58 protein-coding genes (2 of these 58 running past the window's edge) are annotated in these 54,892 nt (G+C 72.6%); 46 read left to right on the top strand and 12 right to left on the bottom strand.

The window, feature by feature from the left end; genetic code table 11:
- The 20 genes from rho to QWJ41_RS07705 form a co-directional block, all read left to right on the top strand.
- Positions 1-1,324 carry the 3' portion of a transcription termination factor Rho gene (rho, locus tag QWJ41_RS07800; RefSeq protein ID WP_302707049.1) on the top strand. Its footprint begins 569 nt before the window's first position, so only the last 1,324 of its 1,893 coding nucleotides appear in the window; its start codon lies off the left edge, out of view; it ends in the stop codon at positions 1,322-1,324.
- Between the two features lie 162 nt (positions 1,325-1,486).
- Positions 1,487-1,858: a response regulator transcription factor gene (locus QWJ41_RS07795; RefSeq protein WP_193667507.1), complete on the top strand. Its 372-nt coding sequence runs from the start codon at positions 1,487-1,489 to the stop codon at positions 1,856-1,858.
- A 16-nt stretch (positions 1,859-1,874) separates the two neighbouring features.
- Positions 1,875-3,401, top strand: coding sequence for an ATP-binding protein (locus QWJ41_RS07790; RefSeq protein WP_302707048.1), 1,527 nt, complete (start codon positions 1,875-1,877; stop codon positions 3,399-3,401).
- Positions 3,402-3,580: 179 nt separating this feature from the next.
- Positions 3,581-3,790, top strand: a complete 210-nt coding sequence (gene rpmE, locus QWJ41_RS07785) for a 50S ribosomal protein L31 (protein WP_179617069.1) — start codon at positions 3,581-3,583, stop codon at positions 3,788-3,790.
- A gap of 105 nt (positions 3,791-3,895) precedes the next feature.
- On the top strand, positions 3,896-4,969 hold the full coding sequence (gene prfA / locus QWJ41_RS07780; protein ID WP_302707044.1) for a peptide chain release factor 1: 1,074 nt from the start codon (positions 3,896-3,898) through the stop codon (positions 4,967-4,969).
- Positions 4,970-5,812: a peptide chain release factor N(5)-glutamine methyltransferase gene (gene prmC / locus QWJ41_RS07775; RefSeq protein ID WP_302707042.1), complete on the top strand. Its 843-nt coding sequence runs from the start codon at positions 4,970-4,972 to the stop codon at positions 5,810-5,812.
- On the top strand, positions 5,809-6,486 hold the full coding sequence (locus QWJ41_RS07770; protein WP_336623281.1) for an L-threonylcarbamoyladenylate synthase: 678 nt from the start codon (positions 5,809-5,811) through the stop codon (positions 6,484-6,486). Before prmC ends, QWJ41_RS07770 begins: the two co-directional genes overlap by 4 nt.
- Positions 6,487-6,496: 10 nt before the next feature.
- On the top strand, positions 6,497-7,642 hold the full coding sequence (locus tag QWJ41_RS07765) for a glycosyltransferase family 4 protein (RefSeq protein WP_302707040.1): 1,146 nt from the start codon (positions 6,497-6,499) through the stop codon (positions 7,640-7,642).
- Between the two features lie 132 nt (positions 7,643-7,774).
- The gene (locus QWJ41_RS07760) at positions 7,775-8,251 is read left to right on the top strand and encodes a hypothetical protein (protein WP_302707038.1); all 477 of its coding nucleotides are present in this window, start codon (positions 7,775-7,777) and stop codon (positions 8,249-8,251) included.
- 27 nt (positions 8,252-8,278) lie between these two features.
- Positions 8,279-8,521: an AtpZ/AtpI family protein gene (locus QWJ41_RS07755; protein ID WP_302707036.1), complete on the top strand. Its 243-nt coding sequence runs from the start codon at positions 8,279-8,281 to the stop codon at positions 8,519-8,521.
- Positions 8,522-8,600: 79 nt separating this feature from the next.
- The gene (atpB, locus tag QWJ41_RS07750) at positions 8,601-9,392 is read left to right on the top strand and encodes a F0F1 ATP synthase subunit A (protein ID WP_302707034.1); all 792 of its coding nucleotides are present in this window, start codon (positions 8,601-8,603) and stop codon (positions 9,390-9,392) included.
- A gap of 119 nt (positions 9,393-9,511) precedes the next feature.
- Positions 9,512-9,718 carry an ATP synthase subunit C-like protein gene (locus QWJ41_RS07745; RefSeq protein WP_219633601.1) on the top strand — a complete coding sequence of 69 codons (207 nt, stop codon included), beginning with the start codon at positions 9,512-9,514 and terminating at the stop codon, positions 9,716-9,718.
- Positions 9,719-9,753: 35 nt separating this feature from the next.
- Entirely contained in the window at positions 9,754-10,293 is a 540-nt protein-coding gene (locus QWJ41_RS07740; RefSeq protein WP_302707032.1) for a F0F1 ATP synthase subunit B, read from the top strand.
- 1 nt (position 10,294) lies between these two features.
- A complete protein-coding gene (locus tag QWJ41_RS07735) occupies positions 10,295-11,113 on the top strand; it encodes a F0F1 ATP synthase subunit delta (RefSeq protein WP_302707030.1) in 819 nt (272 codons plus the stop codon).
- Positions 11,114-11,163: 50 nt separating this feature from the next.
- Positions 11,164-12,801: a F0F1 ATP synthase subunit alpha gene (gene atpA / locus QWJ41_RS07730; protein WP_302707029.1), complete on the top strand. Its 1,638-nt coding sequence runs from the start codon at positions 11,164-11,166 to the stop codon at positions 12,799-12,801.
- A gap of 2 nt (positions 12,802-12,803) precedes the next feature.
- A complete protein-coding gene (locus QWJ41_RS07725) occupies positions 12,804-13,718 on the top strand; it encodes a F0F1 ATP synthase subunit gamma (RefSeq protein WP_302707028.1) in 915 nt (304 codons plus the stop codon).
- 18 nt (positions 13,719-13,736) lie between these two features.
- Positions 13,737-15,191 carry a F0F1 ATP synthase subunit beta gene (gene atpD, locus QWJ41_RS07720; RefSeq protein WP_302707026.1) on the top strand — a complete coding sequence of 485 codons (1,455 nt, stop codon included), beginning with the start codon at positions 13,737-13,739 and terminating at the stop codon, positions 15,189-15,191.
- The gene (locus QWJ41_RS07715) at positions 15,191-15,589 is read left to right on the top strand and encodes a F0F1 ATP synthase subunit epsilon (protein WP_302707024.1); all 399 of its coding nucleotides are present in this window, start codon (positions 15,191-15,193) and stop codon (positions 15,587-15,589) included. The genes atpD and QWJ41_RS07715 overlap by 1 nt, the downstream gene beginning before the upstream one ends.
- Before the next feature lie 76 nt (positions 15,590-15,665).
- A complete protein-coding gene (locus QWJ41_RS07710) occupies positions 15,666-16,115 on the top strand; it encodes a DUF2550 domain-containing protein (protein WP_302707022.1) in 450 nt (149 codons plus the stop codon).
- Between the two features lie 229 nt (positions 16,116-16,344).
- Positions 16,345-17,556 carry an MFS transporter gene (locus QWJ41_RS07705; RefSeq protein ID WP_302707020.1) on the top strand — a complete coding sequence of 404 codons (1,212 nt, stop codon included), beginning with the start codon at positions 16,345-16,347 and terminating at the stop codon, positions 17,554-17,556.
- Here QWJ41_RS07705 and QWJ41_RS07700 read toward each other — a convergent pair.
- Positions 17,553-18,311: a hypothetical protein gene (locus QWJ41_RS07700; protein ID WP_302707018.1), complete on the bottom strand. Its 759-nt coding sequence runs from the start codon at positions 18,309-18,311 to the stop codon at positions 17,553-17,555. The genes QWJ41_RS07705 and QWJ41_RS07700 overlap by 4 nt on opposite strands.
- A 9-nt stretch (positions 18,312-18,320) precedes the next feature.
- Complete coding sequence (locus QWJ41_RS07695; RefSeq protein WP_302707016.1) at positions 18,321-18,893, bottom strand: cob(I)yrinic acid a,c-diamide adenosyltransferase; 573 nt, start codon at positions 18,891-18,893, stop codon at positions 18,321-18,323.
- A 58-nt stretch (positions 18,894-18,951) separates the two neighbouring features.
- On the opposite strand from QWJ41_RS07695, the gene QWJ41_RS07690 reads away from it, so the two are divergent.
- Genes QWJ41_RS07690 through QWJ41_RS07680 form a run of 3 tightly spaced genes read left to right on the top strand, consistent with a single transcriptional unit; the run spans position 18,952 to position 22,040 of the window.
- Positions 18,952-19,581 carry a hypothetical protein gene (locus QWJ41_RS07690; RefSeq protein ID WP_302707014.1) on the top strand — a complete coding sequence of 210 codons (630 nt, stop codon included), beginning with the start codon at positions 18,952-18,954 and terminating at the stop codon, positions 19,579-19,581.
- A 59-nt stretch (positions 19,582-19,640) separates the two neighbouring features.
- Entirely contained in the window at positions 19,641-19,961 is a 321-nt protein-coding gene (locus tag QWJ41_RS07685; protein ID WP_302707012.1) for an STAS domain-containing protein, read from the top strand.
- Between the two features lie 51 nt (positions 19,962-20,012).
- Positions 20,013-22,040: a protein meaA gene (locus QWJ41_RS07680; protein WP_302707010.1), complete on the top strand. Its 2,028-nt coding sequence runs from the start codon at positions 20,013-20,015 to the stop codon at positions 22,038-22,040.
- 36 nt (positions 22,041-22,076) lie between these two features.
- Here QWJ41_RS07680 and QWJ41_RS07675 read toward each other — a convergent pair whose 3' ends face one another.
- Entirely contained in the window at positions 22,077-23,147 is a 1,071-nt protein-coding gene (locus QWJ41_RS07675) for an alpha/beta fold hydrolase (RefSeq protein WP_302707008.1), read from the bottom strand.
- Between the two features lie 79 nt (positions 23,148-23,226).
- Between QWJ41_RS07675 and QWJ41_RS07670 the strand changes: the two genes are divergently transcribed.
- The 8 genes from QWJ41_RS07670 to QWJ41_RS07635 all read left to right on the top strand — a co-directional run bounded on the left by QWJ41_RS07670 (position 23,227) and on the right by QWJ41_RS07635 (position 31,104).
- Positions 23,227-24,156 carry an FAD-dependent oxidoreductase gene (locus QWJ41_RS07670; protein WP_302707007.1) on the top strand — a complete coding sequence of 310 codons (930 nt, stop codon included), beginning with the start codon at positions 23,227-23,229 and terminating at the stop codon, positions 24,154-24,156.
- Between the two features lie 142 nt (positions 24,157-24,298).
- A complete protein-coding gene (locus QWJ41_RS07665) occupies positions 24,299-25,570 on the top strand; it encodes a hypothetical protein (protein ID WP_302707005.1) in 1,272 nt (423 codons plus the stop codon).
- Positions 25,567-26,970: an ABC transporter substrate-binding protein gene (locus tag QWJ41_RS07660; protein ID WP_302707003.1), complete on the top strand. Its 1,404-nt coding sequence runs from the start codon at positions 25,567-25,569 to the stop codon at positions 26,968-26,970. The genes QWJ41_RS07665 and QWJ41_RS07660 overlap by 4 nt, the downstream gene beginning before the upstream one ends.
- Positions 26,971-27,031: 61 nt before the next feature.
- Entirely contained in the window at positions 27,032-27,943 is a 912-nt protein-coding gene (locus QWJ41_RS07655; protein ID WP_302707002.1) for a branched-chain amino acid ABC transporter permease, read from the top strand.
- Positions 27,940-29,094 carry a branched-chain amino acid ABC transporter permease gene (locus tag QWJ41_RS07650; RefSeq protein WP_302707001.1) on the top strand — a complete coding sequence of 385 codons (1,155 nt, stop codon included), beginning with the start codon at positions 27,940-27,942 and terminating at the stop codon, positions 29,092-29,094. Before QWJ41_RS07655 ends, QWJ41_RS07650 begins: the two co-directional genes overlap by 4 nt.
- On the top strand, positions 29,081-29,926 hold the full coding sequence (locus QWJ41_RS07645; protein ID WP_302707000.1) for an ABC transporter ATP-binding protein: 846 nt from the start codon (positions 29,081-29,083) through the stop codon (positions 29,924-29,926). Before QWJ41_RS07650 ends, QWJ41_RS07645 begins: the two co-directional genes overlap by 14 nt.
- Complete coding sequence (locus tag QWJ41_RS07640) at positions 29,923-30,630, top strand: ABC transporter ATP-binding protein (RefSeq protein WP_302706999.1); 708 nt, start codon at positions 29,923-29,925, stop codon at positions 30,628-30,630. The genes QWJ41_RS07645 and QWJ41_RS07640 overlap by 4 nt, the downstream gene beginning before the upstream one ends.
- 9 nt (positions 30,631-30,639) lie before the next feature.
- Positions 30,640-31,104, top strand: coding sequence for a hypothetical protein (locus QWJ41_RS07635; RefSeq protein WP_302706997.1), 465 nt, complete (start codon positions 30,640-30,642; stop codon positions 31,102-31,104).
- On the opposite strand, the gene QWJ41_RS07630 is transcribed toward QWJ41_RS07635, so the two are convergent.
- Positions 31,091-31,612 (bottom strand): DUF952 domain-containing protein, encoded by a 522-nt coding sequence (locus QWJ41_RS07630; RefSeq protein WP_302706995.1) that lies wholly within the window; start codon positions 31,610-31,612, stop codon positions 31,091-31,093. The genes QWJ41_RS07635 and QWJ41_RS07630 overlap by 14 nt on opposite strands.
- A 38-nt stretch (positions 31,613-31,650) precedes the next feature.
- The gene (gene nucS, locus QWJ41_RS07625) at positions 31,651-32,328 is read right to left on the bottom strand and encodes an endonuclease NucS (RefSeq protein WP_302706993.1); all 678 of its coding nucleotides are present in this window, start codon (positions 32,326-32,328) and stop codon (positions 31,651-31,653) included.
- Positions 32,329-32,421: 93 nt separating this feature from the next.
- On the opposite strand from nucS, the gene QWJ41_RS07620 reads away from it, so the two are divergent.
- From QWJ41_RS07620 to QWJ41_RS07605, 4 genes are all read left to right on the top strand, one after another.
- The gene (locus tag QWJ41_RS07620) at positions 32,422-33,975 is read left to right on the top strand and encodes an alanine/glycine:cation symporter family protein (protein ID WP_302706991.1); all 1,554 of its coding nucleotides are present in this window, start codon (positions 32,422-32,424) and stop codon (positions 33,973-33,975) included.
- A 41-nt stretch (positions 33,976-34,016) separates the two neighbouring features.
- Positions 34,017-34,508, top strand: a complete 492-nt coding sequence (locus QWJ41_RS07615) for a GNAT family N-acetyltransferase (RefSeq protein WP_302706989.1) — start codon at positions 34,017-34,019, stop codon at positions 34,506-34,508.
- Between the two features lie 76 nt (positions 34,509-34,584).
- Complete coding sequence (locus tag QWJ41_RS07610; RefSeq protein ID WP_302706988.1) at positions 34,585-36,402, top strand: 3-hydroxyacyl-CoA dehydrogenase family protein; 1,818 nt, start codon at positions 34,585-34,587, stop codon at positions 36,400-36,402.
- A gap of 39 nt (positions 36,403-36,441) precedes the next feature.
- Positions 36,442-37,191 (top strand): hypothetical protein, encoded by a 750-nt coding sequence (locus tag QWJ41_RS07605; protein WP_302706986.1) that lies wholly within the window; start codon positions 36,442-36,444, stop codon positions 37,189-37,191.
- Here QWJ41_RS07605 and QWJ41_RS07600 read toward each other — a convergent pair.
- The 3 genes from QWJ41_RS07600 to QWJ41_RS07590 form a co-directional block, all read right to left on the bottom strand.
- A complete protein-coding gene (locus tag QWJ41_RS07600; RefSeq protein ID WP_302706985.1) occupies positions 37,188-37,547 on the bottom strand; it encodes a response regulator in 360 nt (119 codons plus the stop codon). The two genes, QWJ41_RS07605 and QWJ41_RS07600, sit on opposite strands and share 4 nt — an antisense overlap.
- Before the next feature lie 82 nt (positions 37,548-37,629).
- Positions 37,630-39,549 (bottom strand): S8 family peptidase, encoded by a 1,920-nt coding sequence (locus QWJ41_RS07595; protein ID WP_302706983.1) that lies wholly within the window; start codon positions 39,547-39,549, stop codon positions 37,630-37,632.
- 80 nt (positions 39,550-39,629) lie between these two features.
- Positions 39,630-40,169, bottom strand: coding sequence for a CGNR zinc finger domain-containing protein (locus QWJ41_RS07590; RefSeq protein ID WP_302706981.1), 540 nt, complete (start codon positions 40,167-40,169; stop codon positions 39,630-39,632).
- A gap of 39 nt (positions 40,170-40,208) precedes the next feature.
- On the opposite strand from QWJ41_RS07590, the gene QWJ41_RS07585 reads away from it, so the two are divergent.
- The 4 genes from QWJ41_RS07585 (at position 40,209) to QWJ41_RS07570 (ending at position 42,822) form a co-directional block, all read left to right on the top strand.
- Positions 40,209-41,180, top strand: a complete 972-nt coding sequence (locus tag QWJ41_RS07585) for an EamA family transporter (RefSeq protein WP_302706979.1) — start codon at positions 40,209-40,211, stop codon at positions 41,178-41,180.
- A 197-nt stretch (positions 41,181-41,377) separates the two neighbouring features.
- Complete coding sequence (locus QWJ41_RS07580) at positions 41,378-41,680, top strand: S1 domain-containing protein (RefSeq protein ID WP_302706977.1); 303 nt, start codon at positions 41,378-41,380, stop codon at positions 41,678-41,680.
- A gap of 28 nt (positions 41,681-41,708) precedes the next feature.
- Positions 41,709-42,110 (top strand): GNAT family N-acetyltransferase, encoded by a 402-nt coding sequence (locus QWJ41_RS07575; RefSeq protein WP_302706975.1) that lies wholly within the window; start codon positions 41,709-41,711, stop codon positions 42,108-42,110.
- A gap of 43 nt (positions 42,111-42,153) precedes the next feature.
- The gene (locus tag QWJ41_RS07570; RefSeq protein ID WP_302706973.1) at positions 42,154-42,822 is read left to right on the top strand and encodes a DNA alkylation repair protein; all 669 of its coding nucleotides are present in this window, start codon (positions 42,154-42,156) and stop codon (positions 42,820-42,822) included.
- A 54-nt stretch (positions 42,823-42,876) separates the two neighbouring features.
- On the opposite strand, the gene QWJ41_RS07565 is transcribed toward QWJ41_RS07570, so the two are convergent.
- From QWJ41_RS07565 to mce, 4 genes are all read right to left on the bottom strand, one after another.
- The gene (locus QWJ41_RS07565; protein ID WP_302706971.1) at positions 42,877-44,052 is read right to left on the bottom strand and encodes an AI-2E family transporter; all 1,176 of its coding nucleotides are present in this window, start codon (positions 44,050-44,052) and stop codon (positions 42,877-42,879) included.
- Complete coding sequence (locus tag QWJ41_RS07560) at positions 44,049-45,281, bottom strand: coiled-coil domain-containing protein (protein ID WP_302706969.1); 1,233 nt, start codon at positions 45,279-45,281, stop codon at positions 44,049-44,051. The genes QWJ41_RS07565 and QWJ41_RS07560 overlap by 4 nt, the downstream gene beginning before the upstream one ends.
- 235 nt (positions 45,282-45,516) lie before the next feature.
- Complete coding sequence (gene ccrA / locus QWJ41_RS07555) at positions 45,517-46,854, bottom strand: crotonyl-CoA carboxylase/reductase (RefSeq protein ID WP_302706967.1); 1,338 nt, start codon at positions 46,852-46,854, stop codon at positions 45,517-45,519.
- A gap of 94 nt (positions 46,855-46,948) precedes the next feature.
- On the bottom strand, positions 46,949-47,413 hold the full coding sequence (mce, locus tag QWJ41_RS07550) for a methylmalonyl-CoA epimerase (protein WP_302706965.1): 465 nt from the start codon (positions 47,411-47,413) through the stop codon (positions 46,949-46,951).
- A gap of 180 nt (positions 47,414-47,593) precedes the next feature.
- Here mce and QWJ41_RS07545 point away from each other — a divergent pair, with 180 nt between their 5' ends.
- The 7 genes from QWJ41_RS07545 to QWJ41_RS07515 all read left to right on the top strand — a co-directional run.
- Positions 47,594-48,784, top strand: coding sequence for an acetyl-CoA C-acetyltransferase (locus QWJ41_RS07545; RefSeq protein ID WP_302706964.1), 1,191 nt, complete (start codon positions 47,594-47,596; stop codon positions 48,782-48,784).
- Positions 48,768-49,733, top strand: a complete 966-nt coding sequence (gene meaB / locus QWJ41_RS07540; protein ID WP_193667471.1) for a methylmalonyl Co-A mutase-associated GTPase MeaB — start codon at positions 48,768-48,770, stop codon at positions 49,731-49,733. The genes QWJ41_RS07545 and meaB overlap by 17 nt, the downstream gene beginning before the upstream one ends.
- A gap of 60 nt (positions 49,734-49,793) precedes the next feature.
- On the top strand, positions 49,794-50,912 hold the full coding sequence (locus QWJ41_RS07535) for a glycosyltransferase family 4 protein (RefSeq protein ID WP_302706961.1): 1,119 nt from the start codon (positions 49,794-49,796) through the stop codon (positions 50,910-50,912).
- Between the two features lie 4 nt (positions 50,913-50,916).
- The gene (locus QWJ41_RS07530) at positions 50,917-52,077 is read left to right on the top strand and encodes a glycosyltransferase (protein WP_302706960.1); all 1,161 of its coding nucleotides are present in this window, start codon (positions 50,917-50,919) and stop codon (positions 52,075-52,077) included.
- Between the two features lie 86 nt (positions 52,078-52,163).
- The gene (locus QWJ41_RS07525; protein ID WP_302706958.1) at positions 52,164-53,474 is read left to right on the top strand and encodes a UDP-glucose dehydrogenase family protein; all 1,311 of its coding nucleotides are present in this window, start codon (positions 52,164-52,166) and stop codon (positions 53,472-53,474) included.
- A 24-nt stretch (positions 53,475-53,498) separates the two neighbouring features.
- A complete protein-coding gene (locus QWJ41_RS07520; RefSeq protein WP_302706956.1) occupies positions 53,499-54,464 on the top strand; it encodes a co-chaperone YbbN in 966 nt (321 codons plus the stop codon).
- A 4-nt stretch (positions 54,465-54,468) separates the two neighbouring features.
- Positions 54,469-54,892, top strand: partial view of an EI24 domain-containing protein gene (locus tag QWJ41_RS07515; RefSeq protein ID WP_302706954.1) — the 5' portion only. 350 nt of this gene lie beyond the right edge of the window; only the first 424 of its 774 coding nucleotides appear in the window; its start codon is at positions 54,469-54,471; the stop codon falls past the right edge of the window.

The following is a 54,892-nucleotide window of genomic DNA, read 5'->3' as shown; positions in this document are numbered from 1 at the left end:
CCAGCAGAACCAACAGCAGAACCAGCAGAACCAGCAGAACCAGCAGCAGGACCAGGGCGACGACGACGGCGACGGGCGCGGACGCAGCCGTCGCCGCCGCGGGCGCGACCGCGACCGCGCTCGCAGCGGCAGCGGTGGCGGCGGTGGTGGCGGTGGCCGCAACGAGCCGGACACCACGGTGCTCGAGGACGACGTGCTGGTGCCGGCCGCGGGCATCCTCGACGTGCTCGACAACTACGCCTTCGTGCGCACCAGCGGCTACCTGCCCGGCCCCGACGACGTCTACGTCTCGCTCTCGATGGTGCGCAAGTTCGGGCTGCGGCGCGGCGACGCGGTCGTGGGCCAGGTGCGCCAGCCCCGCGAGGGCGAGCGCAAGGAGAAGTTCAACCCGATGGTGCGCATCGAGAGCGTCAACGGGGCCGACCCCGACGCCGCGCGCACCCGCGTCGAGTTCGAGAAGATGACCCCGCTGCACCCCTCGGAGCGGCTGCGTCTCGAGAAGGGCTCCGATGACCTCATCGGACGCACGATCGACCTCGTGGCGCCGATCGGCAAGGGCCAGCGTGGGCTGATCAGCTCGCCGGCCCATGCCGGCAAGACGGCGGTGCTCCAGGGCGTGGCCGCCTCGCTCAGCGCCAACAACCCGGAGTGCCACCTGATGGTGGTACTGGTCGACGAGCGCCCCGAGGAGGTCACCGACTACGAGCGCTCGGTCAAGGGCGAGGTCATCTCCTCGACCTTCGACCGCCAGCCCTCCGACCACACCGTGGTCGCCGAGCTGGCCATCGAGCGGGCCAAGCGCCTGGTCGAGCTCGGGCACGACGTCGTCGTGCTGCTCGACGGCATCACGCGGCTGGGGCGGGCCTACCACCTGGCCGGCACCGGCAACGGACGGGTTCTCTCGGGCGGGGTCGACTCGACGGCGCTGCACCCGCCGAAGCAGTTCTTCGGGGCCGCGCGCAACATCGAGAACGGCGGCTCGCTGACGGTGCTGGCGACGGCGACCGTCGAGAGCGGCTCGAAGGTCGACGAGGTGATCTTCGAGGAGCTCACCGGCACCGCCAACATGGAGCTGCGGCTGAGCCGCGAGCTGGCCATGCAGCGGGTCTTCCCCGCCGTCGACGTGGCCCGCTCGGGCACCCGCCACACCGAGCTGCTGCTGGGCGAGGGCGAGCTGCCGGTGGTCGAGGCGCTGGTCGACGCGCTGTCGGCCCAGGGCATCGAGGCGATGCGCGACCTGCGCGAGCGGCTGACGAGCACGCAGACGAACTACGAGATGCTCAGCGCCTCCCAGCGCTCGTCCGGGCGGACCGCCCGGCGGTGAGCATGGCCCGCGTCGGCGCAGCTGCGCCGGCGCGGGCTCGACGGGCTTTCTCGGCGGTGTGCCCGTCGCCGTGCCGGCGTTGCCGATACGCTGTCGCCCACATGCTGGCGGCCCTCCTCAGGAGGTCGGAGGGTCAGCCGGAGAGAGAGGAAGCCTCGTACCGTGGCACGCATCCTGGTCGCTGACGACGACGTCGACATCCGAGAGCTGGTCGAGTTCAAGCTCTCCACCCTCGGCCACGAGATCACCGCGGTGGCCGACGGCGCGGCGGCGGTCGAGGCGTGCCAGGCCTCGCGTCCCGACCTGGCCGTCCTCGACGTGATGATGCCGGGGGTCTCGGGGCTCGAGGCGATCCGCGCCATCCGTGCCGACCCGGGCCTGGCCGACCTGCCCGTCATCCTGCTCACCGCCCGGGCCCAGGAGTCCGACGTCGAGTCGGGCTTCGACTCCGGTGCCGACGACTACATCACCAAGCCCTTCAGCCCGCGTGAGCTGGCTGCCCGGGTCGAGGCGCTGTTGTCCCGGTCGGTCTGAGCGCGGCGCGGACCCGGTGACCGACACCGAGGGCGCGAGCCCGCGCACCGTCGCCCGGACCCTCACCCCGGCGCTGCACCGCCTGGCGGTGCTGATCGGCGTGATCGCGCTGATCGCGATCGTGGGCGTGGTGCTGTCCACCCGCACCGTCGACGACCTCACCGAGGGCCTGCAGCCGGCCTCGGTCGCCAACCAGGCGGTGCTCCAGGACCTCACCGACCTCGAGTCGGCCGTCGGGGCGTGGGCACGCAGCGGCGAGCCCGGCGCGCTCGACGACTACCAGGAGGCGCTGGCCCGGTTGCCCGGGCACCAGCAGGTCGTCGCCCAGTACGCCGCCGACGACGCGCCGCTGATGGCGCTGGTGCAGGCGCAGCGGGCCGCGGCCGAGCGCTGGCTGGAGGAGTACGCGCAGCCGCGGGTGCAGGCGCCCGGCGGGGCCGAGACGTTCCAGCTGCGCCGCTACCGCCTGGGCCAGCGCCTCTTCGAGCAGGTGCGGGCCGCACACCAGGAGACGGCTGAGCTCTTCGGCAACCGGGTGCGCGAGGCCAGCGCCGACGCGACCTGGCGCCTGCGCGCCACGATCGGCTCGGTGGCGCTGCTGACCCTGCTGGGCTGGGTCGTGGTCGGCCGGTCGCGGGCCCGCCTGCTGGCCGAGGTCTCGCGCCCGCTCGTCGCGTTGGAGGCCGTGGTGCACCAGATGGCCAAGGACCCGACGGTCCGGGCGCAGCCCGAGGGCCCGCGCGAGGTCCGGTCGGTGGCGCTGGCCCTCAACGAGCTGGCCGACGCCCAGTCGCGGGCCCGCGCCGTGGAGCACAAGGTGACCGAGGAGCTGCGGGTCCTCGACACCGCACGCGACGACTTCGTCTCCAACGTCTCCCACGAGCTGCGCACGCCGCTGACGACGATCCACGGCTACCTCGAGATGGTGGCCGAGGAGTTCGAGGACACGATGTCGCCCCGCCACGAGCGGATCCTGGAGGCCAGCCGGCGCAACGTGGCTCGCCTCAAGACCCTCATCGACGACCTGCTGACCCTGTCGAAGGCCGAGAACCGCGCGACCACCCTCGAGTCGGTCGACCTGGTGCCGCTGGTGCGTGACGCCGTCACCGACGTCGCCATCACCGCCGCGGGCCGGGGCATCGTGGTCGAGCAGGACCTGGGGGACCAGCCGGTCATCGTGCTGGCCGACCGGCCGATGCTGGGCCGGGCCTTCCTCAACCTGCTCAGCAACGCGGTGAAGTTCAGCCTCGAGCAGGGCCGGGTCTCGGTTTCGCTGGGGGTCGAGGAGGCCGACGGGCGCCGCAGCGCCGTCGTCACGGTGCTCGACCGGGGGATCGGCATCCCCACCGCCGAGCTCGAGCGGCTGGGCAGCCGCTTCTTCCGCGCCTCCAACGCGGTCACCAACGAGATCGCCGGCACCGGCCTGGGGCTGCGCATCGTGCAGACGATCGTCGACAAGCACGGCGGCGACGTGCGCATCGAGTCGGAGGAGGGCCGGGGGACCCGGGTCGTGGTCCGGCTCCCGGTGCAGTCGGCGGGCTGAACCGCTCGATCGGCTGGACCCGGCTGGCCCTGGCTGGACTGGCTGGACTGGCTGGACTGGCTGGAATTGGAAGGTGCCGATGTTGGTTGGCACAATACGTACGGCTCCGGTTCACGTCCCCGCACCGCACCCGCGGGCAAGACGGCGGCGACCCGGCGGCCCCGACGAAAGAGGGAAGCATGAAGAAGGACATCCACCCGGAGTACACCGAGACCCAGGTGACCTGCACCTGTGGCAGCACCTTCACCACCCGCAGCACCGCGACCTCCGGCACCATGCGTGCCGACGTCTGCTCGCAGTGCCACCCGTTCTACACCGGCAAGCAGAAGATCCTCGACACCGGCGGCCGCGTCGCCCGCTTCGAGGCCCGCTACGCCAAGAAGAAGTAGCACCACGACGAGCGCCGGTCCACCGCCCCGCGGCGGTGGACCGGCGCTCGTCATTTGTCCTGCCCCGCCCTGCCCGCAGCTCGTCCCGACCCCAGGAGCCCGCCGATGTTCGAGGCCGTCGAGAGCATGCTCGGTGAGCACGCCGAGCTCGAGGCCCGGCTCGCCGAGCCCGAGACCCACGCCGACGCCCGGCTGGCCAAGCGGCTCAACCGCCGCTACGCCGAGCTGTCCGCGGTCATCCGCACGTGGCGGGAGTGGCAGCGGCTGGGGGAGGACGCGGGGGCGGCCCGCGAGCTCGCCGGGGAGGACCCCGCCTTCGGCGAGGAGGCGCTCGAGCTCGACGCACGCCGCGAGGAGGCCGCCGAGCGGCTGCGCCGGCTGCTGGTGCCCCGCGAGGAGACCGACGACAAGGACGCGCTGCTGGAGGTGAAGTCCGGCGAGGGCGGCGAGGAGTCCGCGCTCTTCGCCGGTGACCTGCTGCGGATGTACACCCGCTACGCCGAGCGGCACGGCTGGGCGGTGGAGATCCTCGACGCCACCGAGTCCGACCTCGGCGGCTACAAGTCGGTGACGGTGGCGGTCAAGGCCAAGGGCACCCCCGGACCGGGGGAGGCGCCGTTCGCCCGTCTCAAGTTCGAGGGCGGCGTGCACCGTGTGCAGCGGGTGCCGGTCACCGAGTCGCAGGGTCGCGTGCACACCAGCGCCGCGGGAGTCCTGGTGCTGCCGGAGGCCGAGCAGGTCGACGTGAGCATCGACGAGAACGACCTGCGCATCGACGTCTTCCGCTCCAGCGGCCCCGGCGGCCAGAGCGTCAACACCACCGACTCCGCGGTGCGGATCACGCACGTGCCGAGCGGCATCGTGGCCAGCTGCCAGAACGAGAAGAGCCAGCTGCAGAACCGCGAGCAGGCGATGCGGATCCTGCGGGCCCGGCTGCTGGCCGTGGCCCAGGAAGCGGCCGCGGCCGAGGCCAGCGACGCCCGGCGCAGCCAGGTGCGCACCGTGGACCGCTCCGAGCGCATCCGCACCTACAACTACCCCGAGAACCGCATCTCCGACCACCGCACCGGCTACAAGTCCTACAACCTCGACCAGGTCCTCGACGGTGACCTCGGCCCGGTCATCGCGTCGTGCACCGACGCCGACATGGCCGCCCGGCTCGCCGCGCTGGAGGACTGAGTGACCACCCGGCGCGCGGTGCTGGCGGGCGCGGTCGAGCGGCTGCGCGCCGCGGGCGTGCCCAGCCCCGAGCACGACGCGGCCGAGCTGCTGGCCCACGTGCTGGGCACCGAGCGCGGGCGGCTGGTGCTCGTCGACGCGGTGGACCCCGCCGCCCTGCCGTCGTACGACGCCCTGGTCGCGCGGCGCGCGGCCCGTGAGCCGCTGCAGCACCTGACGGGGCGCGCCTGGTTCCGCCACGTCGAGCTGGCCGTCGGCCCCGGGGTCTTCGTGCCCCGCCCCGAGACCGAGCTGCTGGCCGGCTGGGCGGTCGAGCAGGCGGGCCTGGTCGCCGAGCCGGTCGTGGTCGACCTGTGCACCGGCTCGGGCGCGGTGGCGGCGTCGGTGGCCCACGAGGTGCCCACGGCGCGCGTGCACGCGGTCGAGCTCGACCCGGCGGCGCACGCCTGGGCCGAGCGCAACCTGGCCGGCACCCGGGTCGACCTGCGGCTGGGCGACATGGCCACCGAGCTCGAGGAGCTCGCCGGCACGGTCGACGTGGTGGTGTGCAACCCGCCCTATGTGCCGCTCGAGGCCTGGGAATCGGTGGCGCCCGAGGCGCGCGACCACGACCCCCACCTGGCGCTCTTCTCGGGCGACGACGGGCTCGACGCGCTGCGGGTCCTGGAGCGCCGGGCCGCGCTGCTGCTGCGGCCCGGGGGAGTGGTGGGCGCCGAGCACGCCGACGTGCAGGGCGCCTCGGCGCCTGAGGTGCTCAGTGCCACCGGACGTTGGAGCGAGGTGCGCGACCACCACGACCTGGCAGGGCGTGCGCGCTTCGTGACGGCGAGGCTGGCACGATGACCTCCATGGAACGCCACGGGACCTCCACCCCCGACGAGCGCGAGCGGGCCCTCGACGCGGCCAGCCTGGCCGTCCAGCGCGGCGGGCTCGTGGTGCTGCCCACCGACACCGTCTACGGCATCGGCGCCGACGCCTTCGACCCGGCCGCCGTGCGCGCGCTGCTCGCGGCCAAGGGCCGCGGGCGCGACATGCCGCCGCCGGTGCTGGTCAGCGCCGCGACCACGCTCGACGCGCTGGCCGTGCGGGTGCCGGGCTACGCGCGCGCCCTGGTCGAGGCGTTCTGGCCGGGCCCGCTGACGATCGTGTGCCACCAGCAGACTTCTCTCCAGTGGGACCTCGGTGACACCCGCGGCACGGTCGCGGTGCGGATGCCCGACCACGAGGTCGCCCGCGAGCTCCTCGAGCGCACCGGGCCGCTGGCGGTCAGCTCGGCCAACCTCACCGGCCGCCCGGCGGCCACCGACGCCGACGCCGCCGAGGAGATGCTCGGCGAGCACGTCGACGTCATCGTCGACGCCGGCCCCAGCCCGCAGGGCGCCGACGGCGCGCAGCCCTCGACGATCGTCGACGTGACCGGGCCCCAGGGCCGGGTCCTGCGCGTGGGCGCGCTCTCGCTCGACCAGCTCAACGCCGTCCTCGAGCCGCTCGGCGCGACGCTCACCGTCGAGGACTGACGGGCGAGCGGTGCGCGAGTACATCCTGGTCTTCCTGGTCGCGGCGTCGGTCACCTACCTGCTGACGGTGATCGCGCGCGAGATCGCGCTGCGCACCGGTGCCGTGGCACGGGTCCGCGACCGCGACGTGCACGCCGAGCCGATCCCCTACCTGGGCGGCCTGGCGATGCTCGGCGGGCTGGTGGCGGCCTACCTGGTGGCCCGCGAGCTGCCGTTCCTGTCGCTGAGCGGGCCGTTCGTCTTCCGTGACGCCGGGGTGGTGATCGTCGCCGGGGCCCTGATCTGCGCGGTCGGGGTCCTCGACGACCTCTTCGAGCTCGACGCCCTGACCAAGCTCGGCGGGCAGCTGCTGGCGGCGGGCTTCCTGGTCGCCTTCGGGGTCCAGTTCTACTTCTTCACCGGGCCCGACGGGCAGGTCTTCTCGCTCGACCCCGCGCAGCGCGCGCTGCTGACGGGCTTCCTGGTGGTGGCGACCATCAACGCGGTGAACTTCGTCGACGGCCTCGACGGGCTGGCCGCCGGCGTGGTGGGCGTGGGGGCGCTGGCCTTCTTCCTCTTCTGCTACCAGCTCACCAGCCTCAACAACACCTCGCGGGCCACGACCGCGGCGCTGCTGGCGGTGGCCCTGGCGGGGGCGTGCGTGGGCTTCCTGCCACACAACTTCAACCCGGCGAGGCTCTTCATGGGCGACTCCGGGTCGATGCTGATCGGGCTGGTGCTCTCGGCGAGCGCGGTGACGCTGACCGGCCAGTTCGCCGGCTCCGACCTGTCCCAGGGCGGTGCCGGGTCGCAGGCCAGCCTGGCCCCCACGCTGCTGCCGCTGCTGCTGCCGATCACCATCCTGGTGGTCCCACTGCTCGACCTGGTCCTGGCGATCGTGCGCCGCACGCGTGCCGGCCGGTCGCCGTTCGCCCCCGACAAGCAGCACCTGCACCACCGCCTGCTCGAGATCGGGCACTCCCAGCGCCGAGCGGTGCTGATCATGTGGATGTGGGCGGCCCTGGTTGCCTTCGGCACCGTGCTGGCCAGCCTCTACTCCGGCCCCTGGGTCGTGGCCGCGCTGCTCGGGGGAGCGGGGGTGACCGTGGCACTGACCTTCCTGCTGCCGGTGCTGCACCGCCCGGGGCACGCCGTGCCCGCCGGTCCGCCTGCCTGAGGCCCGGACGTCCCGGCTGGATCGTTCCAGTTGCCGGGCCCCGACGACCTTGTGATAGTTTTCACGAGGTGCTGGGGCCAGGTCCACAGCACTCCTCGACCTCCGTCTGCCCCCCCCAGAGAACGGCCGCCGATGACCTCCGCGACGACCGCCAGCGAGCACCGCCGCCCCGGCGCGGTGGCGCTGCACGGGGCCGTTGCGGCCGCGGCGCTCGCGCCGGGCCTGCTGGTGGCCGGCGTGGGGGCCCTGGTCTCCGGTGGCGACGCTGCGGGAGCCGCCCTGATCGGCGCGGTGGCCGTGCTGGCGGTGCTCCTCTTCGGCTCGGTCACCGTCGACGTGGTCAGCGGCCTGATGCCGCACGCCTCGGTGATGGTGGCGCTGCTGACCTACACGCTGCAGCTGATGCTCGTGGTGGTCCTGCTGGTGACGCTCTCCGAGCAGCCGGCCTTCGCCTCCCTCGCCGAGCGGCGCTGGCTCTTCGGCGGCCTGCTGGCCGTCGTGCTGGCCTGGATGGCCGGCCAGGTGACCGCCGCGGTCCGCGTGCGCATCCCCGTCTACGACCTGCGGGCCCCCTCGCGCACCGAGGCGGACGCGGGTGACGCGTCGTGACCCACGGCTGCTATCGTCCGGATCGCCATGGCGCCGACAGACCACGTCCCCGATCGCTCGAGCGAGCCGTCGACGGACCCCTGGGCAGCGTTCGGGTCGTTGGGGGCCGGCGTGCTCCTCTACGGCGGCCTGGGCTGGGCGGGGGACCGCTGGCTGGGGACCTCGTTCCTGCTGCCGACGGGCCTCGTGCTCGGCGCGGTGCTGGGGTTCTACGTGGTGATCGTCCGCTTCGGGCGTGCACCGCAGGAGCCCACGGACCCCGACGCGTGACCCCCCTGCCCGCCACGGGCACCACCCGCACTTGCACGATCTTCTGCACCGAATGCGACACGAAGGAGACAGGGCGTTGATGTCTGACACCATTGCGGTGATCATGGCCGCGGAGGGCTTCACGCCTCCTGGGCCGGCTGACTTCGACCTGCCGCCGATCTTCGGCGAGGTCACCAAGCCGATGGTCATGGTCGGCCTGTCCGTGGTGCTGATCTTCACGCTCTTCTACGCCATGTCGCGCAAGGCGGCCATCGTGCCGGGGCGCATGCAGTTCGCCGGCGAGTTCGTCTACGGCGGCGTGCGCAACTCCATCGCCCGCGAGTCCATCGGCTCCGAGCACTTCATGAAGTTCGTGCCCTACCTCTTCGCGCTGTTCACCTTCGTGCTGGTGAACAACTACTTCGGCATGATCCCGATCGTGCAGTTCCCGACGTTCTCGCACTCGGGCTACGCCTACGGCCTCGCAGCCCTCTCCTGGCTGCTCTACAACGGCGTCGGCATCTGGAAGCACGGCGCGCTGGGCTACCTCAAGCACGTCTCGGTCCCGGCCGGTGTCAGCGGCGTGATGCTGCTGCTGATCGTGCCGCTGGAGATCCTCTCCAACATCGTCGTGCGCCCCGTCACGCTGGCGCTGCGACTCTTCGCCAACATGTTCGCCGGCCACCTGCTGCTGATCCTCTTCGCCCTCGGCGGTGAGTACCTGCTGGTCGAGGCCTCGCCCTCCGTGCTCAACATCGTGGGCGGCATCGGTGCGATCATCATGTTCTTCCTCGTCAGCGCCCTCGAGCTGCTGGTGATGTTCCTGCAGGCCTACGTCTTCACGCTGCTCACCGCGATGTACGTCGCCGGTGCGGTCGCCGAGGAGCACTGAGCCGACCGCGCCCCGGCGCACCGTGCGGCCCGGCCGCACCCCCGATTCCCACAACTTCATATGGTCAACAAAGTCATGAGACTCCACGACGCGCCCTGCGTCACGACGAAAGGAAAGCTGTGACCGGCTCTCTCAACATGCTCGGCTACGGCGTCGCCACGATCGGTCCCGCCATCGCGGTCGGCCTGATCTTCGCTGCCTACATCAACGGTGTCGCCCGCCAGCCCGAGGCCCAGTCGCGCCTCCAGTCGATCGCGATCCTCGGCTTCGCGCTCGCCGAGGCCCTGGCGATCATCGGCATCGCGCTCGCCTTCGCCATCCAGTGACCTACGCCTCGGCGCCCTACCTCACGAGGTGATACATGTCTGAGTCCGTTCGGGCAGCGGAAGAGCTCAACCCGCTGATCCCGCACCTGTCCGAGATCATCCTCGGCGCAGTCTGGTTCCTCATCCTGTTCGGCCTGATCTGGAAGTTCGTCGTCCCGAACTTCGAGAAGGCCTACGCCGACCGCACCGCCGCCATCGAGGGCGGCCTCGCGGCGGCGGAGACCAAGCAGGCCGAGGCCGACGCCAAGCTCGCCGAGCTCGAGGCCCAGCTCGCGGACGCCCGCCACGAGGCGGCGCGCATCCGTGAGGAGGCCCGCGAGCAGGGCGCTGCGATCGTCAGCGACCTGCGTGCGCAGGGGCAGGCCGAGCAGACCCGCATCGTCGAGGCCGGCAAGGCGCAGATCGAGGCGGAGCGCCAGCAGGCCGTCGCCTCGCTGCGCGCCGAGGTCGGCTCGCTGGCCACCGGCCTGGCTGGTCGCATCGTCGGTGAGAGCCTGGAGGACGAGGCCCGCCAGGGTCGCGTCGTCGAGCGCTTCCTCGCCGACCTCGAGACCGGGACGCCGGGGGTCAACTGAGATGACCTCGGACTTCCGCGGAGCATCGGCCGACGCCGTCGCCACGCTGACCGGTGAGCTGGAGACGACCGTCTCCGGCTCGCCGGAGGTCGCCGCGCAGGTCAGCGGTGACCTCTTCTCGGTCGCCACGACCCTGCGGGGCGAGGCGACGCTGCGCCGCTTCGTCACGGACGCCTCGGTGGCGCCCCAGGCTCGTCAGGGCCTGGTCGACCAGGTCCTCGGCGGCAAGGTGAGCGAGCAGGCCCTGGGCCTGCTGCGCTCGGCGGTGAGCCGTCGCTGGGTCAAGACCCGCGACCTCGCCGACGCCCTCGAGCACCTCAGCGTGGTGGCGCTGGTGATCTCGGCCGGCGACCAGGCCTCGCGCCTGGCTGACGAGCTGTTCGAGTTCGCCCAGGCCGTCAAGGAGAACCCGTCGCTGCGCGACGCGCTCTCCGACCCGGCCCGTTCGCACCACGACAAGGCTCGCCTCGTCGACGACCTGCTCGCCGGCAAGGCCCTGCCCGCCACGTCGAGCCTGGTCGTCCAGGCGCTCGGCGGCTCGCACCGCACCGTGGGTGTGGCGCTGGCCGAGTACCAGAAGGTGGCAGCCGAGGCCCAGCACCAGGGCGTCGCCACCGTGCGGGTCGCGCACGACCTGCCCGAGCACGAGCGCACCCGGCTCGCCGGCGCCCTCGAGCGCCAGTACGGCCGTCCGGTCCACCTCAACGTGGTCGTCGACCCCTCCGTCCTCGGCGGCGTGCGGGTCGAGATCGGCGACGACGTGATCGACGGGACCATCTCGGGTCGTCTCGAGGACGCCCGCCGCCGCCTCGTCGGCTGACCGCCCGCACCAACCCGACTTCGTAGAGACACAAGAGAGAAGGCACCAAGATGACGGAGCTCTCCATCCGTCCGGACGAGATCCGTGACGCGCTTGCCAAGTACGTCGCCGACTACCAGCCCGACGCGGCGAGCCGCGAGGAGGTCGGCACCGTCGCCTCCGCCGGCGACGGCATCGCCCGCGTCAGCGGCCTGCCCTCGGCCATGGCGAACGAGCTGCTGGAGTTCGAGGACGGCACCCGGGGCCTGGCCCTGAACCTCGACACCCGCGAGATCGGCGTCGTCATCCTCGGTGACTTCGACAAGATCGAGGAGGGTCAGACCGTGCGCCGCACCGGCGAGATCCTCTCGGTCCCGGTGGGCGACGACTTCATGGGTCGCGTCGTCGACCCGCTGGGCACCCCCATCGACGGTCTCGGCGAGATCAACGCGAGCGGTCGTCGTGCCCTCGAGCTGCAGGCGCCCTCCGTGATGGACCGCAAGTCGGTGCACGAGCCGATGGCGACCGGCATCAAGGCGATCGACTCCCTCACCCCGATCGGGCGCGGACAGCGCCAGCTGATCATCGGTGACCGCGCGACCGGCAAGACCACGATCGCGATCGACACGATCATCAACCAGAAGCAGAACTGGGACTCCGGCGACCCGACGAAGCAGGTGCGCTGCATCTACGTCGCGATCGGCCAGAAGGGCTCGACCATCGCCTCCGTGCGTGGCGCCCTCGAGGAGGCCGGCGCGCTGGAGTACACCACCATCGTGGCCTCGCCGGCCTCTGACTCCGCGGGCTTCAAGTACCTCGCCCCGTACACCGGCTCGGCCATCGGCCAGCAGTGGATGTACGACGGCAAGCACGTCCTGATCGTCTTCGACGACCTGACCAAGCAGGCCGAGGCCTACCGAGCCGTGTCGCTGCTGCTGCGTCGTCCGCCGGGCCGCGAGGCCTACCCGGGTGACGTCTTCTACCTGCACAGCCGCCTGCTCGAGCGTTGCGCGAAGCTCTCCGACGAGCTGGGCGCGGGCTCGATGACCGGCCTGCCGATCATCGAGACCAAGGCCAACGACGTCTCGGCGTTCATCCCGACCAACGTCATCTCGATCACCGACGGCCAGATCTTCCTGCAGTCCGACCTCTTCGCCGCCAACCAGCGCCCGGCCATCGACGTGGGTGTCTCGGTCTCGCGCGTGGGTGGTGCCGCCATGACCAAGGCGATGAAGAAGGTCACCGGCTCGCTCAAGGTCGACCTGGCGCAGTTCCGCGCCATGGAGGCGTTCGCGATGTTCGCCTCCGACCTCGACGCCGCCTCGCGCCAGCAGCTCGACCGCGGCCAGCGCCTGATGGCGCTGCTCAAGCAGTCGGCCTACTCGCCGTACCCGCTCGAGGACATGGTGGTCTCGATGTGGCTGGGCACCACCGGTCGCCTCGACCGCGTGCCGGTCGGCGACGTGATCCGCTTCGAGCAGGAGTTCATCGACTACGTGCGGCGCTCGCACGAGGGCATCCTGTCCTCGATCCGCGAGACGCAGAAGTTCGAGGACGAGGCCGGCCTGGAGAGCGCGTACGACTCCTTCCTCGACCAGTTCGAGACCTCGGACGGCGGCTCGATCAAGGTCGGCCACGAGGCCGAGGCCGAGGCGATGGAGGACGACGAGCTCGGCCAGGAGCAGATCGTCAAGCAGAAGCGGGGCTGACCATGGCCGTATCGCTGCGTGAGTACCGCGCGCGGATCAAGTCGACCGAGTCGATGAAGAAGATCACGCGCGCCATGGAGCTCATTGCTGCGTCCCGGATCGTCAAGGCGCAGCAGCGGGCACAGGCGGCAGCGCCGTACGCCCGCGAGCTGACCCGTGCGGTGTCGGCGGTGGCGACGTTCTCGGACGTCGACCACCCGCTGACCAAGGAGGAGGAGAACCCCAAGCGGGCCGCCGTCCTCATCGTGACCAGCGACCGGGGCCTGGCCGGGGCCTACTCCTCGAGCGTGCTCAAGGAGGCCGAGAGGCTTGCCGAGCGCCTGCGCGAGGAGGGCAAGGAGATCGACACCTTCATCGCGGGCCGTAAGGGCGAGGCGTACTACAAGTTCCGTGAGCGCCCCGTCGAGCAGACCTGGACCGGTTTCTCCGACCAGCCGTCCTACGACGTGGCCGCCGAGATCGGGGAGACCCTGATCGAGCGGTTCCTGCGCGAGCAGGGCGAGGAGGGCGATGTCGACGAGGTGCACGTGGTCTACACGCGCTTCGTGTCGATGCTGACCCAGGAGCCGACCGCCGTGCGGCTGCTGCCGCTGGAGGTCGTCGAGGGCGAGGAGCCCCCCGAGGAGTCCGAGCTGCTGCCGCTCTACGAGTTCGAGCCCTCTCCCGAGGCCGTCCTCGACGGGCTGCTGCCGCAGTACGTCCAGTCGCGGATCTTCTTCTGCCTGCTGCAGGCGGCGGCCTCCGAGCTCGCCGCCCGCCAGAAGGCGATGAAGGCGGCCACGGACAACGCCGAAGAGCTCATCAAGAAGTACAAGCGGATCGCCAACCAGGCCCGCCAGGCCGGCATTACCCAGGAAATCAGCGAGATCGTCGGTGGCGTCAACGCGCTCGCCGACGCCAACGCCGGTGCCGAATAAGTGGAGTGAGTGAGAGACATGACTGCAACGCTTGAAGAGACCACCCAGGCCGGCGGGGCCAGCGTGGGCCGCATCGCCCGCGTCATCGGCCCGGTCGTCGACGTGGAGTTCCCCGTCGACGCCATGCCCGAGATCTACAACAAGCTCACCGCCGAGGTCGTCCTCGGCGAGGAGACCACGGTGCTGCCCCTCGAGGTGGCCCAGCACATCGGTGACGGCATGGTCCGCGCGATCTCGCTGAAGCCGACCGACGGCCTCGTGCGCGGTGGCCAGGTCGTCGACACCGGTGAGCCGATCACCGTGCCGGTGGGCGACGTGACCCTCGGTCGCGTGTTCAACGCCACGGGCGACGTGCTCAACCTCGGTGAGGGCGAGCAGCTCGCCGAGCACGAGCGCTGGGGCATCCACCGCAAGGCCCCGGCCTTCGACCAGCTGGAGTCGAAGACCCAGATGTTCGAGACCGGCATCAAGGTCATCGACCTGCTGACGCCCTACGTGACGGGCGGCAAGATCGGCCTGTTCGGTGGCGCTGGCGTGGGCAAGACGGTGCTCATCCAGGAGATGATCGCCCGTGTGGCCAAGAACCACGGTGGTGTGTCGGTGTTCGCCGGTGTCGGCGAGCGCACCCGTGAGGGCAACGACCTCATCGTCGAGATGGAGGAGGCCGGCGTGCTCGGGCAGACCGCCCTCGTCTTCGGCCAGATGGACGAGCCGCCGGGCACCCGCCTGCGGGTGGCGCTCTCGGCGCTGACGATGGCGGAGTACTTCCGCGACGTGCAGAACCAGGACGTGCTGCTCTTCATCGACAACATCTTCCGGTTCACCCAGGCCGGCTCGGAGGTCTCCACCCTGCTGGGTCGGATGCCCTCCGCGGTGGGCTACCAGCCCAACCTGGCCGACGAGATGGGCGTCCTGCAGGAGCGGATCACCTCGACCCGAGGCAACTCGATCACCTCGATGCAGGCGATCTACGTGCCCGCCGACGACTACACCGACCCGGCGCCGGCCACGACGTTCGCGCACCTCGACGCGACCACCGAGCTGTCCCGTGAGATCGCCTCGCTCGGCATCTACCCGGCCGTGGACCCGCTGACCTCGACGTCGCGGATCCTCGACCCGCAGTACATCGGCAAGGAGCACTACGACTGCGCGATCCGCGTCAAGCAGATCCTGCAGCGCAACAAGGAGCTCCAGGACATCATCGCCATCCTCGGTGTCGACGAGCTGTCGGAGGAGGACAAGGTCATCGTGTCCCGCGCGCGCCGCATCCAGCGGTTCCTGTCGCAGAACACCTACGTGGCCAAGCAGTTCACCGGCATCGAGGGCTCGACCGTCCCGGTCGCAGACACGATCGAGGCGTTCAACAAGATCGCCGCGGGTGAGTACGACCACGTGGCCGAGCAGGCCTTCTTCATGTGCGGCGGTCTGGACGACGTCGAGCAGAAGTGGGCCGAGATCCAGAAGAACCTCTGATGGCGGACGACGTCGGCAAGGGTCTGTGGGTCGAGCTCGTCGCCGCAGACCGGACCGTGTGGTCGGGCGAGGCGTCGATGGTCATCGCGCGGACGACGGAGGGTGACCTGGGCGTGCTGCCCGGGCACGCCCCGTTGCTCTCGCTGCTCACCGAGGCCGCTGTCGAGATCAGCGAGGCCGAGGGCGTCGTGCACGCGGCCGTCGACGGCGGGTTCCTCTCCGTGGCCGGCGACCGGGTCTCGATCCTCACCGAGCACGCCCTGCTCGCCGAGGAGATCAAGATCGACGAGGCCAAGGCGGCGCTCGAGGCGGCCGAGGGCATGCCCACCGGAGACGAGCGCGAGCTGCACATCCGTCGGGCCGCGGCCCGCATCCGGGCGGCCGAGAAGGCGGGCTGACCCCACCTGCAGCGGTCCCGACCGTGCCGCTAGGGTGATCCCTCAGCGCGGTCGGGACTCAGGGAGGGGGACGTGGATGCCGGTGTGGCAGTGGCTGCTCGACGCAGCCGGTGTGCTCCTGGTGCTCGTCCTCCTCTACGGCCTCGCCCTGGTCGTGCGTCGTCGCGTCATCGCCCGTGACGGCGGCACCTTCGAGCTCAGCCACCGCGTCCGGTCCGACAGGGCCGGGCGCGGTTGGCTTCTCGGGATCGGGCGCTACTCCGGCGAGGCGCTGGAGTGGTTCCGCATCTTCTCGCTCTCCCCGCGCCCCAAGCGCACCTGGCAGCGCAGCGAGCTGACCTACGAGCGCCGCCGCTCGCCGGAGGGCGCCGAGCAGTCCTCCCTGTTCCCCGACCACGTGGTGATCGTGTGCACCAGCAGCAGCGGGGGAGAGGTCGAGCTGGCTATGGGCACGTCGTCGCTGACCGGCTTCCAGTCCTGGCTGGAGGCACGCCCTCCGGGTGCGGAGATGCCCGGTTCCCGCTGACCCCTCGGTCGAGCAGTGACGAGCGCCGGTACCGAGAGGCGTCTCGTTGGTCGAGCAGTGACGAGCGCCAGCGAGGAGCGTCGCCGAGACCCGGTGAGGTGCCCGCTCGCCGTACGCCGGGTGCTTGCGGGGTCTCGGCGTCGCTCGAGCCTTCGGCCCTCGCTGCTCGACCAACGGAATGGCACGCCGGCGCTTGGTTGGTTGACCGGTCAACTGGCACCATGGCCGCATGCCCCCCGCCGTCGTCCGGACCTTCGACCGGCCCGACCTGACCCTCCAGCGCGCCCGCAACGCGGTGGCGCTCACCTTCGCGCTCAACGGGCTGGTCTTCGCCTCCCTGGTCTCACGGCTGCCGGACGTGCGCGAGCGGCTGGCCCTGAGCAACGGCTCCCTGGGGCTGCTCCTGCTCGCCGTGGCGGCGGGCTCGTTGGTGGCCCTGCCCAGCACCGGCCACGTGATCAACCGGATCGGCGCCGGTGCCACCGTGCGGCTGGGGGCGGGGCTCGACACGTGCGGGCTGAGCCTGGCGGCGCTCGGGATCAGCAGCGGGTCGGTGCCGATCACCGCCGCGGGGCTGCTGGTGCACGGCACCGGCACCGGTGTGTGGGACGTGGCGATGAACGTCGAGGCGGCCGAGGTGGAGCGCGGCCTGGCCCGCACGATCATGCCCCGCTTCCACGCCGGCTGGAGCCTGGGCTCGATCGTCGGCGCCGGTGCCGGCGTGGCCGTCGTGGCCCTGGGCGTCCCGCTGCTGGTGCACTGGGTCGCGGTCGCCTGCCTCGCCTGGGCGCTGGCCTGGGCGAGCGCCGCGCGCTTCGCGCCCGCCCGCGCGGCCGGTGCCGACGAGACGGCCCGCGGCACGCCCGCGCGCCGCTCGGCGTGGACCGAGCCCCGCACCTTGGCGATCGGCCTGATGGTGCTCTGCTTCGCGATGGTCGAGGGCACCGCCAACGACTGGCTCTCCCTGGCCCTCATCGACGGCTACGGCGTGGAGACGTGGGTCGGGGTGTCCGGCTTCGCGCTCTTCGTGGTGGCGATGACCACCGGGCGACTGCTGGGCCCGCTGCTCCTGGACCGCTGGGGCCGTTCGCCGGTGCTGCTGGGCTGCGCCGCCCTGGCCGGCGCCGGGACCCTGGCCACCGTGCTGGGCGGCTCGCTCGTCGTGGTCGCCGCCGGCATCGTGGCGTGGGGGCTGGGCGCCTCGCTGGGCTTCCCGGTCGGGATGAGCGCGGCCGCCGACGACCCGCGGGGCGCGGCGCTGCGGGTCTCGGTGGTCTCGACGATCGGGTACGGCGCGTTCCTCGCCGGCCCGCCGCTGCTGGGCCGGCTCGCCGACCGGGTCGGGACCCTCGAGGTGCTGCTGGTCGTGGGGGTGCTGATGGTGCCGGCGGCGCTGAGCGTGGGCGCCACCAGGGACCGTGCGGCGCGCGCTGCTTCCTAGTCCTCGGTCAACGAGACCAGCATGGTGACCACGGCCTCCACGTAGGCCTCGGTGCGGTCGGGGTCGACCGTCATCGCCTCGCGCGGGACGACGAGCACGACGTGCTCGGCGGCGTCGGCGTCGGGGAAGGCACTGAGCGTCGCCTCGTCGGTGTCGCGCACCACGACGTGCAGCTCGAGGTCGGCCACCGCGGCCCGACGGCGGTGGAACTCGGGGTCCTCGGCGAGGCGCTGCAACGCCTCGTGCCAGTGCGGGTCGTCGGCGGGGACGAGCCCGAAGGCAGGGTCGTCGCCAAGGACCCCGTCGATCTCGGCGACCTCCTCGCCCCAGCTGGTGAGCACCCCGTCCGGCACCTGCAGGGAGCGCCACTGCAGGTGGATGCCCAGCTGGTCGGCGAGGTCGCCGACGCCCTCGTGGGGCTCGTCCTCGTCCTCGGTGAGCCCGGCCACCAGGAGCGCCTCGGCCTCCTCCCAGCGCCACCGGTCGGGGTCGAGGGGGGAGTCGAGGGCCAGCTCGCGCTCGTAGGTGTCACGCCCGGCGGCGACGACGGCCGCCGCGAGGTGCTCGGCGGTGTCGCCGGCGTGCGAGCCCGGCACCTCACGGCGCGCCAGCAACCGGTCGACGTGGTCCTGCACCACGTCGGCGAACGTCTCCTGCTCGCCGGGCGCCATCGCCGCCTCGAGCCGGGGGACGCTCTGCTCGTCGGCGGTGCCGTCGAGCAGCTCGACGAGGCGCCAGAACCGGTCAGGGGTCACGTCGTCGCCTCAGCGCTCGCCGCCGGGCACCCATAGCACGTCGCCGCGCTCGCGGTTGGCGTGGCGGGCCAGGATGAAGACCAGGTCGGAGAGCCGGTTGAGGTAGGTGATCGCCAGCGTGTTCATGCTCTCGCCGTGCTCGGCGTGCGCCGCCCAGGCCGAGCGCTCCGCGCGGCGTACGACCGTGCGGGCCACGTGCAGGTGGGCGCCGCCGACGGTGCCCCCGGAGAGGATGAACGAGCGCAGCTTCTCCAGCGGCTCGTTGTAGTGGTCGCACCAGGCCTCGAGCCGGTCGACGTAGTCCTGGGTGATCCGCAGCGGCGGGTACTCCGGCTCGGCGACCACGGGGGTGCAGAAGTCGGCGCCCACGTCGAAGAGGTCGTTCTGCACGTGCACCAGCAGCTGCACGACGTCGTCCTCGAGGCCGCCCTGGGCCACGGCCAGGCCCAGGTGGGCGTTGGCCTCGTCGACGTCGGCGTAGGCCTGCAGCCGGGTGTCGGTCTTCGTCGTGACGCTCATGTCGCCGAGCCGGGTCTCGCCGGCGTCGCCGGTGCGGGTGTAGATGCGCGTCAGGTTGACCATGGCTGAAGGGTAGCCACGGGCGGGTACGCGGCCACCGGGGCGTGCGTAGGTTCGGCGCATGCCACGCCGACTCCTCTGGCCGCTGCTGCTGGCGCTGCCGGGCCTCGCCCTGGCAACGGCCGGCCTGTTCCACCCCCACGGGCTCTCCTACGACACCGCGTGGCGGTGGTTCGCGCTGCACGTGCCGGGACTGCTGGTCTTCCCGCTGGTGGGCGCAGCCCTGGTGGTGCTGGTGCGGGGACGCACCGACGCGGTCGCCTGGGTGGTGCGCCTGTCGGCCTACGTGTACGCCACCTTCTACACCGCGCTCGACGTGGTGAGCGGCATCGGTGCCGGCTGGGTCACCCACCAGCTCGGGCCTGGCGTGCCGCGACCGGCCGCGGTCAGCCAGATGTTCCGCATCGGCACGCCACTGGGCGAGGTCGGCTCGTGGGCGCTGCTGGTCTGCGTGGCGGTGCTGGTGACCGACCAGCTGGTGCGCCTGCGCGCGCCCGCCCTGGTCGGGCTGGTGCTGCTGCCGGGGGCCTGGCTGGTGCACGTGGGGCACATCTTCGCGCCCGAGGGGGTGGCGGGGATGGCCCTGCTGGGGGTCGGCACGGGCGCCCTGGCGCTGGTCGGGGGCGACACGCAACGAAAAAGTGGCCGATCGGTGCAACCATCCGGGCCTCCGACGCGTCAAGGTGTGTGAGGACGACCACACCGGGCCACGTTCCATCGGGGGAGCGGGGCAGGTGGGCGGGAGGGCACATGCGCATCACGACGGACGGAGCCACGCTGCGGCTCGAGGGCGACCTCGACGTGCGCAGCACGACCGAGGTGCGTGCGGCGGTCTACGACCAGCTGGCCCGCCACGACCACGTGGTGGTCGACCTGAGTGGGGTCGCGGGCGCCGACGTCACGGCCCTGCGGGTGCTGGCCGTGGCCAGCCGGGCGGCCGACCTGCGCGGGGGGCACCTGACCCTGCGCGGCTGCGGGCCCGCGGTGCGCCGGCTGCTGCACCTCTCGCACCTGATCCGCGTGGTCGACGTGGACCGTGCGGCCCTGGATGTCGGACTCGGTGTCGGATAAGCCACACCGGAGCCGGTTACCAGCGCGTAGATCCCGTTCTACCCTCTGAGCATGACGGAGAAGGACCGACCCCTGCTCGAGCGTCCTGAGAAGGACCGCCCCTGGGTGATGCGCACGTACGCCGGCCACTCGACCGCCCAGGCGTCGAACGAGCTGTACCGCAACAACCTCTCCAAGGGCCAGACCGGTCTCTCGGTGGCCTTCGACCTGCCGACCCAGACCGGCTACGACCCCGACTCGGTGATGTCGACCGGCGAGGTCGGCAAGGTCGGCGTGCCGGTGCCGCACCTGGGCGAGATGCGCCACCTCTTCGCCGACATCCCGCTGACGTCGATGAACACCTCGATGACCATCAACGCCACCGCGATGTGGCTGCTGGCGATGTACCAGGTGGTCGCCGAGGAGCAGAACCCCGACCTGTCGCCGGAGGAGGTCGCGGCCCAGCTGGCCGGGACCACCCAGAACGACATCATCAAGGAGTACCTCTCCCGGGGCACCTACGTGTTCCCGCCCGAGCACTCCCTGCGCCTGATCAGCGACATGATCGCCTACACCGTCCACCAGATCCCGAAGTGGAACCCGATCAACATCTGCAGCTACCACCTGCAGGAGGCCGGGGCCACGCCCACCCAGGAGCTCGCCTACGCGCTGTGCACCGCGATCGCGGTGCTCGACCAGGTCAAGGAGTCCGGCCAGGTGGCCGACGAGGACTTCGAGAAGGTCGTGGGCCGGATCAGCTTCTTCGTCAACGCCGGGGTGCGCTTCATCGAGGAGACGTGCAAGATGCGCGCCTTCGTCGAGCTGTGGGACGAGATCACCCGCGAGCGCTACGGCGTGCAGGACCCCAAGATGCGCCGCTTCCGCTACGGCGTGCAGGTCAACTCGCTCGGCCTGACCGAGGCCCAGCCCGAGAACAACGTCCAGCGCATCGTGCTGGAGATGCTCGGGGTCACGCTCTCCAAGAACGCCCGCGCCCGCGCCGTGCAGCTGCCGGCCTGGAACGAGGCCCTCGGGCTGCCGCGCCCGTGGGACCAGCAGTGGTCGCTGCGCCTGCAGCAGGTGCTGGCCTTCGAGTCCGACCTGCTGGAGTACGACGACATCTTCGACGGCTCGACCGTCATCGAGGCCAAGGTCGCCGAGCTGGTCGCCGGGGCCAAGGCCGAGATCGACCGGGTCCAGGCCATGGGCGGCGCGATCGCCGCGGTCGAGTCCGGCTACATGAAGGAGGAGCTGGTCTCGGCGCACGCCGCGCGTCGCGCACGCATCGAGGAGGGCCAGGAGGTCATCGTCGGTGTCAACAGGTACGAGACCACCGAGCCGTCGCCGCTGACCTCCGACCTCGACGGCGCGATCATGACCGCCGACCCCCGCGCCGAGCAGTCGGCGCGTGACTCGGTCGAGGCGTGGAAGGCCCAGCGCGACGAGCAGGAGGTCGCCGAGGCCCTGGCCGCGCTGGCCGAGGCCGCCAAGGGCGACGAGAACCTGATGGCCGCGACCCTGGCCGCCGCCCGTGCCGGGGCCACCACCGGCGAGTGGGCCGGCACGCTGCGCGAGGTCTTCGGCGAGTTCCGGGCCCCGACCGGTGTCTCCGGCGCCGTGGGCGTGGCCGAGGCCGGCACCGAGCTGACCGCCGTGCGCGAGCGCGTGCGGGCCACCGGTGAGGAGCTGGGTGGGCGGCTGCGCCTGCTGGTCGGCAAGCCGGGCCTCGACGGCCACTCCAACGGCGCCGAGCAGGTCGCCGTGCGCGCCCGCGACGCCGGCTTCGAGGTCGTCTACCAGGGCATCCGGCTGACCCCGCAGCAGATCGTCTCCGCCGCCGTGGCCGAGGACGTGCACTGCGTCGGGCTCTCGATCCTGTCGGGCTCGCACATGGAGCTGGTGCCCGCGATCCTGGCCGGGCTGCGCGAGGCCGGTGCCGGGGACATCCCCGTCATCGTCGGCGGGATCATCCCCGACTCCGACGCCCGCAAGCTCGCCGAGATGGGTGTCGGCGCGGTCTACACGCCCAAGGACTTCGGTCTGACCGAGATCATGGGCGGCATCGTCGACGTCATCCGTGCGGCCAACGACCTGACCTGACCTGGACTGACCGGCGCCTGGCCGACGCTGCGCCGGTCAGCTCAGGCGCAGGCCGCCGAGGAACGCCAGCACCTCGCGGCGGACCTGCGGGGCCCGGTGCTCCAGGGGCAGCGCGCTGCCGGCGCCGCGGAAGGTGCGGGTGTGCACCGACTCGCTGGAGCGGAAGCGGGCGGCCTGCTGGTCGGCGGCACCGTCACGGGTGCGGGCGTCCCGGTCGCCGTAGAGCAGCAGGGCCGGGGCCTCGATGTCGCCGGTGCCCAGCGTCAGGGCGGTCACCATGCCGGCGAGGCTCAGCACGTCGCCGCAGGGCACGTCGTTGCGCAGCCGGGCCGCCCGGCGCTGCACGGAGGCCGGGGCGGAGGCGAAGAGCAGCGAGCGGTAGTCGGCGCGGCTCTCGCCGAAGCCGGCGTAGTCGGCGGCGCCCAGGCAGGTGGTGCCCTGGCGGGTGGCCTCGGCGACGGCGCGCTGCGAGAACTGGTTGTCGGTCCACGACATCAGGACCAGGCCCTCGACGTCGTCGAACGTCGAGGCCTCGAGCTGGGCGACGGCGGCGCCGGTGCCGTGGCCGTGGACGACCACGTGCCCGGCGTGCGGGGTGGTGGTGCCGACGTCGCCGGTGAAGCGGTACTGGCCCGACTTCAGGTGCTGGACGACCTGGTGCAGCATCGTGGCCTGCGCGCCCAGGCAGGTGTCGCGCCCCGAGTCCAGCCGGTTCTCGTCGTAGCCGAGCCGGGTGAGCACCAGCGAGGTCTCGCCGCGGCGGGCCAGCTGGCGGGCGTAGTCGTAGCGCCGCGGCGAGTCCATGCCCCAGAACCAGCCGCCGGTGCCGGCGTCGTGGACGAGCAGGTTGATGCGCTGCGCCCCGGCTCGGCCCAGCACCTGCTTGCGCGGCCCGACGAGGCGGGCACGCACGACGTACTCCTGGCCGTCGGGCAGGCAGAGCAGGTCGGTGTCGTTGGTGTTGACGAGCTCGAAGGCCACCTGGCGCGAGATCACCGTGGGCCGACCGCCCTCAGCGGTGGCCTGGCCGGCCAGCGCTCCGACCAGGGCGCCGCTGAGCGCCCCCACGAGGAGTCCGACGAGGAGGGTGCGCAGGGTCCGGGTCATGGTGTTGAACGTATGTCAATAGTCTTGATGGCGACAAGCCGTCGGTATGTGAGATGCGCGACGTGCCAGACTCTGCGCCATGAGCAGGGTCCTCGTGGTCGGTGCCGGCGTGGTGGGGCTCAGCTGTGCGGTGCGCCTGCTCGAGGCGGGTCACCGGGTCGACGTCGTCGCCCGCGACCTGCCGCTCGAGACGACCAGCGCGGTGGCCGCCGCCATCTGGTACCCCTACCGGGCGCTGCCGCAGGACAGGGTCACCGCGTGGTCGGCGACCTGCTTCACCGAGCTGTCCCGGCTGGCCGAGGTGCCCGGCACCGGCGTGCGGCTGCAGGAGGGCTCCGAGCTGCTCCGGCTGCCCGCGCCCGACCCCTGGTGGCGCTCTGCGGTGCCCGACCTGACCCGGCTCGCCACGCCGCCCGAGGGGTACGCCGACGGGTGGTCCTTCGTGGCGCCCGTGGTCGAGATGCCGGTCTACCTGCGCTGGCTGCAGGCGCGGGTGGAGGAGCTGGGCGGCACGGTGTCGCGGCTCGACCTGTCGGCGCTGCCGGTGCCCGGGCGGGCCTCGGGGCTGGACCTGGTGGTCTCCTGCGTGGGCATCGGCGCTCGGCTGCTCGGCGCCGACCCGACGGTGGTGCCCGTGCGGGGGCAGGTGGTGCGCCTGGCCCAGGTCGGGCTCGAGCGGTGGGTGCTCGACGGTGAGGGGCCGACGTACGTCGTGCCGCGCGAGCACGACGTCGTCGTCGGAGGCACCGCCGAGGAGGGCGAGTGGAGCCGGACCCCCGATCCGCAGGTGGCCGAGCAGGTGCTGGCGCGCGCGACGCGGCTGGTGCCGGAGCTGGCCGACGCTCGCGTGCTGGCGCACCGGGTGGGCCTGCGGCCGGCGCGGCCCTCGGTGCGGCTGGAGCGCGAGGGGGACGTCGTGCACTGCTACGGCCATGGCGGGGCGGGAGTGACCCTGAGCTGGGGCTGCGCCGACGAGGTGGTCGCACTGGCGGGTGAGGAGAAGTCTTAGTAGTCCCGTGGTCTGGACCACCACACCCCTCCGGGGCCTGATCGGCGACTAAGACGTGTCTTGCGTCACTCCGAGCGTCGGGCGTCAGCCTCACGACGTCCCCCGACGTCGAGAACCGCCCCCGTCCCTCGGAGGAGCCCCCGTGTCGCTCTCACGACTCGTGCTGCCGGTGCTGCCGGCACTGCCGGTCCTTGTCCTCTCCGCCCTGCCGGGCCTGGCCGCGGCCGACCCTGGTGGCGGCGTCGCCGTGCCCGGCGCCGGAGCTGCTGCGAGCAGCCCGGCGGGCGCCGGTGACGAGCAGACCGCGCGTGAGCAGAAGGCGCTGACGAAGGCCGAGAAGGCCAAGAAGTCGGAGAAGGCGGAGAAGGGCTCGGGCCTCGAGCCGGGCACCCTGCGGGGAGCCTCGGTCGTCAAGACCGGGTGGTGGTACGTCGCCAACGAGCCGCCGCCGGACACGGGAGTCGTCGCGGCCCCGCAGCCCCCCTCGCCGAACACGCCGGCCGGTGCCATGCCGGTCGCCGCGGTCGTGGGCGAGACGGCCAAGATCTCCGCCATCGAGCTCGCCTTCGAGGCCGAGCCCGGCTCGAGCATCGACAAGCTCGAGATGGTGCTGCAGGAGTCGGGCCAGCCCGGCGCCGCCCTGGGCACCGAGGTGGCCGCACTGGTCGCCTGCCCGGTCACCGAGGTCTTCTGGGCCGACGGCCGGGGCGCCGCGTGGAAGAACCGGCCCGCCCACGACTGCGACCTGGCCTCGGCCGTCGGTGAGCGCGACGAGGACGGCCGCTGGAGCTTCGACCTGACCGCGCTCGCCGCCGGCTGGCTGGACACCGACTTCGTCGGCTCCCGCTCGGTGGTGCTGGTCGAGCAGGCGGAGGCGCCGGTGACCTTCGACGTCTCGTTCGACGGCCCGGCCGCTGACGGTGTGGGCCTCGACGTGCGCACCACGCCTCCTGCCGAGACGCCTGACCAGGAGGGGACCGACGGCTCCACCTCGGGCGGCTCCACCGACTCCTCGGGTGGCGGCGACGGGTCCTTCGGCGGCTCCACGGGCACCGAGGGCCTCGACGGCTTCGACGACGGCGGCGGAGGTGGAGGCGGTGACAGCCTCGGCGACCTCGGGGCGCCCTCGTCCTCCGACCCGGGCGCTGGCGGCGACGCTGCCGGTGGCGGCGCGATCGAGGGCGACCTCGACGCCGCGGCCGCCCCGGTGGCCGGCTTCCCGGCCTGGTACTCCGGCCTGCCCCGCGCGACGCCGGTGCTGTTGCCCCTGGTGCTGGGCATCGCCTACCTGATGATGCTCGCGCTCGGTCCGGCCGGTCGGCCGGACCCCTCGGCCAACCGTCGAGGTGTGAGCCGAGCACTCGACCGGCTGCGCGAGACCCGCACGCTCGCCCTGGCGAAGGTCGCCCGATGAGGGCCGGGCACACGACGGCGCGCCGTGTCGCGGCGCTGGGCTTCGTCCTCGCGCTCACGGCCACCGGCTGCGGCCAGAAGGCCGGCGTCGGCACGGTCTACGCCGGCGGGCAGGTCCAGCAGGGTGCCGGGGGCGATGCCTTCGGGGCTCCTGGCGCCGGCGGTGACGACTTCTCCGCCGGCGGCGGCGGTGGCCTCGGTGGCTCCGGGGGCGGGTCCGGCTCCTTCGGTGGCGGCTCAGGCAGCGGCTCCGGCGGGTCGAGCGGCTCCGGCGGCTCGGGCGGATCGGGCAGCACCGGCGGCGAGGACGGCTCGGGCGGCACCGAGGGTCCCTCGACTCCCGGCGAGACCCCCGGCAGCTCGGGCGGCGACAGCACCGGCGTCACCTCGTCCACCATCAAGATCGGCGTGCACGCCCCCGTCACCGGCGCGGCCGCCATCCCGCAGGCCTCCTTCGAGAACGCCGTCGGCGTCTACTTCGACGCGGTCAACCGGGCCGGCGGCATCAACGGCCGCAAGGTCGAGGTGCTCTTCGAGGACGACGGCTTCGACCCCAACCGCGCCCGCTCGGTGTGCAAGACGATGGTCGAGCAGGAGGAGGTCTTCCTGCTCATCGGAGGCGCCGGCGCCGACCAGATCGACGCCTGTGCCCGCTACGCCTCGGCTGTGGGAGTTCCCTACCTGTCGGCGGGCGTGCACGAGACCCGGCCCGGCCTGGGCCCGCTGGCCAACCTGTCGACGTACTTCGCGCTCTCGCTGACCTACGAGCAGCAGGTGCCCCTGCTGGCCAAGCTGGTCAAGACCGAGTTCGGCGGCGACAAGGTCGGCGTGATCGTGGCCGACAACGACAGCCTCGACAACTTCTACGCCCGCGCCGACAGCGCGGTGAAGTCGGTGGCCGGCGGCAACCTGGTGCTCTCGCGCCGGATCCCCAAGAACACCACCAGCGACGCGCCGGCGGTCGGCACCTCGATCTGCCAGAGCGGTGCCAAGGCGGTCGTGTGGAACGCCAGCCCGAGCTCGTTCCTCAACGTGCTCAAGTCGATGGCCTGCAACGTGACCTTCATCGGCCCCGGCCTGACCAACGGCCTCAACATCGTGGCCTCGGTCGGGTGCCCCAACGTCGCCGGCTCGATGTTCTACTCGCCCTTCCCGGGCATGGACGTGATGCGCCAGAACAAGGCGTTCGTGACGGCCTACCAGCAGCGCAACAACTCCAACCCCGACGACATCGGTGCGGCGATCTACGGCGCCGAGGAGATGGTGGGCGCGATCCTGCGTGCCACCGGCAAGGACCTGACGCGGGAGAGCTTCCTGGCCACCATCGCGCGGGTCAAGAACTTCAACCCCGGCGTCTACCCCCGACCAGCTTCTCGAGCCGGTTCGGCGGCACGGCGATGAACCTGCTGCGCGCCGACTGCAGCAAGAACGAGTTCGTCACCGTCCGGCGCAACGAGCGGCCATGAGCGGGCTGGGCCAGGAGGTCGGCGTCGCCATCGTCACCGGCCTCCTCCAGGGCTGCGTCTACGCGCTGGTCGCGCTGGGCATCGTGCTGGTCTTCCGGGCTTCGGGCGTCTTCAACTTCGCCCAGGCCGAGTTCGGCACCACCGGGCTCTTCGCGGCGTACGCCGCCCTGACCCTGTGGGGCTGGAGCTACTCCTGGGCGATCGCCTTCGGCCTGGCGGTCGCGGTCGCGATGGGCCTGCTCACCGAACGGCTCGTGGTGCACCCGCTGCGCAACGCCTCGCGGGTCACGGTGCTGGTCGGCACGGCCGGCGTCGCGCTGGCGGCCATCGGCATCCAGTTCTGGCAGTTCAACGAGACGCTGATCATGACCATGCCGCGCATCGTCGACTCCTTCTTCCTGGTGCCGGTGATCGGTGCGCCGGTCACCGTGCAGCAGCTGATCACCCTGGGTGTCCTCGTGGTGGCCTCGCTCGTGCTGGCGCTGTTCTTCCGCTCGCCGGCCGGCCTGACCATCCAGGCGGCCCAGCAGGAGCCGACGGCCGCCGAGCTGGTGGGCATCAGCGTGCGCCGCGTCTCGATGCTCACCTGGGCGATGGCCGCGCTGCTCGGTGGCCTGGCCGGCATCCTCTCGGGCCCCAACCTGACCTTCACCGCCGGCTTCCTGAGCTTCGGCGCCGGGCGGGCGCTGCTGCCGGGCTTCATGGCCGCCGTGCTGGCGGGCATGCGCTCGATGCCGGGTGCGGTCGCGGGCGGTCTCACCGTCGGCGTCGTGGAGCAGATGGGCACGCTCTCGTTCATGATCGAGGTGCCCGGGGCCCGGGCGATGCTGCTCTTCGGGTTCCTGCTGGTCGTGCTCATGGTCAAGCCGCACGGCATCTTCGTGCCCCGCACGGCGGTGGCGGCATGAGCGACGCCACCCGCGTGCTGCCCGTCGTCACCGACGCCTCGGCCCCGCCCGCGACCCCTGCTGCGACTCCCGTGGTCGAGCAGCCCTGGCGCCCGTCGCGGGGCGGCTGGGTCGCCCGCGGCGTCGTGTGGACGCTGCTGGGCTGGGTCGTGCTGGCCCTGCCGCTCAACGTGCTCTCGCCCTTCGAGGTCGGGGTCACCGACGTCGACGTGGCCTCGCTGGCCGTCATCTACGCCATCGGCGCCCTGTCGCTGAACGTGCTGCTCGGCTACTGCGGCCAGATCTCGCTGGGCCACCAGGCCTTCGTCGGGGTGGGGGCCTTCGCCTCCGCCTACATCGTGACCAACCTCCAGCTGAGCTTCTTCCTCGCCGTGGGCGTGGCCGCGCTCTTCGGGGCCGTCCAGGCCGTGCTGCTCGGGGCGGTCTCGCTGCGCCTGACCGGTCTCTACTTCGCCCTCGTGACGCTGGCCTACGGCTCCTTCGCCCAGGAGACCCTCTTCGGCATCACCTCGCTGACCGGCGGCGAGGGCGGCAAGCCCGCCCCGCGCCCGGAGTTCTTCACCAGCGGCTACCGCTACTACTACCTGTGCCTGGCGTTCCTGGCCCTGGTGCTGTGGATCGACTGGCGGCTGACGGCCTCGAAGGCCGGGCGGGCGATGGCGGCGCTGCGCGAGAACCCGCGGGTGGCGTCGTCGTACGGCATCGACGTGCGCGCCTACATCCTCGTCGCGTTCGCGGTCTCCGGCCTCTTCGCCGGGGTCGCCGGAGCGCTCGTGGCCCACCACGACGAGGTCATCGTGCCGAGCTCCTTCGACTTCCGGCTGGCGCTGCTCTTCGTGCTGATGACCGTGGTCGGCGGGCTGCGCAGCCGCACCGGCGTGGTGCTCGGGGCGATCTTCTTCGCGCTGCTCGAGGAGGGGGCCCTGGTGTCGATGTTCCGCCTCGAGGGCTTCTTCGAGGGGCTGCTGGGGCTGCCCACCGAGTTCGTGTCGCTGGTCGTGGGCCCGGTCCTGCTGGTGCTCACCCTGACGCTCTACCCGGGCGGCATCGGCCAGCAGGTCGCACCGATCCGCCTGTGGCTCACCGGGCACCGGTTCGACCGGCACGCCGGGGCCGTCGACGACGTGGAGGTCAACGATGTCCGTGCTTGAGATCAGCAACCTGACCATCCGCTTCGGCGGCATCACGGCGCTCAACGAAGTGACCCTGCGTGCGGGCGAGTGGGAGATCGTGGGCATCATCGGCCCCAACGGCGCCGGCAAGACGACGCTCTTCAACTGCATCACCGGCTTCTACCAGCCGACCGCCGGCCGGGTGGCCTACCGCGGCACCGACATCACGGGCCTGCCCGTGCACAAGCGCACCGCGCTCGGCATCGGTCGCACCTTCCAGAACGTCGGGCTGGTCAAGAACGCCACGGTGCGCGAGAACCTGGCCACCGCCCAGCACCTGCAGGTCTCCTACGACCCGTGGGCCGGCATCGCCGGCGGCCCGACCACCTTCGGCGAGGAGCGCCGCATCCGCGAGCGCAGCCACCTGATCCTCGAGCTGCTCGACCTGCGGCACGTGGGGGAGGAGCGGGTCGCCGACCTGCCCTACGGCGTGCTGAAGAAGGTGGAGATCGCGGCGGTGCTGGCCACCGACCCCGACCTGCTGCTGCTCGACGAGCCCGGCTCGGGGATGGGCCCGGAGGAGGCCACGGCGCTCGGTGACACGCTGCTCGAGCTGCGCCAGCAGTTCGGCCTGAGCATCGTGATGATCGACCACCACGTGCCCCTGGTGACCCGGGTCTCCGACTACGTCTACTGCCTCAACTTCGGCGAGGTGCTCGCCGAGGGCAAGCCCGACGACGTACGCCGCCACCCCGAGGTGGCCCGGGCCTACCTGGGCACCGAGCCCGAGACCGAGCCCGAACCGGCGCCGGAGCCTGTGCCCGGCCCGGAGCCGGACACCACCCCGACGCTCGTGGGAGGAGCGCTGTGAGCCTGCTGGAGGTCCGCGGCCTGGTGGTCGGCTACGGCCCGCACCCGGTGCTGCACGAGGTCGAGTTCGACGTCGAGGAGGGCGAGGTCTGCGTGCTGCTCGGCCTCAACGGCGCGGGCAAGTCGACCACGGTGAACACGATCGCCGGGCTGCTGCGCCCGCAGTCCGGCGAGGTCCGCCTCGACGGCCGGTCGCTGGGCCGCCGCTCGCCCTCGGCCCGGGTCAAGCAGGGCATTTCGCTGTGCCCCGAGGGCCGGCGGGTCTTCCCCCGGCTCACGGTGCGCCAGAACCTGCGCCTGGGCGCCTGGAGCCAGCGTCGCAGCCCGCGGGCCGTGCGCGAGCAGCAGGACCTGGTCCTCGACTACTTCCCCCGTCTCGTGGAGCGCGCCGACCAGCTGGCCGGCACCCTGTCGGGCGGCGAGCAGCAGATGCTGGCGGTGGGGCGGGCGCTGATGTCGCGCCCCCGGCTGCTGCTCATCGACGAGGCGTCGCTGGGGCTGAGCCCGGCGCTGGCCACGACCGTCTGGGAGGTCACCTCCCGCATCCGCGACGGTGGCACGACCGTGCTGATGGTCGAGCAGAACGCCGGCGCGCTGCCCTTCGCCGACCGCGCGCTGCTGATGGAGAAGGGCACCGTGCTCCACACCGCCGTGGGGGAGCAGATCCGCAACGTCAACCTCCGTGAGGCCTACCTCGGAGCTTAGGAGCCACCAATGCAGAACAACCTCGGTCGTCTCGGCGGGCAGCTCGGAGTGCTGCTCACCCTGCTCGGCCTGCTGATCATCTTCTTCGGCTGGAACGGTGCCGCGAGCACCGACTACGTGCCGGCGCAGTTCCCCTACCTGATCTCCGGCGGCGTCGTCGGGATCGCGGTGGTGGTCGTGGGGGCCGCCATGATCCTGGTGCAGAACTTCCGCACCGACATGGCGCGCCTCGAGGCCGCCGTCGAACGGGTGGCGCTGGCCGTCGAGCGCCAGCACGCCGATGCGGGCGCCGCCGGCGCCGGCATCGACTCCTACGTCGTGGCGGGCAGCGAGTCCTACCACCGCGTCGAGTGCGCACTGCCCGAGGCGCGCGCGGAGGCCCACCTGGTGCCGCTGACCGACGTGGCCGGCAGCACGCTGCAGGCCTGCCGGGTCTGCCAGCCGCCGAGCTTCGGACGCCTCACCAACGCCTGACGGCGACCGCCGCCAGGGCGACGGCCAGGGCCGCGCCGAGCCCTGCCCCCACCAGCACGCCCCAGCCGCCCAGCGCCTCGTCGACGAGCAGCGCGCCGACGGCGGCCAGGACGACCACCAGCAGGCCGAGCATCGCGGCCCGCATCAGCTCGCGCAGGAACAGTGCGCTGAAGGAGGTCGCGCCGAGCGCGTCGTCGACCGGGACGGCGCGCAGCACCGCGGCCGGCTCGATCGGGCCGTAGACGTGGGGGTAGGTCTCGTCGCCGCCCGGCACCGCCGGCTCGAGGACGACGCGGCTGGCCAGGCGCTCGGTGTCGATCTCGAGCAGCACCAGCGGCTCGTCGGCGTCGGCGTAGTAGCGCGCGTGCACGCCACGCCACTGCTCGGCGCGGGCGGCATGGATGAAGCCCTCCTGCTCGAGCGTGCGCCCGCGCGTGGAGGTGGTGTAGGCGCCGCTCGCCAGCGCCGCGCTCCAGTCGGTCGCCGTGGCGATGTGGAAGATCAGCACGCGGCGACCCTACGGCCCCCGGGCCTCGGACGAGGGGCTCAGAAGAGGCGGGCCTCGGCGTCGTCCATGCCGCGCAGCGCGTCGTAGTCGACCACGGCGCAGGAGATGCCGCGGTCGGTGGCCAGCACCCGCGCCTGGGGCTTGATCGCCTGCGCGGCGAAGATGCCGCGCACCGGGGCCAGCAGCGGGTCGCGGTTGAGCAGCTCGAGGTAGCGGGTCAGCTGCTCGACGCCGTCGATCTCGCCGCGACGCTTGATCTCGACCGCGACCGAGCGCCCCTCGGCGTCGCGGCACATCAGGTCGACCGGGCCGATCGCGGTGGGGAACTCCCGGCGCACGAGCACGAGGCCCTCGCCGAGGGTGGCCGGGTGCTCGGCCAGCAGCTCCTGCAGGTGCTTCTCGACGCCGTCCTTGACCAGGCCCGGGTCGACGCCCAGCTCGTGGGAGGAGTCGCTGTGCACCTCCTCGAGCAGGATCCGCAGGCTGTCGCCGGTCTTGGTGGAGGTGACCACCCACTCGGCGGTGCCGTTCTCGTCGTGGCCCTCGGCCAGCGTGCACGGGGGAGACATCCAGTTCAGCGGCTTGTAGGAGCCGCCGTCGGAGTGCACCAGCACCGACCCGTCGGCCTTGATCATCAGCACCCGGGTCGCCATCGGAAGGTGCGCGGTGAGCCGACCGGCGTAGTCGACCTGGCAGCGGGCAACGACGAGTCTCACGGGGCCGGAATCTACCCCGCGACGAGATCTGGCCCGGGCCCGGGCGGTGTGGGTGATTGCGCTCACACCTCCGCTCCGGTTGAGTGTTCGGTCATGACGACCATGCTGATCCCGCTCGCGGCGGAGTCCGACGGTTTCCTGGGCGGGGTGGAAGAGGCGATCAACAACGCCTTCGAGCCCATCGCCACCGCCGTGACAGACGTGATCTTCTGGAACGTCCCCCTGGGGGACTACTCCTTCCCGCTGATCGTGTTCTGGCTGGTGGCCGCGGCCACCATCTTCACGATCTACTTCAAGGGCATCCAGTTCACCTCGCTGGGCACCGCCAAGGACCTGGTGATGGGCAAGTACTCCCGGGCCAGCGACCCCGGCGAGGTCACCCACTTCGCGGCCCTGTCCTCCGCCGTCTCGGGCACCGTGGGGCTGGGGAACATCGCCGGCGTCGCGGTCGCGGTCACCGTCGGTGGTCCGGGTGCGACGTTCTGGATGATCCTGGCCGGCCTGCTCGGCATGTGCACCAAGTTCGTCGAGTGCACCCTCGGTGTGCGCTACCGCGAGGTGCACGAGGACGGCACCGTCACCGGCGGCCCCTTCAAGTACCTGCCGGTGGCCTTCGAGCGCTTCGGCGAGACCGCCAGCAAGATCGGCGTCAGCATCTTCGCTGTCGCGCTGATCCTCTTCGGCGCCCTGGGCGGCAACGCCTTCCAGTCCAACCAGACCTACGCGCAGGCCGTCGAGATCACCGGTGGCGAGGACGGCTGGCTGGCCTCCGACGGCGCCGCCCTGATCTTCGGCATCGTCCTGGCCTCGCTGGTCGGCCTGGTCATCCTCGGTGGCGTCCGCTCCATCGCCCGGGTCACCTCCAAGCTGGTGCCGCTGATGGGCATCCTCTACATCGGCGCCTGCCTGCTGGTGATCTTCGGCAACGTCACCCAGATCCCCGACGCGGTGGGCACGATCATCACCAGCGCCTTCAACCCCGAGGGTGTCACCGGCGGCGCGCTCGGTGTGCTGATCGTGGGCTTCCAGCGCGCGGCCTTCTCCAACGAGGCCGGTGTCGGTTCGGCGCCGATCGTGCACTCGGCGGTCAAGACGAGGCACCCGGTCTCCGAGGGCTTCGTGGCGATGCTCGAGCCCTTCATCGACACCGTGGTCGTCTGCACGGCGACCGCGCTGACCATCGTCATCGCCGACGTGCCGCTCTACAACGACCTGCTCGACCGGGCCGCCGCGGGCGAGTCGGTCACCAGCGACACCGGCGTGGTGCTGACCTCGCGCTCCTTCGACTCCTTCCTGCCCGGCTTCGACAACGTGCTGGCCGTCGCCGTGGCGCTCTTCGCCTTCTCGACGCTGATCACCTGGAGCTACTACACGCTCAAGGCCTGGACCACGCTCGTGGGCCGCAGCAAGGGCAAGGAGAACGCCTTCAAGCTCATCTTCTGCATCTTCACCGCGCTGGGTGCGGTCGTGAACCTGGGCTCGGTGCTCAGCTTCGCCGACGGCATGCTCTTCGTCTGCGCGATCTTCAACCTGCTCGGCTGCTACCTGCTGCTGCCGAAGGTCAAGGAGGAGGTCCACAAGTGGCGCGAGGGGCGTCGTACCGGTGAGATCACCGAGGTGCCCCGCGACGAGCGAGCGACCACCTGAGCAGCTCGCAGCCGGTCGTCCGCGCCGCCCGCCCCTCCGACGTGCGCCACCTGGCGTCGGTCGAGGAGGCGGGCGGTGCGTTGTTCCGTGAGCACCTCGCCCACCTGCCGCCCGCCCTGATCGGCGCGGCCCCGAGCGGCGGGCAGCGCGCCGACCGGCCCGGACACCTGCTGGTGGCGGTCGCGGACGGCGAGGTGGTCGGCTTCGCCCACGTCGTGCTGCTCGACGACGGTCACGCGACGAGGGCGCACCTCGATCAGGTCTCGGTGCTCCCGCAGCACGGACGCCGCGGCACCGGCGCCCGGTTGGTGCGAGCCGCGGCGGAGGAGGCGCGGTGGGACGGGTTCGGCGAGCTGAGCCTGTGCACCTACCGCGACCTGCCCTGGAACGGGCCGTTCTACGCCGGGCTGGGCTTCGAGGTGGTCGAGCCCACCGGGGTCCTGGCCGAGCTGCGCGAGCGGGAGCGGGCGATGGGCCTCGACGAGGCGGGGGAGCGGGTCGTGATGCGGCTGGAGCTGCAGCGCCCCCGGTGAGTGTGTCCGGCATCACGTTACTCGCGAGTGAACTACGCCACGGTGCGCAGGCGCGCTGCGTGCCATGATGCGGCCCATGACGACCTCCCCTGAGACCGCCGCCACACCCGCCGCCTCCCGCGACTTCACCACCATCGGGGTCGTCGGCCTCGGCACGATGGGGGCCGGCATCGCCGAGGTCTTCGCCCGCCACGGCTTCGACGTCGTCGGCGTCGAGCTCGACGACGAGGGCGCGGCCCGCGGTCGCCGTCACCTCGAGGCCTCGACCGGACGAGCGGTCGCGCGCGGCAAGCTCACCGAGGAGGAGGCCGCCGAGCTGGTCGGGCGGATCCGCACCACCACCTCGCTCACCGACCTGGCCGGCGCCGACCTGGTCATCGAGGCGGTCGTCGAGTCGGTCGCGACCAAGCAGCAGATCTTCCGCGAGCTCGACTCGATCGTCGAGGCGAGCACGATCCTGGCGACCAACACCTCGTCGCTGTCGGTGACCGAGCTGTCGACGGCCACCTCGCACCCCGGCCGCGTCGTCGGCATCCACTTCTTCAACCCGGCCCCGGTGCAGCGCCTGGTCGAGGTGGTGCGCACCGTCGTCACCGACCCGACCGTGCTCGCCGACGTGCAGGCCGTGCTGGCCCGCCTGGGCAAGAGCCCGGTGGTCTGCGGCGACAAGGCGGGCTTCATCGCCAACACGCTGCTCTTCGGCTACCTCAACCACGCCGCGGCGATGTTCGAGGGCAAGTACGCCTCCCGCGAGGACATCGACGCCGCGATGCGCTTCGGCTGCGGCTACCCGATGGGTCCGCTGGCGCTGCTCGACCTGATCGGTCTCGACACGGCGTACGAGATCCTGGAGACGATGTACCGCCAGGGGCGCGACCGCCTGCACGCGCCCACCCCGATCCTCAAGCAGATGGTCACCGCGGGCCTGCTGGGTCGCAAGACCGGGCGCGGCTTCTACACCTACGAGGCGCCCGACAGCCCCACCGTGGTGCCCGACGCGGCGACCCCGTCGGCCGACGACGCGGCGCAGCTCAAGCACGACATCCGCACCGTCGGCGTCGTCGGCACCGGCACCATGGCCGCCGGCATCGTCGAGGTCTTCGCCAAGTCCGGCCACGACGTGGTGTGCGTGGGTCGCGCCGAGGCGAAGGTGGAGGGCGTGCGCGCCGCCATCACCAAGAACTTCGACAAGCAGATCCAGCGCGGCCGGGCCACCGAGGAGCAGAAGAGCGAGGTGCTGGCCCGGGTCAGCGGCAGCACCAGCCTCGACGACCTGGCCCAGGTCGACCTGGTGGTCGAGGCGATCGCCGAGGACCTGGCGATCAAGACCACCCTCTTCGAGAACCTCGACGAGATCTGCCGCCCCGGCGCGATCCTGGCCACGACCACCTCCTCGCTGCCGATCATCGAGATGGCCCGGGTGACCAAGCGGCCCCAGGACGTCATCGGCATGCACTTCTTCAACCCGGCCACGATCATGAGGCTGGTCGAGGTGGTCTCGACCGTCGCCACCGACGACGACGTCGCGGAGACCACGCGGGCGCTGTGCGCCAAGATCGGCAAGGTCGCGGTCTCCTGCGCCGACCGGGCGGGCTTCATCGTCAACGCGCTGCTCTTCCCCTACCTCAACGACGCGGTGAAGATGCTCGAGGCGCACTACGCGACGGCCGACGACATCGACACCGCGATGAAGCAGGGCTGCGCCCTGCCGATGGGCCCCTTCGAGCTGCTCGACGTGGTCGGCAACGACGTGTCGCTGGCCATCCAGCGCGAGCTCTACCTGGAGTTCCGCGAGCCGGGCTTCGCTCCCGCCCCGCTGCTGGAGCACCTGGTCACGGCCGGCTACCTGGGCCGCAAGACCAAGCGCGGCTTCCGCGACTACAGCACCCGCTGAGGCCCGCCCGCGCGCGGCGCGGGTCCGTAGGATGGCGGCATGCAAGACCTGCTGACCGTCCTGCTGGCCCTCGCCGCGGGCGGCGGCCTGCTCCTGTGGGTGACCCAGGCGAGCCGGCGCCGGGCCGAGGAGGCCCGGCAGGCCGAGCTCGCCCCGGTGCGCCAGCTGGTCTTCGAGGACGTCACCGCGCTGGGCACCGAGCTGCAGGACCTCGACGCCGAGATGCTGGGGCACACGCTGGACGCCGGGGCCAACGCCGACTACCAGCGTGCGCTCGACGCCTACGAGGCCGCCAAGGCGGCCGGCGAGGCCATCACCAGCCCCAGCGAGGTCGAGGACGTCACGAGGATCATCGAGGACGGGCGCTACGCGGTGGCCTGCGTGCAGGCGCGCGTGCACGGGGAGCCGCTGCCGACGCGGCGTCCGCCGTGCTTCTTCGACCCGCGCCACGGCCTGTCCACCGCCGACGTGCCGTTCACCCCGTCCGGGGGTGCCCGCCGCGAGGTGCCCGCCTGCGCCCTCGACGCCGAGCGGGTGCTGGCGGGGGCCGAGCCCGACTCGCGCCAGGTGATGGTGGGCACCCGCCGGGTGCCGTACTGGCAGGGCGGTCGGGCCTACCAGCCCTATGCGCAGGGCTACTACGGCGGCTTCACGCCGATGGATTGGATGTTCGCCGGGCTGCTCTTCAGCGGGATGGGCGGCTTCGACGCCCTGGGCGGGATCGGCGAGGGTCTCGGCGAGGGGCTGGGCGGGATCGGCGAGGGCTTCGGCGACCTGTTCGACTTCTAGGCCGGCTGCGCGAGGCCGTCCACGGCGCCCAGCAGCGCGGAGGTGCTGAACGGCTTGCCGAGCACCTGGTCGATGCCGGCGGCCCTGGCCGTGGCGTGATCGGGCAGGGCGGTGACCATCAGCAGCGGCAGGTCGTGGCGCTGCAGGTCGCCGCGGATGGCCGCGCACAGGCCGAGGCCGTCGAGACGGGGCATGTTCCAGTCGAGCACCACGACGTCGTACTCGCTGTCGGCCAGGAGCGCGAGCGCCTCCAGACCGTCACCGGCGGTGTCGACGTCGTGGCCGCCCTGGCGCGAGAGCACCAGCTGCATCAGCATCGACAGGTCCGGGTCGTCGTCGACGACGAGCACGCGCATCCGGGTCCTCCTTCTCGTTCGGGGCCAGTCTGGCACCCAGGGGGTCCGGATGGCGTGGTTCGTCGCCGACGACGAGCGGGCCTCAGCGGCGCGCGCGCAGCTGGGCGACCTGCAGGAACACCACGCGGCCGTTGAGCGAGTCGCTGTCGATGGTGTCGGGGTCGGAGACCGAGTAGTCGCCGGTGACCTCGACCGTGTAGCGGCCCGGCGCCAGGCCCTCGACGAGCGCGGACGCGCTGCCGGTGCTGTAGCCGATCTCGGTCGTGGTCTGGGCGACCTGCTCGCCATCGGCGTCGCGGACGGTCGCGGTGTAGAGGGCGAGGTTCGCGGCCGTGCCCGGGGTCGGGTAGACGAGCGCGATCTTCAGGGCGTCGGTGCGCCTGCCCACCCGGACCTCGCGGGTGGCGGCGTAGGAGCCGCCGAGCGCGACCACCGGGGCGTCGTCCTGCCACACGTCGCTGCGGCGCACGGTCCAGGCGTCCTCGCGGGCCAGGCGACGGTCGGCGGCACGCAGCCGCTTGCCGATGGCGCGCGAGAGGCGCTTGCCCTTCTTGCCCTTGACCAGGCGCACGGCCTTGTCGAGGTTCACGTGGCCGTAGCCCACCTGGTAGGAGAGGACGGTGCCGTCGTCGCCGCTCACGCGGGTCGCGGTGGCCTTGAGTGCGTCCTGGACCTGGCGCGGGCTCAGGCGCGGGTTGGCCTGCACGAGCACCGCGGCGACCCCGGCGATGTGGGGCGAGGACATCGAGGTGCCCGAGGCGGAGGCGTTGCCGCCCTGCGGGCACGGGCCGATGACGCTGCCGGTGCTGTCGCACGAGGAGGAGATCTGCACGCCCGGGGCGGTCATGTCGGGGGAGGTGGAGCCGAAGCGGTCGCCGCGGACCACGGTGTGGCCGTCCTCGCCGATCGGCACCGCACGCAGGTTGTCGTGCTCGAGGCCGTTGGAGGAGAAGCCGCCGCGCTTGCGGTCGAGGTCGCTGGCCGCCACCGAGATCACCCAGGGCGCCTGGTTGAAGGGGGAGACGCTGGCCTCGGCGTCGTCGCTGCCGGAGTTGCCGGCCGAGAAGACGACGACGGCACCGCGCTCGGTGACGGCCTTGGTGGCCACGTTGACCGGGTCGGCCGGGTCGTACTGGCGGAAGCTGTTGCCCCAGGAGTTGTTGATGACGTCGATGTCGAACATGTCGTCGTCGGCCAGCATGTGGTCGTAGGCGGTGACCACGGCGGTGGTGGTGATGACCGCGCCGATGGCGAAGCAGGCGAGCTCGGCGTCGGGGGCGACGCCGATGTGCTCGGGGCCCGAGGTGCCGTCGGCGGCGACGATGCCGGCGACGTGGGTGCCGTGGCCGCTGCCGAGGTCGGTGTTGTCGTACGGCGAGCCGGTGGTCGGCACGACCAGCATCGGGTCGGTGCCGGCGTTGGCGTACTCGGGGCTGACCAGGATGGTGTTGTAGGCCATCCGCTGGGCCAGGTCGGGGTGGGTGCCGTCGCAGCCGGAGTCGACGATGCCGACGGTGACGCCCTTGCCGGTCAGGCCCTGGCGGCGCAGGGCGGCCGCGGCCTTCGGGCTGGAGGAGGTCACGTCGCTCGAGGCGGTGTCGTGGTAGCTGAGCTGCTCGTCGGGGTAGACGTCGAGGCCGATGCCGTCGACGACGGCGGCCAGCAGCGCGCTGCGGGGGCCGGCGACCAGGGCCAGCGGCAGCGCTTCCATCGGCTGCACGACCAGGCCGAGGGCGCGCAGGGCGGCGACCTGGCCGGAGGTGGGGACGGCGTCGAAGGTGACGATCGCCCGCTCGGGGCCGGACGCCGACGGGACGGCGCTCGTGAGGCGGGCCAGGCCGGGGCGGGTGGCGACCAGGCGCTCGAGGGCGCGGTCGGCGGCAGCGGCGTACGCGGTGGTGCTGGCGGGGCCCTCGGCCGCGGCGCCGGTGGGGCCGAGGACGGAGAGCGAGAGGACCGCTGCGCTGGTGAGCGCGAGCAGGCGGTGGCGCGGGGGCGTCATGGAGGAGCCTTTCGGTGGGGACTGCCCCTCCAACGCGGGCACGAGGTGTCGGTTACGCCGTGCCCGTCATGCCGTGCTGGTCATGCCGTGTCGCTCTGGCGTGCCCGGTAGGCGGCCACGGCGTTGCGGTTGCCGCACGTGGTCGAGCAGAAGCGCCGCGAGCGGTTGCGCGACAGGTCCAGGACGATGCCGTCGCAGTCGTCGTCGGCGCACACGCCGAGCCGCGACATCTCGTCGGTGCGGATCACGTCGATCATCGCCATCGCCGTCTCGACGGTGATGCGGGTGACGAGGGCGGCGTCGGCGGCGATGGCGTGGACGTGCCAGTCGTAGCCTTCGTGGCGCACCAGGCGGGGCACCGCTCCGGCGTCGGCCAGCATGGTGTTGACCAGCTCGACGGCGTCGTCACGCTCGGCCAGCATGAGCTCGCGCAGGACCGTGCGCAGCCCGCGCACCTCGTCGAGCTCGTCGACGGTCTGCTCGTGGCGCCCGCTGTACTGGTGGGTGCTGAAGAACTCGTCGAGCTCCTCGACGGTCGTCAACGTGTCCGGTTCCAGGGCGGTGTTGACCAGGGTCACGGCGGCCTGGAGGGACATCTCGGTGTCATGAGCGAAAACCACGTTGACACGTTACCAAAGCACGCTCTAGCGTCATGACCCATGACGACGTTGACCCATGACGCCCCGGTGCCCGCCGCCGCGACGTCCCGCCTGGGCGCCGGCCTGGCCTTCGCCCTGGTCTCGGCCCTCTCCTTCGGGCTCTCCGGCGCCCTGGCCCGGGGCCTGCTCGACACCGGGTGGAGCCCGGGCGCGACCGTGCTGATCAGGGTCGCCATCGCCGCGGTGGTCGTGCTGCCGCTCGGGCTGGTCTCGCTGCGGGGCCGGTGGGACCTGCTGCGGCGCAACACCGGGCTGGTGGTGACGTACGGCGTGCTGGCGGTGGCCGGCGCGCAGTTCTGCTACTTCTCGGCCGTGCAGTACATGCAGGTCGGACCGGCGCTCCTGATCGAGTACACCGCTCCGGCGGCGGTGGTCGTCTGGCTGTGGCTGCGCCACGGCCAGCGGCCCAGCGCCGTCACCCTGCTCGGCGCCGCGCTGGCCGCCGCGGGCCTGGTGCTGGTCCTCGACGTGGTCTCCGGCGCCGACATCAGCCTGCCCGGCGTTGCCTGGGGCCTGGGCGCCATGGTGGGCGCGGCCACGTACTTCGTGATCTCCGCCGACGAGGACAACGGACTGCCGCCCTTCGCGCTGGCCGCGGGCGGGCTGGTGGTCGGAGCCCTGGTGCTGGCCACGCTGGGTCTGGTCGGGCTGATGCCGATGACGGCCGGCACGGCGCCGGCGACGTACGCCGTCGGCGAGGTCCCCTGGTGGGTGCCGGTGCTGCTGCTGGGCCTGGTCACCGCGGGGCTGTCCTACACGACCGGGATCGCGGCCGGACGGCGCCTCGGCTCGCGCCTGGCCTCCTTCGTCGCGCTGACCGAGGTGCTGGCCGCCGTGGTCTTCGCGTGGGTGCTGCTCGACGAGCTGCCGCGCCTGGTCCAGCTGCTCGGGGGCGTGCTGGTGCTCGCGGGCGTGGTCGTGGTCAAGCTGGGGGAGTCGCGCGTGGTGCGCACCGAGCCCGTCGTCACCTGAGCCTCCCGGGCGGTCCGTCCGGGCCGGCTCTCTCGATTCGTCGATCGTTCGATCAACGGGCTGGGTCGTTGGTCGAACGATCGACGAACTCGCGGACGCCTCTGTGCCGAGCAGGCGCCGACCGCTTGCTGCGCGGGTCGGCCTCTGCCAGGGTTCCAGGACCGAGAGCGAGGGACCGGATGAGTACACGAGGACGCGTGCGCGTCTGGGACGAAGGCGAAGGGTGGGGAGTCATCGACTCCGAGGCCACCCCGGGCGGTTGCTGGACCCACTACTCGAGTGTCGCCGTGGCCGGCTACAAGGTGCTGCAGGCGGGGGCGGAGGTCCGGTTCACCTTCGAGTCACCCGGCCAGGACGGCTTCTCGTTCCGGACCGTCGAGGCGTGGCCCGCCGACCAGGAGCCGGTGCGTGAGGGCCAGGAGTACACCGGGACGCTGGGCGCGAGCTGCGTCCTGACCCTCACCTTCGACGGCGACACGGACGCCGTCACCGGACCCTGAGGTCGGGGTCGGGCATAGCCTGCCTGCCATGGCGACCGCCGACATCCGCCCCTACCGCGACCAGGACGACCGCGACGCCCGGGCCATCGCCCGGCTCTCCACCACCGTGCAGTGGCCGTCGCTGACCGACGCCGAGGTCGTGCACCGGGTCTGCACGGCGCCGGGCGCGGCGGCGTACGTCGCCGACGTCGACGGCGAGCTGGTCGGCTGGGCGCAGGCCATGGGTGACGGGGTGCTGCAGTCGCACCTCGGCTTCGTGGCCGTGCACCCCGACCACCGCGGCCGGGGCATCGCGCGGTTGCTGGTGGTGGCGACCTTCCAGGCCACCGGGACGCTGCGGATGGACCTGGTCACCGACACCGCCTCGGGTCTCTACGAGTCCTTCAGCCACACCCGGATGCAGGGCTACCGGATCTACCCCGGTGCCTGAGAGCCTGTCGAGCCCGAGGACGACGAGGTCGAGGAGGTCGAGGGTGGCACCTGTGACGACGGCGGCCGAGCTGCTGGCCCTGCTGGAGGGACAGGCCTCGGTCGAGGGGGCGGCAGCGACCCGCAGGCGGGTCCCCGAGCCCGTGCCTGTGCTGGGCGTGCGGATGGGGACCCTCTTCGACATCGCCAAGCGCGCGAGCACCCTGCCACCAGCCGAGATCGACCTGCTCGCCGCCGAGGACTGCTACGAAGCCCGGCTCGCGGCGTTCTGCCTCCTTGACTTCCGGGCCCGCCGCACCCCGGGCGAGCCGTGGCTGCTCGAGTCCTACCTGCGCCACCACGACCGCATCATCACGTGGGACATGGTCGACCGCGCCGCGCCCTGGGTCGTCGGCGCCACGGTCTCGTCCGGTCCGTACGACGTGCTGCACGACCTGGCACGGTCCGCCGACCCGTTGCGGCGTCGTACGGCGATCACCGCGCCGTTGTGGTTCGTGCGGCGCGGGACGGACGCCGACCTCGCCGAGGGGTTCACCGTCGCCGCTGGCCTGTGCGACGACCCCGAACCGGTCGTCACCAACGCGGTGGGCATCTACCTGGGGCACGCGGGCGATCGGGACCCCGGTGCTCTGGACGCGCTCCTGGCCGCGCACGAGCCCTCGATGCCGCGCCGCTCCTACCGCCTCGCCATCCGGAAGAGGCGGGCCGGCTGAGGACGCCGACCAGGAACTGGCGCCGGCTCGCGAGGAACTCGTGCCGGCTCGCGGCTACGCGGTGTCCTGGCGGCGGACGACGACCTCGCGCACCAGCATCAGGATCGCCGCGGCCGTCGGGATGGCCAGCAGCGCGCCCACGACGCCCAGCAGGGCCGCGCCCACCAGCGCCGCGATCACGATGACCGCGCCGGGCAGGTCGACCGAGCGCGACATCACGCGCGGGTAGATCACGTAGTTCTCCACCTGCTGGTAGACCACGTAGAAGATCAGGCACGCGAGCCCGATGGTCGGGTCGGTGGCGAAGCCGATGGCGGTCACGATCACCGCGCCGATGGTCGCGCCGATCATCGGGATCACGTCGAGCAGCGCCACCACGAAGGCCAGCGCGACGGCGTACTCGCCCAGCCCGACGATGAACAGGAAGACCAGCGAGGACAGCCCGGCGGCCAGGGCCACCACGAAGGCGCCCGAGACGTAGCCGCCAACCCCGGCCAGCACCCGGTCGCCCAGCTTGGCGACGCGGTCGCGGCGCGAGGCCGGGGCGAGCTGGTAGAGGGCGGCCTTGGTGGAGTTCATCGAGGCCAGGAAGTAGAGCGTCAGCACCACGATGATGAACGCGTTGAACAGCGCCCCGAGCACCGCGAGCCCGATGCCCAGCGCCCCACCGAAGAGGGTGCCGACGAAGTCGCCGCCGCTGAGGTAGTCGCGGGCCTTGTCGAGGACCTGGTACTCCTCGTTGAGCTGCTGGACCCGCTCGTTGCGCTGCAGCTGGTCGAACCAGCCGGGGGCGCTCTCGGTGATGGCGGCCACCTGGTCGGTGATCACCGGCACGATGGCCACGGTGAAGAGCCCGACCGCGACCAGGAACGCCACGATGACGGTGAGCACCGCCAAGGAGCGCCGCATGCCGCGGCGCGCCAATGCCTCCACCGCCGGGTGCAGGCCCGCGGCCAGGAACAGCGAGACCACGACGAGCAGCAGCGTGCTGCTGATCGAGAGCAGCGTCGTGCCCAGCCACCACGCGGTCAGCGCACCGAGGCCGCCGAAGAAGCCCAGGTAGAACGGCGCGCGCCGGTCGAGCGGGGGTCCGGGGGTGCCCAGCTCCTCACGGTCGCCCGGCTTGGTCCCGGAGTCCGCGGCTGCCCCGTCGGGCGCGTCGGTCTCGGTGGCCTCGTCGGCGGGGGGGCCCGGCTCGTCGGCGACGTCCTCGGCGCGCGTCCCGCTCACGAGGCGGGGCCGTCTGCCTTGGTCTCCTCGTCGTCGCCGAAGGCGTTGACCAGGTCGGCCAGCGAGGCCAGCTGGGCGGTGATGCCGTCGCGGCGCTTGCGCAGCCGCTCGACCTCGGCCCGGACCTTCGCCAGCTCGCGCTCGGCCTCGGCGGTGCTGGTCGAGCTGATCGACTCCGACTGGGTGCGCGCCGAGACGACGATCTGCTCGGCCTCGCGGCGCGCGCGGCCCAGCAGGGCCTCGGCCTCCTTGGTGACCTGCTCGCGGTGCTGGGTGGCCCGGGCGGTGGCCTGCGCCGCCCGCTCCTCGGCCGCGCTCGCGCGCTGCTCGGCCTCGGTGACCAGGCGCTGGGTCTCGCTCATCGCGGTGGTGTGGTGGTCGCTGGCCTCCCGGGCCAGGCGCTCCTTCTCCACCGCCAACGTGCGCCGGGCCTCCTGGACCTCGCGGTCGGCGGCCGCGCGGGCCTGCTCGACCGCGCGCTGGGCCGAGGTGCGCATCTCGGTCGACTCCTGCTCGGCGGCCAGGCGCAGCTGGTCGGACTCGCGGCGCGCGGCGGCCAGCACGTCGGCGGCCTCGCTGCGCGCCAGGCTCAGCTCCTGCTCGGCGTCGGCGAGGACGCGGGTGCGGTGCTCCTCGAGCTCCTTGAGCTGCACCATCCGCATGTCCTCGGCCTCGCGGGAGGCGTCGGCGCGGATCGCCTGGGCGTCGCGGGTGGCCTGGCCCCGGATCTCCTCGGCGTCGCGCTCGGCGGTGTCGCGGATCTCGGCGGCCTCCTCCTCGGCCAGGCGCAGCATCGAGCTGGCCCGCCCGCCCAGCCCGGCGTACGACGGCCGCTCGCTCTCGGCGAGCTCCTCGCGCGCGGCGGCGACCTCGCGCTGCAGCTCGGCCACCCGGCGCTCGGACTCGGCGAGCGCGCCGGAGAGCCCGCTCTTCTCGCCGAGCAGCTGGCGCACCTTGGTGTCGACCGCGGAGGCGTCGTACCCGCCGCGTCGCACGGTGGGGAAGGTCGGCGTCTCGGCGCGGCCGCCGGCAGCTGCGCCGGCGGTGCCGGCGGTGGGCTTCGGGGCCGGCGCGCCGCGCTGGGCGCCGGAGCCGGCCTGGGGCGCCGTCTTGGCGCCCGCCGGGGCGGCGGGGCCGCTGCCGACGGTGGGGATCACCTGGGTCTTGTCGCCGTCGCCTGCGGGGCGCTCCGGCTCGTCGTCGAAGATGGACAGGCCCTGGTCGCTCATCGAGAAAAACCCTTCTTGCCGCACTGGGGGGAGGAACTGGTGTCGCGCGCCCGAGTCGGCGTGCTCCCGGTGCTCATCTTGGCCGATCCCACCCCCGGAGCACACCTCGCCACCCCCGCTTCCGCCTGAGACTTCGCTGTGAGTGCACGGGGGCGGCCCCGGGGTTCACGCCACCGTGACGCAGCGACCCGCCTGCAGGGCCTGCAGGCGGGTCGCTGGGCGGTGGGGGAGGGGGTCAGACCCCGCGGAAGCGGTTGATCGCGTCGAGGTGCTTCTCGCGCATCTCGTGGTCGCGCACGCCCAGGCCCTCCTCGGGCGAGAGGCACAGCACGCCGACCTTGCCCTGGTGCAGGTTGTGGTGCACGTCGAGGGAGGCCTGGCCGACCTCGTCCATCGTGTAGGTGCGCGACAGGGTCGGGTGGATCATCCCCTTGGCCACCAGGCGGTTGGCCTCCCACGATTCGCGGTAGTTGGCGAAGTGGCTGGAGACGATCCGCTTGAGGTTCATCCACAGGTAGCGGTTGTCGTACTCGTGCATGTAGCCCGAGGTGGACGCGCAGGTGGTGATGGTGCCGCCCTTGCGGGTGACGTAGACCGAGGCGCCGAAGGTCTCGCGGCCGGGGTGCTCGAAGACGATGTCGATGTCCTCGCCGCCGGTGAGCTCACGGATCTTGGCGCCGAAGCGCTTCCACTCCTGGGGGTCCTGGGTGTGCTCGTCCTTCCAGAACTTGTAGCCCTCCTCGGAGCGGTTGATGATCAGCTCGGCGCCCATCGAGCGGGCGATGTTGGCCTTCTCCTCGTTGGAGACCACGCAGATCGGCACGGCGCCGCCGTTGAGGGCGTACTGGGTGGCGAAGCCGCCGAGACCGCCGGAGGCGCCCCAGATCAGCACGTTGTCGCCCTGCTTCATCTGCCCGGCGTTGCGGGAGACCAGCTGGCGGTAGGCGGTGGAGTTGACCAGGCCCGGCGAGGCGGCCTCCTCCCAGGTGAGGTGGGCGGGCTTGGGCATCAGCTGGTTGGACTTGACCAGCGCGATGTGGGCCAGGCCACCGAAGTTGGTCTCGAAGCCCCAGATCCGCTGCTGCGGGTCCATCATCGAGTCGTCGTGGCCCTCGGCGTCCTCGAGCTCGACCGAGAGGCAGTGCGCCACGACCTCGGTGCCGGGCTTCCACTTGGTCACGCCGGGGCCGGTCTGCAGCACCACGCCGGCCAGGTCGGAGCCGACCACGTGGTAGGGCAGGTCGTGGCGCTTGGTCAGCTCGGAGAGGCGGCCGTAGCGCTTGAGGAAGCCGAAGGTGGAGACGGGCTCGAAGATCGAGGTCCACACGGTGTTGTAGTTGATCGCCGAGGCCATCACCGCGACGTACGCCTCGCCCGGGCCGAGCTCGGGCAGCGCGACGTCCTCGACGTGCAGCGACTTGCGGGGGTCCTTGTCGCGGGTGGCGACGCCCTCGAACATGTCGACCTCGTCCTCGTGCACCGTCACGGCGCGGTAGGACTCGGGCAGGTCGAGGTTCGCGAAGTCGTCGGGGGCGGTGTCGCCCGCCATGATCGCGTCGAGGATGTGCTGCACGTGGGCTCCTGTGGGTTGGGCGGGGCTCTGCCGGGTGTTGGTCGCGAAGATTACTGCTGGGTAACCACGGGGTCGACCCCGTGTGACCCACGGCTCAGTGCGAGGCGGGCTCGACGATCTCGACGAGGATCCCGCCGGCGTCCTTGGGGTGCACGAAGTTGATCCGGCTCTCGGAGGTGCCGCGACGCGGCTCGTCGTAGAGCATCCGCAGGCCGCGCTCGCGCAGCAGCGCGCTGACGGCCTCGACGTCGGTGACGCGGTAGGCGACCTGCTGGCAGCCGGGGCCGTTGCGGTCGATGAACTTGGCGATCGTCGACTCGGGCGATAGCGGGGCGAGCAGCTGCACGTGCGAGGTCGAGTCGCCCACGGCCATCATCGCCTCGCGCACGCCCTGCTCCTCGTTGACCTCCTCGTGGGCCAGCCGCATGCCGAAGGTGTCGCGGTAGAACGCGATCGCCTCGTCGAGGTCGGGCACGGCCATGCCGACGTGGTCGATGGCGGTGAACAGGTGGCCGGGCACGCCCAGGGGGCCGGGCGCGTGGTCAGCGGAGGAGGTCATGGCGAGCATGGTCGTACGCCGGGGCGCCCCACGACAACGATCCCGGGACAGTTGTGACGTGTGCCTCACGACCGGGGTCCGGCAGCCGGTACCCACCGAAGTGACTCGTCGGTATCGTCGAGGTGAGGCGTGGTCCGCACCACTGCCGACCCGCCCGCAGTCGTCGTCCTTGGAGGAAACATGTCCGGAACCGTCATCGTCGCGGGGGCCCGCACCCCGATCGGCCGCCTGCTCGGCGGGCTGAAGAGCCAGACCGCCGCCGACCTCGGTGGCGTGGCCATCAAGGGCGCCCTGGACAAGGCCGGGGTCACCGGCGAGCAGGTCGACTACCTGATCATGGGCCAGGTGATCCTGGCCGGTGCCGGCCAGAACCCCGCCCGCACCGCCGGGCTGCTGGCCGGCCTGCCCGCCAGCGTTCCCTCGATCACCGTCAACAAGGTCTGCCTCTCGGGCCTGAACGCCATCGCGACCGCCGACCAGATGATCCGCGCCGGCGAGGCCGACATCATCGTGGCCGGCGGCATGGAGTCGATGACCAACGCCCCGCACGTGCTGCCGAAGTCGCGCGAGGGCTTCAAGTACGGCGACGTCTCGCTCGTCGACTCGATGGCCTACGACGCCCTCTTCGACCAGGCCACCCAGCAGGCCATGGGCGGGCTCACCGAGCAGTGCAACGCCCAGGGCACCAACCTGAGCCGCGAGGAGCAGGACGAGTTCTCGGCCCGCTCGCACCAGCGTGCCGCCGAGGCCTGGAAGAACGGCGTCTTCGACGAGGAGGTCGTGCCGGTCGAGATCCCGCAGCGCAAGGGCGACCCTGTCGTGGTCTCCCAGGACGAGGGCGTGCGCGGCGAGACCACCGCCGAGTCGCTCGGCAAGCTGCGCGCCGCCTTCGCCAAGGACGGCACCATCACCGCCGGCTCGGCCTCGCAGATCTCCGACGGCGCCTGCGCCGTGGTCGTGATGAGCAAGGCCAAGGCCGAGGAGCTCGGCCTGACCTGGCTCGCCGAGATCGGCGCCCACGGCATGGTCGCCGGGCCCGACTCCACGCTGCAGATGCAGCCCGCCAACGCCACCGCCAAGGCCTGCGAGAAGGAGGGCATCGCGCCCGCCGACCTCGACCTGGTCGAGTTCAACGAGGCGTTCGCTGCCGTGGGCATCGAGTCGGCGCGCAGCCTGGGCCTCGACGAGGCCAAGGTCAACGTCAACGGCGGCGCCATCGCGCTGGGCCACCCGGTGGGCATGTCCGGCGCCCGCGTGGTGCTGCACCTGGCCCTCGAGCTCAAGCGCCGCGGCGGCGGCGTCGGCGCGGCCGCCCTGTGCGGCGGCGGCGGCCAGGGCGACGCCCTGATCGTGCGTGTCCCGACGAGCTGACCACCTCGTCCCGGACCTCGTCGAGCGCGCCCGCGCCGGCGAGGTCCGGGCCGTGGCACGCCTGATCTCGCTGGTCGAGGACGAGTCCCCGGCGCTGCGCGAGGTGATGGCGGCGCTGGCCCCGCACACCGGCCACGCCCAGGTCGTGGGCATCACCGGCTCGCCCGGCGTCGGCAAGTCGACCTCCACCAACGCCCTGGTCGGCGCCCTGCGCGCCACCGGCAAGCGGGTGGGCGTGCTGGCCGTCGACCCGTCGTCGCCGTTCTCCGGCGGCGCGCTGCTCGGTGACCGCATCCGGATGCAGGACCACGCCTCCGACGACGGCGTCTACATCCGCTCCATGGCCTCGCGCGGACACCTGGGCGGGCTCGCCTGGAGCACCCCGCAGGCCGTCCGGGTGCTCGACGCCTCCGGCTTCGACGTGGTGCTGGTCGAGACCGTGGGCGTGGGCCAGAGCGAGGTCGAGGTGGCCGCGGCCGCCGACACCACCGTCGTGCTGCTGGCCCCCGGCATGGGCGACGGCATCCAGGCCGCCAAGGCCGGCATCCTCGAGATCGGCGACGTCTTCGTCGTCAACAAGGCCGACCGCGAGGGCGCCGACCGGGTACGCCGCGACCTGCGCTCGATGCTGTCCCTCGGCGACCGGCCCGCCGACGCGTGGCGACCCGGCATCGTCAAGACCGTGGCGCAGACCGGCCAGGGCGTCGACGAGGTCGTCGCCGAGCTCGACCGGCACCGCGAGTGGTCGGAGCGCACCGGCGCCCTGGGGCGGCGGCGTACCCGACGGGCGCGGGTCGAGGTCGAGGCGATCGCCGTCACGACCCTGCGCCGGCGCTGGGCCGACGTGGGCGGTCGCGAGGAGCTCGACGAGCTGGCCGTCGCGGTCGCCGAGGGCCGCACCGACCCCTACACCGCGGCCGACGGGCTGCTCTCGGCGTTCACCGACTGATCACCCGCACGCCGCCGCGCCGCGCCCGACCCGTCCACCGGGGCGCACGACGCTGGCCTCATGCGCGTCGCCGTGGTCACCGAGTCGTTCCTGCCCCAGGTCAACGGGGTCACCAACACCGTGCGCCAGGTCGTCGACCACCTGCGCCGCACCGGGCACGAGGCGATCATCGTCGCGCCCGGCCCCGGCCCCGCGTCGTACGACGGGGTGCCGGTGGTGCGGGTGCGCTCGGTCGGGCTGCCGACCTACCGCTCGTTCCCGATCGGCCTGCCCGACGCCGCGGTGCACCGGGCGCTGGCCGACTTCGACCCCGACGTGGTGCACCTGGCCTCACCGATCGCGCTCGGCGCGGTCGGGCTGCGCGCCGCGCGCCGCCTGGGGGTGCCGACCGTGGCGGTCTACCAGACCGACGTCGCCGGCTTCGCCCGCCACTACCGGGTGCGCGCCGACCTGCTCGCCGGCGCGTGGGTGGGTCGCCTGCACCGGCGGGTGGACCGCACCCTGGTTCCCTCGACCAGCTCCTACCGCCAGCTGGCGGCGCTCGGCGTGGGCGACCTGCACCTGTGGCGGCGCGGGGTCTCCCTCGACCTCTTCGGGCCCCAGCGGCGCAGCGCCGAGCTGCACGAGCGGTGGGCGCCGGGCGGCGAGACGGTGGTGGGCTACGTCGGCCGCCTGGCCCCCGAGAAGCAGGTACGCCGCCTGGTCGAGGTCTCGCGGCTGCCCGGCGTGAAGGTGGTCGTGGTCGGCGACGGGCCCGAGCGGGAGTCGCTGGAGCGGCGGATGCCCGGCGCCGTGTTCACCGGGATGCTCGGCGGCGCCGACCTGGCCCGGGCCTTCGCGACCCTCGACGTCTTCGTGCACCCCGGCGAGTCGGAGACCTTCTGCCAGACCGTGCAGGAGGCCCAGGCCAGCGGGGTGCCCGTGGTGGCGGTGGCCGCCGGCGGGCCGCTGGACCTCGTCGAGCACGGCGGCACCGGGCTGCTCTACGACCCGCGCGCCGAGGGCGTGCTCGAGCAGCAGGTCGCCCGTCTGGTGGCCGACCCGGCGCTGCGCCGCGAGCTGGCCGACCGGGCCACGCGCGAGGTGGCCCAGCGCAGCTGGGCGGCCGTCGTCGACCAGCTCGTCGAGCAGCACTACCGGGCGGTGCTGCGCCCGGGACCGCAGCGAGCGGCGGCCTGAGCGGGTGCGGATCGCCCAGCTGGCCAACTTCGTGGGGCCCGCCTCCGGTGGCATGAAGACGGCCGTGCAGACCCTCGGCGCGGGCTACGCGGCCGCCGGGGTGCCCCGGCTGCTGGTGGTGCCGGGCCCGCGCGACCGGCGCACCGCCACCGAGCACGGCGACGTCGTGCAGCTGCGGGCCCCGCGCGTCGGCGGCGGCTACCGGCTGATCGTCGAGCCGTGGCGGGTCGGCGAGGTCCTCGAGCAGTTCGCGCCGACGTCGGTGGAGGTCTCCGACAAGGCGACCCTGTGGCCGGTGGCGCACTGGGCGCGGCGCCGCGGGGTGCGCTCGGTGCTGTTCTCGCACGAGCGGCTCGACGCGATGCTCTCGCTGCGCACCGGCCGCGAGGCCGGGGCCCCCGGGATCACCGCACCGGTCTCGGTGCTCAACCGGCTGCTGGCCCGCAGCTTCGACGAGATCGTGGTGACCTCCGACTTCGCCCGCCGTGAGCTGCAGGAGGTGGCCGGCGCCGCGGGCACCCGGCTGCACCGGGTCGCCCTGGGCGTCGACCTCGACACCTTCGCCCCGCCCGAGGCCCGCGATCCCCGTGGCGGGGTGCTGCGGCTGGTGCACGCCGGGCGGCTCTCCCGGGAGAAGAGCCCGCACCTGGCCGTCGGGGCGGCCGTCGCCCTGCACCGGCGCGGGGTCGCGGTGCACCTCGACGTCTACGGCACCGGGCCGCACCGCTCCGAGCTCGTCGAGCTGGCCGGCAGCGCGCCGGTCACCTTCCACGGCCACGTCGCCGGCCGCCGGGCCCTGGCCCGGCACCTGGGCCGCGCCGACGTCGCGCTCTCGGTCTGCCCCGGCGAGACCTTCGGCCTGGCCGTGCTCGAGGCACTGGCCTGCGGCACCCCCGTGGTGACGGCGGCGTACGGCGGGGCGCGCGAGCTGGTCGACGACGTGTGCGGCGCCTGGGCGCGCCCGGTCGCTGAGGAGCTGGCCGACGCGGTGCTCGCCCTGGCCGCGCGACCCGAGGCGGTGGTGCGCCCCGCGGCCCGGGCCCGCGCCGAGCTCTTCGCCTGGGACCGCACCGTGCACGACATGCTGGCCGTGCACGCCGGGCTCGGGCCCGCAGCCAGGGACGTCTCCGGGGCGGCGCCGCAGCCGGCAGACCGGACGGCCTGACGGCCCTGCCAACCGTTCCGCATCCGTTCACCGCACCTCCACGGCGGTGCCGCGCGGGTGTCGGGCGCGCTGCCCACGGTGGGTCCATGCGACTCACCGTGATCGGCACCGGCTACCTGGGCGCGACGCACGCCATCTGCATGGCGGTCCTCGGCCACGACGTCCTGGCCCTCGACCGCGACGGCGAGCGCCTCGCCGCGCTGGCCGCCGGCCGGGTCCCCTTCCACGAGCCCGGCCTGCCCGAGATGCTGCGCAAGGCGCTCGACTCGGGCCGGCTGCGCTTCACCGACGACGTCGCGGAGGTCGCGGCCTTCGGCGAGGTGCACTTCGTGTGCACCGGCACCCCCCAGCTGGCCGGCTCGATGGGCGCCGACCTGTCCCAGGTCGAGGGCGCGGTCGCCGCGCTCGCGCCGCACCTCGAGCGGCCCTGCCTGGTCGTGGGCAAGTCGACGGTGCCCGTGGGCACCGCCGAGCGGCTGGCCACCCTCCTCGCCGCGCTGGCGCCGGCGGGTACGGCGGCCGAGCTCGCCTGGAACCCCGAGTTCCTGCGCGAGGGCCACGCGATCGAGGACACCCTGCGGCCCTCGCGCCTGGTGCTGGGCGTCGCCTCCGAGACGGCCCGCACCGCTCTCGAGGCCGTCTTCGCGCCGCTGCTCGCCGCGCAGGTGCCCTGCGTGGTCACCGACCCGGCCACCGCCGAGCTGGTCAAGGGGGCGGCCAACTCGTTCCTGGCCACCAAGATCTCCTTCATCAACGCGATGGCCGAAGTGTGCGAGGCCTCCGGTGCCGACGTGCACCAGCTCTCCGCGGCCCTCGCCCTCGACGACCGCATCGGCGGGCGCTTCCTCAAGCCGGGGCTCGGCTTCGGCGGCGGGTGCCTGCCCAAGGACATCCGGGCTTTCGTGCACCGGGCCGAGGAGCTCGGCAACGGACACAGCGTGCGCTTCCTGCGCGAGGTCGACGACATCAACCGGCGCCGTCGCCTGCGCACCGTCGACCTGGTCCGCGAGCAGGCCGGCGGCGACCTGCGCGGCGTACGCGTGTGCGTGCTGGGAGCCGCCTTCAAGCCGCACTCCGACGACGTGCGCGACGCACCGGCGCTCGAGGTGGCCCAGCGGCTGCACGACGAGGGGGCGCGGGTCGTGGTCGTCGACCCGCAGGCGCTCGACAACGCGCGCCGCGCCCACCCCGACCTCGAGTACGCCGACTCGGCCCTCGAGGCCGCGGCCGGCGCCCGCGTGGTGGCGCTGCTGACCGAGTGGGACCAGTTCCGCGGGCTCGACCCGGTGCGTCTCGGCGAGGTCGTGGCGCAGCGTGCGGTCGTCGACGCCCGCGGCGCCCTCGACCCCACCGCCTGGCGGGCCGCCGGCTGGACCCACCGGGGGCTGGGCAGCTGAGCGGGCATCCCTAGGATTGGCCCCATGACGCAGCAGCCGTTCTCCCGTCCCGGTGCGATCGACCTCTCCGCGCTCAAGCGCCCTGCCCAGGCGCCGCCGTCCGCACCCGGTGCCCCCGGCGGCGCGGGCGCTGCCGGTGCGCCGGCTGCCGGTGGCGGCGCGGGTGGCGCCTACGCCGTGCAGGTCGACGAGCAGAACTTCCAGACCACCATCGAGGCGTCGATGACCGCCCCGGTGCTGCTGGCCTTCTACTCGCGCACCCAGCTGCCCGAGAGCGGCCAGATGGCCGACGACCTGGCCGCGCTCGCCGATGAGTTCGACGGCCGCTTCCTGGTCGGCCTCGTCGACGTCGACACCTCCCCGCAGATCGCGCAGGCCGTGCAGGTGCAGTCGCTGCCCTACGTCGTGGCCGTCCTCGAGGGCCGCCCCGCGCCGCTGCTGCAGGACGTCGTTCCGCTCGAGGAGCTGCGCGGGGCGCTGACCCAGGTCGTCCAGCAGCTCACCGCGCAGGGGATGACCGGGCGGCACCAGCCGCGGGCGGGTGCCCCGGTCGGCGACGAGGAGGAGACCGAGCAGGTCGACCCGCGCTACGCCGCCGCCCAGGAGGCGCTCGGCTCCGGCGACATCGACGCCGCGGTCGCGGAGTACCAGAAGCTCGTCGACGCCAACCCCGCCGACGCCGAGGCCGTCGCCGGCCTGGCGATCGCCAAGGTCATGCAGCGCACCCAGGGCGTCGACCTGCACGCGGCTCGCGCGGCCGCGGCGGCGAACCCCGACGACGTCGACGCGCAGACGCTCTGCGCCGACCTCGACCTGGCCGGCGGGCACGTCGAGGACGCCTTCAACCGGCTCGTCGACCTGGTGCGCCGCACCAGCGGCGACGACCGCACCAAGGCCCGCGAGCACCTGCTGGGCCTCTTCGCCGCCGTCGGCAACGACGACGAGCGGGTGCTGCGCGGGCGCGGCAACCTCGCCTCCGCGCTGTTCTGATCCGGTGGCCCTCCTCGACGCCGTCGCCGGAGCGGCGTACGTCGGGCGGGGGCTGGGCACCTGGCGGCGCCGGCCCGGGCTGATGCTGCTGGGGGCGGTGCCGGCGCTGCTCGTCGCGCTGGTGGTCCTCGGTGCGCTGGTCGCGCTGCTGGCCAACCTGGGCGACCTGGTGGCCTGGGCGACGCCCTTCGCCGACGCCTGGGCCGAGGCGGTGCGCGGTCTGCTGCGCGTCGGCCTGGCGGTGCTCGTGGTGATCGGCTTCCTGCTGCTGGCCTCGGTGACCTTCACCGCCCTGACCCTGCTCGTCGGCGACCCCTTCTACGCCCGGATCTGGCGCGAGACCGAGGCGGCGCTGGGTGGGCCGGTGCCCTCCTCGGGCCTGTCGGCCTGGCGCTCGGCCGCCGACTCGCTGGTGCTGCTGGCGATCG

Source organism: Nocardioides cremeus (assembly GCF_030518195.1).
GTDB lineage: Bacteria > Actinomycetota > Actinomycetes > Propionibacteriales > Nocardioidaceae > Nocardioides > Nocardioides cremeus.
This window is presented reverse-complemented; position numbering and strand designations above follow the sequence as displayed.

What these genes read in the sequence shown, in the direction of transcription:
- QWJ41_RS07655 (WP_302707002.1), top strand. Translation starts at nt 27,032, where the DNA reads ATGAGCGGGCTGGGCCAGGAGGTCGGCGTCGCCATCGTCACCGGCCTC.
- QWJ41_RS07675 (WP_302707008.1), bottom strand. Translation starts at nt 23,147, where the DNA reads ATGACCCGGACCCTGCGCACCCTCCTCGTCGGACTCCTCGTGGGGGCG.
- QWJ41_RS07610 (WP_302706988.1), top strand. Translation starts at nt 34,585, where the DNA reads ATGACGACCTCCCCTGAGACCGCCGCCACACCCGCCGCCTCCCGCGAC.
- QWJ41_RS07600 (WP_302706985.1), bottom strand. Translation starts at nt 37,547, where the DNA reads ATGCGCGTGCTCGTCGTCGACGACGACCCGGACCTGTCGATGCTGATG.
- QWJ41_RS07735 (WP_302707030.1), top strand. Translation starts at nt 10,295, where the DNA reads ATGACCTCGGACTTCCGCGGAGCATCGGCCGACGCCGTCGCCACGCTG.
- QWJ41_RS07660 (WP_302707003.1), top strand. Translation starts at nt 25,567, where the DNA reads ATGAGGGCCGGGCACACGACGGCGCGCCGTGTCGCGGCGCTGGGCTTC.
- QWJ41_RS07575 (WP_302706975.1), top strand. Translation starts at nt 41,709, where the DNA reads ATGGCGACCGCCGACATCCGCCCCTACCGCGACCAGGACGACCGCGAC.
- QWJ41_RS07740 (WP_302707032.1), top strand. Translation starts at nt 9,754, where the DNA reads ATGTCTGAGTCCGTTCGGGCAGCGGAAGAGCTCAACCCGCTGATCCCG.
- QWJ41_RS07560 (WP_302706969.1), bottom strand. Translation starts at nt 45,281, where the DNA reads ATGAGCGACCAGGGCCTGTCCATCTTCGACGACGAGCCGGAGCGCCCC.
- QWJ41_RS07690 (WP_302707014.1), top strand. Translation starts at nt 18,952, where the DNA reads ATGCCACGCCGACTCCTCTGGCCGCTGCTGCTGGCGCTGCCGGGCCTC.
- QWJ41_RS07650 (WP_302707001.1), top strand. Translation starts at nt 27,940, where the DNA reads ATGAGCGACGCCACCCGCGTGCTGCCCGTCGTCACCGACGCCTCGGCC.
- QWJ41_RS07760 (WP_302707038.1), top strand. Translation starts at nt 7,775, where the DNA reads ATGACCTCCGCGACGACCGCCAGCGAGCACCGCCGCCCCGGCGCGGTG.
- QWJ41_RS07635 (WP_302706997.1), top strand. Translation starts at nt 30,640, where the DNA reads ATGCAGAACAACCTCGGTCGTCTCGGCGGGCAGCTCGGAGTGCTGCTC.
- QWJ41_RS07755 (WP_302707036.1), top strand. Translation starts at nt 8,279, where the DNA reads ATGGCGCCGACAGACCACGTCCCCGATCGCTCGAGCGAGCCGTCGACG.
- QWJ41_RS07715 (WP_302707024.1), top strand. Translation starts at nt 15,191, where the DNA reads ATGGCGGACGACGTCGGCAAGGGTCTGTGGGTCGAGCTCGTCGCCGCA.
- QWJ41_RS07520 (WP_302706956.1), top strand. Translation starts at nt 53,499, where the DNA reads ATGACGCAGCAGCCGTTCTCCCGTCCCGGTGCGATCGACCTCTCCGCG.
- prfA (WP_302707044.1), top strand. Translation starts at nt 3,896, where the DNA reads ATGTTCGAGGCCGTCGAGAGCATGCTCGGTGAGCACGCCGAGCTCGAG.
- QWJ41_RS07585 (WP_302706979.1), top strand. Translation starts at nt 40,209, where the DNA reads ATGACGACGTTGACCCATGACGCCCCGGTGCCCGCCGCCGCGACGTCC.
- QWJ41_RS07535 (WP_302706961.1), top strand. Translation starts at nt 49,794, where the DNA reads ATGCGCGTCGCCGTGGTCACCGAGTCGTTCCTGCCCCAGGTCAACGGG.
- QWJ41_RS07680 (WP_302707010.1), top strand. Translation starts at nt 20,013, where the DNA reads ATGACGGAGAAGGACCGACCCCTGCTCGAGCGTCCTGAGAAGGACCGC.
- mce (WP_302706965.1), bottom strand. Translation starts at nt 47,413, where the DNA reads ATGACCTCCTCCGCTGACCACGCGCCCGGCCCCCTGGGCGTGCCCGGC.
- QWJ41_RS07670 (WP_302707007.1), top strand. Translation starts at nt 23,227, where the DNA reads ATGAGCAGGGTCCTCGTGGTCGGTGCCGGCGTGGTGGGGCTCAGCTGT.
- QWJ41_RS07595 (WP_302706983.1), bottom strand. Translation starts at nt 39,549, where the DNA reads ATGACGCCCCCGCGCCACCGCCTGCTCGCGCTCACCAGCGCAGCGGTC.
- atpD (WP_302707026.1), top strand. Translation starts at nt 13,737, where the DNA reads ATGACTGCAACGCTTGAAGAGACCACCCAGGCCGGCGGGGCCAGCGTG.
- QWJ41_RS07705 (WP_302707020.1), top strand. Translation starts at nt 16,345, where the DNA reads ATGCCCCCCGCCGTCGTCCGGACCTTCGACCGGCCCGACCTGACCCTC.
- QWJ41_RS07695 (WP_302707016.1), bottom strand. Translation starts at nt 18,893, where the DNA reads ATGGTCAACCTGACGCGCATCTACACCCGCACCGGCGACGCCGGCGAG.
- QWJ41_RS07645 (WP_302707000.1), top strand. Translation starts at nt 29,081, where the DNA reads ATGTCCGTGCTTGAGATCAGCAACCTGACCATCCGCTTCGGCGGCATC.
- QWJ41_RS07710 (WP_302707022.1), top strand. Translation starts at nt 15,666, where the DNA reads ATGCCGGTGTGGCAGTGGCTGCTCGACGCAGCCGGTGTGCTCCTGGTG.
- QWJ41_RS07685 (WP_302707012.1), top strand. Translation starts at nt 19,641, where the DNA reads ATGCGCATCACGACGGACGGAGCCACGCTGCGGCTCGAGGGCGACCTC.
- QWJ41_RS07620 (WP_302706991.1), top strand. Translation starts at nt 32,422, where the DNA reads ATGACGACCATGCTGATCCCGCTCGCGGCGGAGTCCGACGGTTTCCTG.
- QWJ41_RS07725 (WP_302707028.1), top strand. Translation starts at nt 12,804, where the DNA reads ATGGCCGTATCGCTGCGTGAGTACCGCGCGCGGATCAAGTCGACCGAG.
- QWJ41_RS07605 (WP_302706986.1), top strand. Translation starts at nt 36,442, where the DNA reads ATGCAAGACCTGCTGACCGTCCTGCTGGCCCTCGCCGCGGGCGGCGGC.
- QWJ41_RS07545 (WP_302706964.1), top strand. Translation starts at nt 47,594, where the DNA reads ATGTCCGGAACCGTCATCGTCGCGGGGGCCCGCACCCCGATCGGCCGC.
- QWJ41_RS07525 (WP_302706958.1), top strand. Translation starts at nt 52,164, where the DNA reads ATGCGACTCACCGTGATCGGCACCGGCTACCTGGGCGCGACGCACGCC.
- QWJ41_RS07770 (WP_336623281.1), top strand. Translation starts at nt 5,809, where the DNA reads ATGACCTCCATGGAACGCCACGGGACCTCCACCCCCGACGAGCGCGAG.
- atpA (WP_302707029.1), top strand. Translation starts at nt 11,164, where the DNA reads ATGACGGAGCTCTCCATCCGTCCGGACGAGATCCGTGACGCGCTTGCC.
- atpB (WP_302707034.1), top strand. Translation starts at nt 8,601, where the DNA reads ATGTCTGACACCATTGCGGTGATCATGGCCGCGGAGGGCTTCACGCCT.
- rpmE (WP_179617069.1), top strand. Translation starts at nt 3,581, where the DNA reads ATGAAGAAGGACATCCACCCGGAGTACACCGAGACCCAGGTGACCTGC.